The sequence below is a fragment of the Psychrobacter aestuarii genome, assembly GCF_904846035.1.
Lineage (GTDB): Bacteria > Pseudomonadota > Gammaproteobacteria > Pseudomonadales > Moraxellaceae > Psychrobacter > Psychrobacter aestuarii.
Map to the genome: position 1 here is coordinate 115,343 of NZ_CAJGYT010000001.1, position 57,671 is coordinate 173,013.

General features: G+C 49.4%; 46 protein-coding genes (2 of these 46 running past the window's edge). 29 read left to right on the forward strand and 17 right to left on the reverse strand.

The features are described 5' to 3' along the window. The 8 genes from JMW05_RS00465 to JMW05_RS00500 form a co-directional block, all read left to right on the forward strand. Positions 1-565, forward strand: partial view of an acyl-CoA dehydrogenase family protein gene (locus JMW05_RS00465; protein WP_201503472.1) — the 3' portion only. The gene continues 572 nt to the left of window position 1, outside the view; only the last 565 of its 1,137 coding nucleotides appear in the window; the start codon falls outside the window, past its left edge; the stop codon is at positions 563-565. Between the two features lie 93 nt (positions 566-658). After that, positions 659-1,018, forward strand: coding sequence for an IacB protein (locus tag JMW05_RS00470; protein WP_201503473.1), 360 nt, complete (start codon positions 659-661; stop codon positions 1,016-1,018). Between the two features lie 46 nt (positions 1,019-1,064). Further along, a complete protein-coding gene (locus JMW05_RS00475) occupies positions 1,065-1,583 on the forward strand; it encodes a nuclear transport factor 2 family protein (protein ID WP_201503474.1) in 519 nt (172 codons plus the stop codon). Positions 1,584-1,656: 73 nt separating this feature from the next. Then, a complete protein-coding gene (locus JMW05_RS00480; RefSeq protein WP_201503475.1) occupies positions 1,657-2,940 on the forward strand; it encodes an aromatic ring-hydroxylating oxygenase subunit alpha in 1,284 nt (427 codons plus the stop codon). Between the two features lie 2 nt (positions 2,941-2,942). Next, on the forward strand, positions 2,943-3,416 hold the full coding sequence (locus JMW05_RS00485; protein ID WP_201503476.1) for an aromatic-ring-hydroxylating dioxygenase subunit beta: 474 nt from the start codon (positions 2,943-2,945) through the stop codon (positions 3,414-3,416). A gap of 26 nt (positions 3,417-3,442) precedes the next feature. Beyond that, on the forward strand, positions 3,443-4,186 hold the full coding sequence (locus tag JMW05_RS00490; RefSeq protein ID WP_201503477.1) for an SDR family NAD(P)-dependent oxidoreductase: 744 nt from the start codon (positions 3,443-3,445) through the stop codon (positions 4,184-4,186). A gap of 130 nt (positions 4,187-4,316) precedes the next feature. Further along, complete coding sequence (locus JMW05_RS00495) at positions 4,317-5,270, forward strand: PDR/VanB family oxidoreductase (protein ID WP_201503478.1); 954 nt, start codon at positions 4,317-4,319, stop codon at positions 5,268-5,270. A 162-nt stretch (positions 5,271-5,432) separates the two neighbouring features. Beyond that, the gene (locus tag JMW05_RS00500; protein ID WP_201503479.1) at positions 5,433-6,359 is read left to right on the forward strand and encodes a flavin reductase family protein; all 927 of its coding nucleotides are present in this window, start codon (positions 5,433-5,435) and stop codon (positions 6,357-6,359) included. A 499-nt stretch (positions 6,360-6,858) separates the two neighbouring features. Here the strand turns inward: JMW05_RS00500 and JMW05_RS00505 are convergent, their stop codons facing one another. The 4 genes from JMW05_RS00505 to JMW05_RS00520 all read right to left on the reverse strand — a co-directional run bounded on the left by JMW05_RS00505 (position 6,859) and on the right by JMW05_RS00520 (position 10,942). Next, entirely contained in the window at positions 6,859-8,157 is a 1,299-nt protein-coding gene (locus JMW05_RS00505) for an NAD(P)/FAD-dependent oxidoreductase (protein ID WP_201503480.1), read from the reverse strand. A gap of 35 nt (positions 8,158-8,192) precedes the next feature. Further along, the gene (locus tag JMW05_RS00510; protein ID WP_201503481.1) at positions 8,193-8,618 is read right to left on the reverse strand and encodes a Rid family hydrolase; all 426 of its coding nucleotides are present in this window, start codon (positions 8,616-8,618) and stop codon (positions 8,193-8,195) included. Between the two features lie 141 nt (positions 8,619-8,759). After that, positions 8,760-9,908 carry a tyramine oxidase subunit B gene (locus tag JMW05_RS00515; RefSeq protein WP_201503482.1) on the reverse strand — a complete coding sequence of 383 codons (1,149 nt, stop codon included), beginning with the start codon at positions 9,906-9,908 and terminating at the stop codon, positions 8,760-8,762. Positions 9,909-10,141: 233 nt separating this feature from the next. After that, positions 10,142-10,942 carry a helix-turn-helix domain-containing protein gene (locus JMW05_RS00520; protein WP_201503483.1) on the reverse strand — a complete coding sequence of 267 codons (801 nt, stop codon included), beginning with the start codon at positions 10,940-10,942 and terminating at the stop codon, positions 10,142-10,144. Between the two features lie 677 nt (positions 10,943-11,619). On the opposite strand from JMW05_RS00520, the gene JMW05_RS00525 reads away from it, so the two are divergent. The 14 genes from JMW05_RS00525 to JMW05_RS00590 all read left to right on the forward strand — a co-directional run bounded on the left by JMW05_RS00525 (position 11,620) and on the right by JMW05_RS00590 (position 29,387). After that, on the forward strand, positions 11,620-11,802 hold the full coding sequence (locus tag JMW05_RS00525) for a hypothetical protein (RefSeq protein WP_201503484.1): 183 nt from the start codon (positions 11,620-11,622) through the stop codon (positions 11,800-11,802). Positions 11,803-11,988: 186 nt separating this feature from the next. Next, positions 11,989-13,413, forward strand: coding sequence for an aldehyde dehydrogenase family protein (locus JMW05_RS00530; RefSeq protein WP_201503485.1), 1,425 nt, complete (start codon positions 11,989-11,991; stop codon positions 13,411-13,413). A gap of 127 nt (positions 13,414-13,540) precedes the next feature. Beyond that, entirely contained in the window at positions 13,541-14,950 is a 1,410-nt protein-coding gene (locus JMW05_RS00535) for an APC family permease (protein WP_201503486.1), read from the forward strand. A gap of 647 nt (positions 14,951-15,597) precedes the next feature. After that, entirely contained in the window at positions 15,598-16,107 is a 510-nt protein-coding gene (accB, locus tag JMW05_RS00540; RefSeq protein ID WP_201503487.1) for an acetyl-CoA carboxylase biotin carboxyl carrier protein, read from the forward strand. 86 nt (positions 16,108-16,193) lie between these two features. Beyond that, complete coding sequence (gene accC / locus JMW05_RS00545; protein ID WP_201503488.1) at positions 16,194-17,540, forward strand: acetyl-CoA carboxylase biotin carboxylase subunit; 1,347 nt, start codon at positions 16,194-16,196, stop codon at positions 17,538-17,540. A 27-nt stretch (positions 17,541-17,567) separates the two neighbouring features. Then, positions 17,568-18,233: a 5-oxoprolinase subunit PxpB gene (gene pxpB / locus JMW05_RS00550; RefSeq protein ID WP_201503489.1), complete on the forward strand. Its 666-nt coding sequence runs from the start codon at positions 17,568-17,570 to the stop codon at positions 18,231-18,233. A 49-nt stretch (positions 18,234-18,282) separates the two neighbouring features. Then, positions 18,283-19,206, forward strand: coding sequence for a 5-oxoprolinase subunit C family protein (locus JMW05_RS00555; RefSeq protein WP_201503490.1), 924 nt, complete (start codon positions 18,283-18,285; stop codon positions 19,204-19,206). Next, positions 19,196-19,939, forward strand: a complete 744-nt coding sequence (pxpA, locus tag JMW05_RS00560; RefSeq protein WP_201503491.1) for a 5-oxoprolinase subunit PxpA — start codon at positions 19,196-19,198, stop codon at positions 19,937-19,939. Before JMW05_RS00555 ends, pxpA begins: the two co-directional genes overlap by 11 nt. Positions 19,940-19,972: 33 nt before the next feature. After that, positions 19,973-21,160: an NRAMP family divalent metal transporter gene (locus JMW05_RS00565; protein WP_201503492.1), complete on the forward strand. Its 1,188-nt coding sequence runs from the start codon at positions 19,973-19,975 to the stop codon at positions 21,158-21,160. Between the two features lie 47 nt (positions 21,161-21,207). Then, positions 21,208-21,639 (forward strand): acetyl-CoA carboxylase biotin carboxyl carrier protein, encoded by a 432-nt coding sequence (locus JMW05_RS00570; RefSeq protein ID WP_201503493.1) that lies wholly within the window; start codon positions 21,208-21,210, stop codon positions 21,637-21,639. Positions 21,640-21,898: 259 nt separating this feature from the next. Beyond that, on the forward strand, positions 21,899-23,956 hold the full coding sequence (gene zorA / locus JMW05_RS00575; RefSeq protein WP_201503494.1) for an anti-phage ZorAB system protein ZorA: 2,058 nt from the start codon (positions 21,899-21,901) through the stop codon (positions 23,954-23,956). Positions 23,957-23,973: 17 nt separating this feature from the next. Continuing rightward, a complete protein-coding gene (zorB1, locus tag JMW05_RS00580; protein WP_201503495.1) occupies positions 23,974-24,705 on the forward strand; it encodes a type I Zorya anti-phage system protein ZorB1 in 732 nt (243 codons plus the stop codon). A gap of 2 nt (positions 24,706-24,707) precedes the next feature. Next, positions 24,708-26,144, forward strand: a complete 1,437-nt coding sequence (locus JMW05_RS00585) for an EH signature domain-containing protein (RefSeq protein ID WP_320158752.1) — start codon at positions 24,708-24,710, stop codon at positions 26,142-26,144. A gap of 9 nt (positions 26,145-26,153) precedes the next feature. Beyond that, on the forward strand, positions 26,154-29,387 hold the full coding sequence (locus tag JMW05_RS00590; RefSeq protein WP_201503496.1) for a DEAD/DEAH box helicase: 3,234 nt from the start codon (positions 26,154-26,156) through the stop codon (positions 29,385-29,387). Between the two features lie 246 nt (positions 29,388-29,633). Here JMW05_RS00590 and JMW05_RS00595 read toward each other — a convergent pair whose 3' ends face one another. From JMW05_RS00595 to JMW05_RS00605, 3 genes are all read right to left on the reverse strand, one after another. Continuing rightward, a complete protein-coding gene (locus JMW05_RS00595; RefSeq protein WP_201503497.1) occupies positions 29,634-29,924 on the reverse strand; it encodes a hypothetical protein in 291 nt (96 codons plus the stop codon). Positions 29,925-30,020: 96 nt separating this feature from the next. Next, the gene (locus JMW05_RS00600) at positions 30,021-30,872 is read right to left on the reverse strand and encodes a hypothetical protein (protein ID WP_201503498.1); all 852 of its coding nucleotides are present in this window, start codon (positions 30,870-30,872) and stop codon (positions 30,021-30,023) included. 137 nt (positions 30,873-31,009) lie between these two features. Next, positions 31,010-31,504 (reverse strand): hypothetical protein, encoded by a 495-nt coding sequence (locus JMW05_RS00605; protein ID WP_227691379.1) that lies wholly within the window; start codon positions 31,502-31,504, stop codon positions 31,010-31,012. 522 nt (positions 31,505-32,026) lie between these two features. Here JMW05_RS00605 and JMW05_RS00610 point away from each other — a divergent pair. Genes JMW05_RS00610 through recD form a run of 3 tightly spaced genes read left to right on the forward strand, consistent with a single transcriptional unit; the run spans position 32,027 to position 42,569 of the window. Further along, complete coding sequence (locus JMW05_RS00610) at positions 32,027-36,133, forward strand: exodeoxyribonuclease V subunit gamma (RefSeq protein WP_201503499.1); 4,107 nt, start codon at positions 32,027-32,029, stop codon at positions 36,131-36,133. Between the two features lie 42 nt (positions 36,134-36,175). Beyond that, positions 36,176-40,393: a UvrD-helicase domain-containing protein gene (locus JMW05_RS00615; protein WP_201503500.1), complete on the forward strand. Its 4,218-nt coding sequence runs from the start codon at positions 36,176-36,178 to the stop codon at positions 40,391-40,393. Between the two features lie 52 nt (positions 40,394-40,445). Continuing rightward, the gene (gene recD / locus JMW05_RS00620; protein ID WP_227691380.1) at positions 40,446-42,569 is read left to right on the forward strand and encodes an exodeoxyribonuclease V subunit alpha; all 2,124 of its coding nucleotides are present in this window, start codon (positions 40,446-40,448) and stop codon (positions 42,567-42,569) included. 79 nt (positions 42,570-42,648) lie between these two features. Here the strand turns inward: recD and JMW05_RS00625 are convergent, their stop codons facing one another. Together JMW05_RS00625 and JMW05_RS00630 are read right to left on the reverse strand one after the other, a co-directional pair. Beyond that, on the reverse strand, positions 42,649-43,212 hold the full coding sequence (locus JMW05_RS00625) for a hypoxanthine-guanine phosphoribosyltransferase (protein WP_201503501.1): 564 nt from the start codon (positions 43,210-43,212) through the stop codon (positions 42,649-42,651). Positions 43,213-43,366: 154 nt separating this feature from the next. After that, positions 43,367-44,041, reverse strand: a complete 675-nt coding sequence (locus tag JMW05_RS00630; RefSeq protein WP_201503502.1) for a hypothetical protein — start codon at positions 44,039-44,041, stop codon at positions 43,367-43,369. A gap of 559 nt (positions 44,042-44,600) precedes the next feature. Here JMW05_RS00630 and JMW05_RS00635 point away from each other — a divergent pair. From JMW05_RS00635 to JMW05_RS00645, 3 genes are all read left to right on the forward strand, one after another. Further along, positions 44,601-46,286 (forward strand): carbon starvation CstA family protein, encoded by a 1,686-nt coding sequence (locus tag JMW05_RS00635; RefSeq protein ID WP_201503503.1) that lies wholly within the window; start codon positions 44,601-44,603, stop codon positions 46,284-46,286. A 145-nt stretch (positions 46,287-46,431) separates the two neighbouring features. Continuing rightward, complete coding sequence (locus tag JMW05_RS00640) at positions 46,432-46,719, forward strand: cory-CC-star protein (RefSeq protein WP_201503504.1); 288 nt, start codon at positions 46,432-46,434, stop codon at positions 46,717-46,719. Between the two features lie 83 nt (positions 46,720-46,802). Further along, positions 46,803-47,822 (forward strand): ArsA family ATPase, encoded by a 1,020-nt coding sequence (locus tag JMW05_RS00645; RefSeq protein ID WP_201503505.1) that lies wholly within the window; start codon positions 46,803-46,805, stop codon positions 47,820-47,822. Positions 47,823-47,874: 52 nt separating this feature from the next. Here JMW05_RS00645 and JMW05_RS00650 read toward each other — a convergent pair whose 3' ends face one another. Together JMW05_RS00650 and JMW05_RS00655 are read right to left on the reverse strand one after the other, a co-directional pair. Then, entirely contained in the window at positions 47,875-49,536 is a 1,662-nt protein-coding gene (locus tag JMW05_RS00650) for a DUF3482 domain-containing protein (protein ID WP_201503506.1), read from the reverse strand. A gap of 82 nt (positions 49,537-49,618) precedes the next feature. Then, entirely contained in the window at positions 49,619-50,965 is a 1,347-nt protein-coding gene (locus JMW05_RS00655) for a DUF2868 domain-containing protein (protein ID WP_201503507.1), read from the reverse strand. A 236-nt stretch (positions 50,966-51,201) separates the two neighbouring features. On the opposite strand from JMW05_RS00655, the gene JMW05_RS00660 reads away from it, so the two are divergent. Then, the gene (locus tag JMW05_RS00660; RefSeq protein ID WP_201503508.1) at positions 51,202-51,972 is read left to right on the forward strand and encodes an SDR family oxidoreductase; all 771 of its coding nucleotides are present in this window, start codon (positions 51,202-51,204) and stop codon (positions 51,970-51,972) included. Positions 51,973-52,015: 43 nt separating this feature from the next. Here the strand turns inward: JMW05_RS00660 and JMW05_RS00665 are convergent, their stop codons facing one another. The 6 genes from JMW05_RS00665 to prpF all read right to left on the reverse strand — a co-directional run. Beyond that, on the reverse strand, positions 52,016-52,537 hold the full coding sequence (locus JMW05_RS00665; protein WP_201503509.1) for a hypothetical protein: 522 nt from the start codon (positions 52,535-52,537) through the stop codon (positions 52,016-52,018). Between the two features lie 81 nt (positions 52,538-52,618). Then, on the reverse strand, positions 52,619-53,044 hold the full coding sequence (locus JMW05_RS00670) for a VOC family protein (protein WP_201503510.1): 426 nt from the start codon (positions 53,042-53,044) through the stop codon (positions 52,619-52,621). 160 nt (positions 53,045-53,204) lie between these two features. Further along, positions 53,205-54,068 carry a LysR family transcriptional regulator gene (locus JMW05_RS00675; protein ID WP_201503511.1) on the reverse strand — a complete coding sequence of 288 codons (864 nt, stop codon included), beginning with the start codon at positions 54,066-54,068 and terminating at the stop codon, positions 53,205-53,207. 160 nt (positions 54,069-54,228) lie between these two features. Continuing rightward, on the reverse strand, positions 54,229-54,813 hold the full coding sequence (locus tag JMW05_RS00680) for a GNAT family N-acetyltransferase (protein WP_201503512.1): 585 nt from the start codon (positions 54,811-54,813) through the stop codon (positions 54,229-54,231). Positions 54,814-54,908: 95 nt separating this feature from the next. After that, on the reverse strand, positions 54,909-56,789 hold the full coding sequence (locus tag JMW05_RS00685; RefSeq protein WP_201503513.1) for an ABC transporter ATP-binding protein: 1,881 nt from the start codon (positions 56,787-56,789) through the stop codon (positions 54,909-54,911). Positions 56,790-56,864: 75 nt separating this feature from the next. Then, positions 56,865-57,671, reverse strand: partial view of a 2-methylaconitate cis-trans isomerase PrpF gene (gene prpF / locus JMW05_RS00690; RefSeq protein WP_201503514.1) — the 3' portion only. It continues 381 nt past the right edge of the window; only the last 807 of its 1,188 coding nucleotides appear in the window; the start codon falls outside the window, past its right edge — the gene reads right to left on this strand; it ends in the stop codon at positions 56,865-56,867.

Here is a 57,671-nt window from a genome sequence, read left to right on the forward strand (position 1 = left end):
GGAGAATGTCATCGTGCCCAAAGAATGGAGCTTTATCCGTGGCGGCGACATCACTTTAACCGAGCCGTTGTTTAAATACCCACCGCTATCGCTTGCCACGCAAGTACTGGCTGTGACCACGCTGGGTCTTGCCCGCGAAGCCTTGGACATCATCACCAGTGAGGCGGGCGCGCGCAAGTCCGTCACAGGCGCGCCCAATCTTGGCGAGCGCGAATATGTGCAGATTGCGATTGGTAAGGCTGAGGCAAAGATGCTGGCGAGTAAGGCGTTTTTTTACCAAGCGACTGAGGCCGTTTGGGACACCATCATGGCAGGCGAGACGCCAAGCGATGCCCAAATCAGCCTATTGCGCTTGTCCAGCTCGCACCTGACACACGAGTGTGTCGGCGTAGTCAACACGGTGTATAAGCTGATGGGCATGACCAGCGCGGACAACAGTCACGCCATGACACGCATTTACCGCGATGCGTCACTCGTCGGTCAACATGCCTTTATGGGCGAGATTACCTTTAGAAATGCAGGCGCGATGGCATTTAATCATGCGCCTTATCCAGGCTATTTATAAGCCCTTGTTAAACAAAGCACATTTACCCGATTCAACCAGCAACTCACCATTAACGAGCCACCAAATCACCACTAGATTAAAAAGGATACTCTCATGGAAAAATTAGACACCCACCGCGTACTGTTTTGTATTGGTATCAATCAAAACTTTATGGACGCGCCCGCCGCCGAAATGAAAGACGTCTGGCAGGCATTTAGCCAAATGATGCAAAACGTCGATGAACTGCCTGGCGTTACCATTTTGGGCATCATGGACGACGATCGCTTGCAGGTCGGTGCAGCAGCGGCAGCGCCTTGGATGGCATACATCATGGCGGATGTGCCTGATATCGAAACTGTCATTGCCGCGTGTAATTTCTTTAGAACCATTCCTGTCGGCGATGGCACGTACAAGCTGTGGAAATATTGCAAGGTCGAGGCGCGTATCGGTCGCAAGCTGGTCGTGCCTGAATAATCCGCCATTCACTTGATAACGCATTCGATAACTGTAGGTAACGACAATGACAAAACCAACTGTAGCCAGCCTCAGTCAACGCCTGTGGGCGCTAGAGCAAGAAAAAGCCGTACGCGAATGTATGCAGCGCTATATGTCGCTGTGCGATGTACTGGATGTGGGCTTTGACTTGTCATTACTGATGGATTTGTTCGCGACAGATGCGGTGTGGCAAGGGGTGGGCAAGCGTTATGCTAAGACCTTTGGCGCGTATGAAGGCAAAGACGCGATTGCCAATATGTTCGCCAAATATACCCAGCCGCCCGCGCATTTTGTGACGAACGCGCACTTTTTGACCAATGAGCAGATTCATGTGTCAAACGACACGGCAGTCGGCACATGGCTGCTATTGCAAACCGCAACGTTTCAAGACGGTCGCTCGCAGCTGAGCAGCGCCCGTTTGCGTGTCAATTTTACGCTCGATAACGAGCAATGGAAGATTCAACACTTTCAGACAGAAAGCCTGTTCAATCGTCCGATGGACACCCCGTGGGATGTAGACAAAGCACTGCCTACCCCAGAGTAATCATGACATAAGCACGACCGTCATCAACGTATCAACAGCATCAAACGTATTCACGTATCAAGGAGAGACAACGATGTTAAACCAAAAACGGATTCCAGTGAACCAAATGGTCACCCCTGAAGGGGACAAAGTACAGTCGGAGATGTACACCGACAGCGAACTGTTTGACAAAGAAATGGACGCCATCTTTGACAATACATGGGTATGGGTCGCGCATGAGAGCGAGATACCCAACAAAGGCGATTATAAGACCGCGCGTATCGGTCGTCATTCAGTCATCGTCTCACGCGATAGAAAAATGGACATCCATGTCCTGCTAAACCGCTGCCGCCATCGCGGCGCGACCATCTGCGAAAAGCACAAAGGCAACGCGCGCAGCTTCGTTTGCCCGTACCATGGCTGGGGCTATGGTCAAGACGGCACACTGCGCGCCATCCCGATTGCAGGACCGTACGAAGGGGTGGTTGATAAAGAAGAGCTGCCGCTAATCAGCCTGCGTATGGAATCGTATCAGGGTATGATTTTTGCCACCTTTAACAAGGACATTGAGCCGCTAGAGGACTTTTTAGGCGGCGCGAAAAAATGGATGGACTTGTTTATGAAACAAGGTGGCGGCTATCCCATCAAAACCTTGGGTGAGCACCGTTTCCGCTTCCCTGGCAACTGGAAGATTCAGCTCGAAAACACCACCGATGCTTATCACTTTCCCATCATTCACAAATCGTTTATCTCCTCACTCGATGGCGATACGGCAGAGATTTTTGACTTTTTAGAAGGCGATGGTTTTGTCGAAGACTTGGGCAACGGTCACAGCGTTATGGTGATGATTCCTGAGCTGGTTGATTTGGAAGAAAACCTAGACGACCCCATCCCTGCGCGTTTTGAAGCGCTCGCCGCCGAGCTGCGCGCCGAAGGTCATGACGATGACAAGGTACGCCGTTTGGTACGCGCTGCCGCAGGTTCAGGCTTTAACTTAAATCTATTCCCGAATGTCGCGTGCTCCATGGCGTTCTTCCGCGTGCTTGCGCCCATCTCCGTCAATGAAACCGAAATTCAGCACATTGCGATTGGTGGTGACGGTGCGCCTAGCGCCTTTAACAAAACCCGTATCCGCTTGCATGAGCACTTTCAAGGACCGATGGGCTTTGGTACGCCTGACGACTCTGAAGCGTGGGAGCGCGTGCAAAAAGGCGCTGGCAGCGGCATGAGCGAATGGATTTTGGTCAACCGTGGGCAAAATTTGGTACAACAAAACGATATGGGCAATGACTACAGCACCGTTTGTTCAGAAATCGGTATGAAAGCGGCGTACAAGCAGTGGGTCAAAATGATGAACGCAGCAGAGCAAGGAGCGTAACCATGAATAACGAATTATATGTCAGTGTCTCAGCATTTATTGACTACGAAAACAGCCTATTGGACGCCAAAAATTACGACGCATGGCTGCCGCTATGGCAAGACGATGGCATGTATGTCGTGCCTATCGACACCTCAGATGACGACTACGGCAGCCGCTTGAACTATGCCTATGATGATGCCGACATGCGCCGTATGCGTGTGGCGCGTCTGCTCAGCGGCGAGTCGGTCTCGGTCGAGAGTAACGGCGGTACGATTCGTCTGACGTCAAGACTGCGCGTCAATCAAGTGGAAGATGTCATCGAAGCGCGCTGTGCGTTATTGATTAACGAAAGCCGTCTGGGCGTCATGAAGCAATATGTCGCCAATGTGGAATATCAGCTGATACCCAGCGGCGACAGCTTTGCCATTGCCCAAAAAGTGGTCAAGCTGATTAACGCTGAAGATTACCTGCGTACCATCAGCTATATCCTGTAACCGCTATCTGTTAGGAGTACATCACTATGAAAGACGTCATTGTCATAACAGGAGCAGGGCAGGGCTTGGGCGCATGTATCGCCAAAGCCTTGTTAAACAGCGGTTTTCGCGTTGCCATCACCGATGTCAGCCAAGACAAAGCCGCTGCCGCTGCTCAGACGCTCAGCGAGGATACATCGCTGGTGGCAGGGTTTAAGCTGGACGTGACCCAAAAGGCAGATTTTAAGCAGGCGCTCTCTGATGTTGAGGCGTATTTTGGCGGCGTGCAGGGTTTAGTAAACAATGCCGCCATGACCCTAACCACGCCCGTCATGGACGTGACGGCTGAAGAGTTTGACAACGTATTGCGCGTCAACTTGCGCGGCACCTTGTTTGGTTGCCAAGTGTTTGGCGCTTATTTTGCCGACAAAAACTATGGGCGCATCGTCAATATGGCGTCGCTTGCGGGGCAAAACGGCGGGACAGCGTCAGGGGTGCATTATGCGTCAAGTAAAGGCGGCATCATCACCATGACCAAAGTGTTCGCCGGTCATTTGGCTGCCAAAGGCGTGACGGTAAACGCCGTCGCCCCAGGACCGATGGATTTGCCCATCGTACATGAGCTGGTATCGCCTGAGAAGCTTGCGCATTTATTAGACAACGTCATTCCCGTCAAGGCGCTGGGCAGCCCTGATTTTATCGGCGCGATGGTCACGCAGTTGGTGTCGCGAGATGCCTTTGGGGTGACTGGGGCGACGTGGGATGCCAACGGCGGTTTATCCATGCGTTAAGCGCATCGAACCAGTAAAAGTAAGGTCAAATCGGCGACATACAACCCACAAGTAGTGTTGCAAGTGCTGTGATTGGTGTCGGCAACGGACGCTGAGCGCTTCAATCTGATTGTTAACAGGACTTATCATTATGAATAATTTAATCAAAGCGATCATTACCGACAGACGGATGCTGTCTTCTGATGTGGTGTCATTAACCCTCGCACACCCAGACGGCGCGCCATTACCTGCCTTTAGCGCAGGCGCGCATATCAGCGTGCATGTCAATGATGATACCATCCGCCAATATTCGTTATGTAGCGCGCCGACGGAGACGGCATTTTACCGCTTGGGCATCTTAAAAGATCCCAAATCACGTGGCGGCTCTATTGCCATTCATGAGCAGCTAAACGTGGGGGACACCGTCACCATCAGCGCGCCGAACAACTTGTTTCCGCTAGATATGACTGCCGAGCACAGCGTTTTGGCGGGCGGCGGCATTGGTATCACGCCGATGATAGCCATGGCATACGCGCTCAAGGCGGCGGGCAAGTCGTTTACATTGCATTATTGTGTACGCACGCATAAAGAAGTCGCGTTCTTGGACGAGTTGCAGCGCGATTTTGGCGACGCTTTACGCTTGCATTGTGACGACTTAGGCGACGACCAGCGCTTGCGACCTGATATTGATTTCGGTGCGCCGAGCGCAGGCACGCATATTTATACTTGTGGTCCGACAGGCTTTATGGACTGGGTGATGAGCAGTGCTAAGGCAATGGGCTTTGCAGAGCGCAACATTCATTTTGAGTATTTTAATGTCGACGTGGACAGCTCAGGCGAGGCATTCACGGTAGTCGCGGAGCAAAGCGGCAAGACCATCTCGGTATCAGGCACACAAACCATTGTACAAGCGCTGTCTGAGGCGGGTATCAAGGTGCAGGTGTCGTGCGAGCAAGGCATTTGCGGTACATGCATCGTCGATGTGCTCGAGGGCGAGCCTGACCACAGAGATCAGTTTTTGACCGATGAAGAAAAAGCGGACAACGATCAGATTGCCGTATGCTGCTCCCGCGCCAAGTCTTCCGTGTTGGTGCTCGATATTTAAAACGCTGCCTAGTTAAAACTCTATCGGCTTGTCATACAGCCCCACACATTTGATTGCTACGGATAGCAACAGGGGCGGCATATCAATGCATTTATACCGCTATTGCCATGTTGCCCCTTTATTTTTAGTGAAACGACTTTCGTTAAATACAAGGAGTACACCATGTCCAATTTTGATAGCAAAGCGCTGCGCCAAGTGTTCAGCCAGTTTCCCACAGGGGTGACCGTCATCACCACACGCACTGCCGATGGCGAACCCATTGGCGTGACCGCCAGCAGCTTTAATACCGTCTCGATGAGCCCAGCCTTGGTGCTGTGGAGCATTGACAAAGACGCGCACAGCTTAGACGCCTTTAAAAACTGTGAATATTTCGCCATCAATATTTTAAGCGATCAGCAGATTGCCATCTCCAACCGCTTTGCAGGGCGCGGTCAAGACAAGTTCAGTGGTATTGATTACACCCATGGTCTTGGCGACAGTCCGTTATTGCCTGAGGCGTTGACCCAGCTACAATGCAAAAACTGGAATGTATACGAGGGCGGCGATCATCTGATTATGGTGGGCGAGGTGCTGGAGTATAGCGTCACGCAAAATGCGCGCCCGCTGGTGTTTTCTCAGGGCTCTTATTCTCAAGCCAGCCCGCACTACGATGTGCTGAACACTAAACAAGTCGACGTGTTAAGCCAGCATGAGTTTTTAGAAGACCATATCTTGTACTTATTGCGCGCCTCGTACAATCAGCTGAGCCAAGTGTTTTATAAGCGCTTAAACGAAGCAGAAGGCGTCAGTCCTGAGCTGTGGCGCATTTATGCTTGTCTTGCCGACGGCAATGCGCTGGATTTGGACAGCTTGGGCGTGTTCGTCATGCAGCCCAGACGCGACTTGCTCGACTCGCTCACCAGTATGGGCGCGCATGTGCAGTGTGATGAGCAAACGGCAGAGCTGACCGAAGCGGGCATTAACCGCGCGCAAAAGCTGTTGTCTATCGAAAAACAGTACAAACAAGAGCTGGCGAGTCGTGTCGGCGCTGATAACTATAATGATATGAAAGAGACGCTGCGCCATTTATACTGCCGCGAGCATCTGTAATTGGCACTATTAACCACTACCTTCATCTGATTTTCAGCCACTTTTTTCATTTACCTTTTGCTCACTGTACGATATCCCTGCGTACAGTGGGTTTTTTTTGGCTTAATCAAGTCACTTACAGCCAGTTAAGCCCTGTGATGACAGGGCAAGCAATAAGCCGCTGAGTCTCTGCTACGTGGTCTTTATAAATGTCACTGTTATCAATGCGAGCATTACCTTATTTATATTCAGGCACGGTAATCAGCGCACTTAACATCGATAGATGCCCCAGTACACCGTTAATACGTCGTCTGCCTTTTAAGTCATAGAGCCAAAATAAAAGCCTAGCCGTCAGCGGTATAAATGGTATCAATAAACAGTAAAAGTGATGGCAACCAAAAAAGAATCATAAAAAAACCACATCGCTGGGATGACAATGTGGTCTGATAGGGTATGTTAGGTGTTTCTTAAATGCTCTATTAAGTCGTGTCGATGCACAACCGAGCGTGCATATGAGCGATTAAAACCGCGAAAAACGATAGGGCGCCGGGTCAATCAGTGGCGTATCGCTACGCATGACCAAATCCGCTGCCAATTGACCTGCGGCAGGCGAGGTGCCAAAGCCATGTCCCGAAAACCCTGTGGCGATGGTTAAGCCTTGCAGGTTGTCAACGCGGTCGATAACGGGATTTGAGTCGGGTGTGATGTCAATCATACCGCTCCACTGCGATTCAATCTCGGCGCGTTCAAAGTCAGGCCATGCGGCGCGCAGATTATTCAAGGCGGCGCGGTTCAGTACCTCGCTGACCTTGGGGTCCATGGTACGGACTTTCTCAAATGGTGAGATGCTATTGGCTTCCCAGTGGCGCGCAAGCAATAAGTCACTTAAAAAGTATTTGCCCAGCCCAATTTTTAAAAAGTTGTGCTGACCTTTTAGCATGGGTAAAAACTTCATGCCAATTAATAAATGATCAAGGGTCAAAGGCGCGTCTAATTTGCCGCGTTGGGTGATGATATAGCCGCCATCGATATGTTTGCGAAACGAAAAGTCCGCCGCGCCAACAGCAGGCTGAAAGTCAATATCCATCGGCTTGGTTTTGAGTACCGAGCAGATGACAGGCAGGGTCGGCAGGCTGATATCCATATTGCCTAAAAAGCGCCGTGACCACATGCCCCCTGCCAGCAGTACCTCGTCGCAGTCAATCTCGCCGTGTTCTGTAAATACGCCCTCCACGCGGTCGTCGTTGATGCATAAGGAGCGCACGGCGCAATTTTCTATGATGATCGCGCCTTTGGCAATCGCCGCATTGGCAATCGCGCTCGCCGCCATCGTCGGTTCGGCGCGTCCATCAGTGGCGGTATAGATGCCGCCCGCCCATTGACCGCGCCCGTTCGGCACCATCTCATCAATCTCTTTTGCCGTGAGCATACGTGAGCCAAGATTAAGCGATTGTGTTTCGTCATGCCACTTTTTATAACTGGCAAGCTCTTCAGGCGTCCTACCGATGAACAAAATCCCCGATTGGCGATAGCCGACATCCGCTTGCGTACGCTCGGGCATCTCAGACCACAGTCTGTCTGCCGCCAGCGCTAGAGGGATGTCTTTTGGGTGACGATTGGTTTTACGCACCCAGCCAAGATTGCGCGAGGACTGCTCCCCTGCGATGCGTCCTTTTTCGAGCAGTACCACAGGCACGTTACGTTCGGCAAGGGTCAGCGCCGCGGTCAATCCGACAATTCCGCCACCGATGATGACCACGGTGGTCGATGGTGGTAGCTGGGTGTCAAGGTTGCGAATGGGGTTGATGATAGGTGCCATGAGTGCGCTACTCCTTGTCGCGGTTTGATTACAGATTACGCGTGACCGATGTTGATGGTGGTGCTTTTTGCCGCTGATGCACCCTTATAGGCGGTCACTTCGATTTCTACTTTATAAGAATTAGAGCTGAGCGGTGCGCAGCTGACGGTCGTGGCAGGGTCAACGCCTTTGAATATCTCACCAAAGATGGTCATTACGGTCATGGCATCTTTTGGGTCTGGGATAAACACACGGGTACTGACCACGTCAGCCAATGACGCATCAACGGCGTGTAACGCGCGCTCAATATTGGCAAAGACTTGGCGCGTTTGTGATTCTAAGTCTTTAGGGATTTCTTTGGTCTCAGGACAGCGCCCTGCGGTATTTGAGACAAAGATAAGGTTATCGACACAGACCAAGCGCGAATAGCTGGTCTTTTCTTCTAGTACTGAGCCTGTTGTTACTTTGGTTACGGTGGTCATAGGAATGCTCGTGTTATGAATAAAGAGAAAAAGGAATGCTTTATAAAGAGTAAATGTAAAGGTTGAATACCTGCCACCGACTATAAAACAGCGCTTATAAATGAGTGGCAGGTATCAATGTCAATGCAGATGGCAACAAGGTTAGCGCAGCGCTGGCGTGTCCCATAAGTTCAGCTTGGTGCCGATACCGCGCTCAAGCGCATTGCGATAGACCACCGTGCCCCACGCCACATCTTCGACAGGCATACCGCCAACCGACATGACGATGATTTCTTCGTCATTTTGACGAGCGGGGGTGACACCTGAGACGATTTCACCGAGGTCTTCTAGCTCATCCATGGTCATTGAGCCTTCTTCAATCATGTCCATAAAGCGCATGCCGACCAGTGGAATGTGATTGTGCGCAGGCTTAGGCACTTCTTCATACCACGCGGTGTACAGACCGATACTGTCCATGACTTTGCGCACATCTTTGCCACTCATGGCATCATCCAAGCGGCAAGACGCTGGCATGGCTAAGAATGCACCCGCCTTGACCCATTCGCGCTTGACGATGGGATAGGTGGAGGGGTCGCCAGTTGCGCCTGAGTTGCAATAGGTGACCAAATCAGAGTCGCGCACCACATCTTCAACGCTATCGACGATATGGACATTGGTGATTTGTGGATAGGTTTCAGCGAGCCACGCGGTAAAGCTGTCTAGGCTGGCTTGCCCGCGGGCTTTGATTTTGATGGTATCTACGTCTGGGCACGCTGCCATAAATGCGGCAACGGTCGTTTTACCCATCACCCCTGGTCCGAGTAGACCAATGACTTTAGAATCTTTACGCGCCAAATGACGTGCGCCAACGCCTGGAACGGCGCCAGTACGATAGGCGGATAATAGGTTTGCCGACATATAGGCCAGCGGCGCTGAGGTCACCACATCCGTCAAGGTAAACATCAAGATAGAGCGCGGCAAGCCAATCTCGCGGTTGGCGACATTTGAGCCGTACCATTTGACCCCGCAGGTTTGAAAGTCGCCGCCCAGATAGGCAGGCATCGCCATCAGACGACGATCGGCGGTGGGCTTGGGCATGGTTGGAAAGGGAGATTCTTCAGGGAAAGTAATCATCGCGCCGTGCGAGTCGCTGTTGGGTCCTGCCATGCGATAGTCGCCACTGTGTAGCAGCTTGAACATATCTTCCATGGTATCGACACACTGTGCCATATCGGTGACGCCAGCGGCGATCATGTCTGATTCTGACAGATAGATAAAATCAATATGCGTATTGGGGGTTTCCGTAGTCATGATGGCTTCACATCCTTATGAGTTGGTGGTACGGGTGACCATTTCATAGTTGCATATTCTAAAAATCAGAAATAGAACAAATCGGCAATGCCTAATAAGCGTGATAAATAAAAAATCAGTACAGCGCCCAACAGGACGGGATAATGACAAGGCAATAAAAAAGCCATTGGTAACAACGGGTTAATCGTCATTACCAATGGCTTGGCGCACTTGTGACACTGTGATGCGCGAGGCTACGCCTTGTAGTGGTATTGCTTAAGGATGTTTTGAAACTCTCTTGGCGCTTGACCATTGTAGCGTTTAAATTGGCGGCAAAAATGCGACTGGTCGGCATAGCCCATATCGGTCGCAAGGTCGGTCAAACGCTCACCGTTACTTTGCATCAGCTGGTCTAAGACTTGCTGATATTTTAAAATCAGACTAAAGGTCTTGGGCGACAAGCCGTAGTAGTTGTTAAAGACATTGTTGATGGTGCGTGCTGAGTAGCCGCTGTGTTTGCTCAGCTCTGCCACACTGATATTGCCGCGATGAGCAATCATCAGCGCGACCAGTATTTGCGACAGCTCCGAGCGCTCGACCACGCCTTTACGCGCGCCGCAAATACGCCAAAAGGTAGCGATATACGCTTCAAAATTGTCACACTGGGATAGGCTGGCAAGTAGCGGCTCGCTCAGTATCGACAGCTCGTGCAGCGGTATGCTTTGCTCCACGACATCCTTTGGCTGAATGGACAAAAAATCTGGCGCAACGCCAATCTGATAACGCACGCCAAAATACGAGCAGCCTTTTTCAATCAAGGTACTGCGCGGTGCTTTTGAGCTGCCGCACACCCACGCCTCGGGATGGGTGTCGTGCAGCTTGATGATGATATCAATGCTGCCATCGGGCACGACATTCACATCCATCGCCGTATGCTCTAAGGTAAAGCAGTAAAAATGCGAGATGCCCTCACGATTGATGTATTTTTTTTGATAGCTGCTTTGGGTATACAGCATAAAATAAGGCTGAAGTGGCTTAATGAGGTGTGCATTCATGAGACGTCCCTGTCTATAGTCATACCGCAATAAATATTAAAAAATCAGTAGTATCAAATAGTTAAAAATAAAAATCTCAAGCAGTCATCTTGTTCGCTACAGCCATTATGTGGGCTGCTCGCCTTAGCATTTACTATAATCAATTGCAGCACATACACCTAAGACAAAGCATGAACGCAGCATACATGCAGCGCCGTTCTGTCCCTATCTGCCTATATTCGCATCACTATCTCGCTGTTCGTATGCCAAAACAGACGGTCGAACGCGTGTCATTTTTGGCAAGTCATGCCCACATATCGGCACTGCTTTGCGCCACAAGACGCATGCTTTGAAAATACAAGCCATCAGAAAAACGTGCAAAATAATTGAAAAAAATAATTGTTGAAAGTTCAACTATCTAGTATATTCATTATACACATCGCTGATAAAAGATAAAGATATCTGCAAAAATCAAGTCTCAAACAGCGAAAATGTTTATAGATTTGTAAGACTATTGTCCATTATTTTGGTCAGCTATTTACCACGCTAAAGCGTTATCGACCTGCTAATTGCAGTAAAAATGGATTGTCAATGGCGTGGTGCGACTGAATGTCCTGTGATTAAAAAATAGGATTTTATAAGACAATAATCTGTTAAAAATCGCTTTGTTCTATCTTCAGACGACAAGGATGTTATCTATGAAACCCACCCGTTCCAGTGGCCATGGTGTAAAAATCCGCCTGAGCGCCCAGTACGCTATCCCAAATGTTCGCATAAGCGCCATTCCCAATTCGAACCAAAAAATATTGCCCATCCGCCAGAATATAAGGGATAGAATCGGCGTGCGCCGTGATTATTCTCAAGTCAAGGACAGGGCATAGAAACAGCGTTTCGCACGTTTCATCATAGCGCCTATAATGCCTGAGATGCCATATGACATTTCATTTGATATATCTGACTCAATCCTAGTATTGCTATTTTTTAAACAAAAGTTTTTTATTTTATCACCGTGACGTAGAGCCGTTACCTTTATCCTTCCCATCATTTTGCTTACAAGGACTCGTATCATGCAAGAATTTAGCCTCATCATCGATGGCGAAAAAGTCGCCGCCCATCAATATTTTGATGTCATCAACCCCGCTGACAAATCTGTCGTGGCGCGCTGCCCGCAAGCCAGTCTTGAGCAGCTTAATACCGCCATTGCCGCTGCCAAAGCTGCGTTTCCTGCGTGGTCAGCGCTGAGCTATGCCGAGCGCCGCGACCATTTGCTACAGCTCGCCGATGCGCTAGAAGCCAATCTTGAGCGCTTGACCACGCTACTGACCCAAGAGCAGGGCAAGCCAATACACGGCTTTGCCAATCTGGGTGCAGGGTTTGAGTTGAACATCGCCCTCGATTGGATACGCAAGACTGCCAGTATGACGCTGCCCCCTGAGGTCATCCAAGACAATGACGCCGCGCACATTGCCATTCATCGTAAGGCGCTGGGTGTGGTCGGCTCGATTACGCCGTGGAATTACCCGTTGCTCATTGGTATTTGGCACATGATTCCTGCGCTGATTACAGGCAACACGGTGGTGATTAAGCCTTCAGAGATGACGCCGTTGACGACGCTGTATTTTGGTGCGCTTGCCAATGATATTTTGCCAAAGGGCGTGTTAAACATCGTGCCGGGTGCGGCTGAGATTGGTGGTGCAATGTCGGCACACAAGGACATTGCCAAAATTATCTTTACAGGCTCGACACCCACAGGCAAAACCATCATGAAAAATGCAGCGGACAACCTCAAGCGCCTCACATTGGAGCTTGGCGGCAATGACGCAGGGATTGTGCTTGCGGATGCGGATATTGACGCGGTTGCGGGCAAGATTTTTGCGACAGCGTTTATTAATAACGGACAGACTTGCGCGGCGCTCAAAAGACTGTACGTCCATGAAGATGTGCATGACGCGCTGTGCGCTGCCATGACCAATATCGCAAACAGCATGAAAACAGGCAATGGGCTGGATGCCGATACCGACTTTGGTCCCTTACAAAACGAAAAGCAGCTCAATATTGTCAAGGAACTTGCGCAAGATGCGAAAGACAACGGCGCAAACTTTTTGTGCGGCGGCGAGGTGCTCGATGAGACGGGCTATTTTTATCCCATCACCTTGGTCAACAACATTCAAGACGGCGTGCGCTTGGTCGATGAAGAGCAGTTTGGACCGATTTTGCCGATTATTAAATTCACGGACGTGGAGACAGCGATTGCCAGTGCCAACCGTTCGTCTGTTGGTCTTGGCGGCTCGGTGTGGTCGAGCGATATTGAAAATGCGCAGCGTATCGGTGCGCGCTTGGAGTGCGGCACGGTATGGATTAACAATCATGCCATGTTGCAGCCCGATGCGCCATTTGGCGGGGTAAAAGGTTCAGGCTTTGGCGTTGCTTTCGGCGAAGCTGGGTTAAAGGAATTCACATCCATACAAACGATGCAGACAGCAAAGTCTTAGTAGACGCTAAGAGATGCGATAGATGTGCCTTGATTCATAAGTGGTTGATGTATGTGAAACGTAAGACACATCAGTAACGATATTTTCGTAATTAAAACAACCTGAATTTTACCCAAAGGCTTACATTATGACAGACATAACCAACACCCGTGACGTGATCAGTGGCAGTACAGCCACACCTTATCTCAGCGCCGCCAAAAAAATCGGTCTGCTGTCCATGATTTCGATATGCATTGGCTTGGTCGTGGCGCAAGGCGCTATGATTTCAGGTCTACAAGGTATCGGTATCGGCGGCAGTGCGTTTATTGCCGCTATGGTAGCTGGGCTGATTATCGCGCATTTTAATGCCATGAGTTTTTCTGAATTATCGCTGATGTTTCCAGAAGAGGGCACACTGGCAACCTACACCCAAAAAGCCATCGGTCATTTCCCAGCCATCATTTCTGTCTATGCAGGCTACATTTTGGTTGGCATATTGGGTATGACGGTCGAGCTGTTTTTGGTCGATGCCATACTCGAAGCGGTCTTTCCGGGGCTGATGCCGCCGAAGTTTCTTGCGCTTTTGATATTGCTGCTGCTGTGTATTACAAACCTATACGGCGCGAATATCTTTGCTAAGGTGCAAAACCTTATCGTCGTCGTGATGGTAGGCGCTATCTTATTTATCGGTATCGTCGCCATTTTTGATTTGGCGCCGATTCCTGAAATCACGGGTCCACAGGTCAGCTTTGGTATGGAAGGCGTGACCAATGGCAGCTTTATCAGCCTGATTGCGTTATCTATGTGGCTCTTCGTTGGTGCAGAGTTTATTTGTCCAATGATTAATGAGGTCAAAAACCCCACCAAAAACATTCCCGCCTCGATGCATATTGCCGTGACCTTTATCTTTGTGATGTACGTCATCTTTATCGTTGGTGCGACGCATTTCCTAAGCGCTGAGACGTTGGCGACTTCTGATGTACCGTATATCGACTATGCCATCGCTGTGTTTGGTCCAACGGGTATGATGGTTGCGGCGGTCATGGCGCTTGCCGCGACCTTTAGTAGTGCCAACACCATCTTGGCTGCCTTGCCACGTATGCTCTACGGTATGGCAGAACAAAATCAGTCGTTCCCTATTTTAAAGAAAGTCAACCGATTCGGTGCGCCATGGGTGGCGATATTATTAATGGCATTTTTAATCATGATTCCTTTCTTGGCGCTCAGCATTGATTATGTGATTGTACTCTTGATTGCTGCCACGCTCAGTTACCTGCTGGCTTACATCATTGCGCATATTGATGTGATCGTCTTGCGTCGCCGTGCACCGAACCGTGCGCGTCCTTATAAGACACCGTTTTATCCCATACCACAAATCCTAGGCATCATTGCGATGATCTATGTCATCATCAACAGCTCACCAACCCCTGAAATGGCGTCGCAAATTTTCACCTTCTTTGGTGGTATATTGGTGGTGATTGGTACGATAGCGGCTATTTGGGTCAAGCTATATATGAAAAAAGGCTTGTTTGAAGCAGATGAGATAGAAGCCAATTAAAACCTAAGAAATCCTGATATCGCTCTAGCCCTGCACCCGCAGGGTTTTTTTATTGTCAATCAATCATTGTTCATATCAATAAATAGTTGCTTGAAAAAGTTTGTTATTCATCTTACTGTAGGGACTGCAATCACTGTTACCACGGTAAATGTATCCCAAGGTAATTTTATTAAATATATATAAATCATATATTTAGTTAAATATGATTAATATTGCGTCTATACTGCGATTGCTGATGTTTTTTTATTATGGATGATAAAGAAATACTGAAGTCTCAAGAAAATATTGTCCACAGCAGTATTACAAGGCGATACACACCATTTATCGCAACCCACATAAGTACTGATGCAAGGAAGCAGTCATGTCACATGTCACACCGCGCTTAATACGCCGCACAAACTTGCCGCAGTCACCTTGTGTGAAGCACAGTGCGCCTAACGCCTACGCGCAAGCATCCTTTTGCAAAAACAATACTGATTTATTACCCATCAACCAGCATACCGAGTCTGGCGTATAGCGTGCTGCCTAAAAAAGGCGCGCCATACAATCGCTTTATGCTTGTTCTGCTTTAAACCGTTGATGTTAAGAGTTTTAGATTAAGCCGCCATAAAAGTAAAAACCGCAAAACTAATGGAATAGTAACGACTATGAATATTGATTTTAACCACCTCGAGCAGCTGATAAAGATAGCCGAAAATGCGGACATTCATGCCTTAGAAGTCACTGATGGTGCGATGCGCATCAACATCATCTGTCAGCCGAACCCCAACCTTGGCAACGCGTCAGTAGCGCCATCGAGCAGCGCAGCAGCGGCGAAAAGCGCAAGCACAGACACCACGAGCACACCCGATACGCTTGATGATAACGATAATGAAAATGCCGCACCAAGCGAGCCGAATGCGGCAGACGCGCCCGCGAATGAGGTGCCTGCGCCCATGCTAGGTACGTTCTATCGCCGCTCAAACCCTGATGCTGAGGCGTTTGTTGAGGTAGGCGCAGCGGTTGAGGCAGGGCAGACGCTGTGCATCATCGAGGCCATGAAAATGATGCACGAGGTCAAGGCAGACTATGCAGGCAAGGTCACAGATATCTTGGTCGATGATGGCGACATCGTAGAGTACGGGCAGCCGCTGCTCGTTATTGAGCCGAGCGCATAACGCGCTTGGTCTTGGTATAGCCGCTCGCCAATCACGCCACCCTACAAAAGGTGTTAGCAAACATGGATTGTTTAGGAAAGACACATATGTTCTCAAAAATACTCATCGCCAATCGCGGCGAAATCGCGCTGCGCATCATCCGCGCCTGCAAGCAGCTGGGCATCCAAACCGTCATCGTCTATTCAGAGGCGGACAAAGACTCCTTGCCTGTGCGCCTTGCCGATGAAAAGGTATGCATCGGTCCTGCCAACGCAAGCAAAAGCTACCTAAACCATCGCGCCATCGTCTCAGCGGCGCGCCTGACGCAGGCGGACGCCATCCATCCAGGCTATGGCTTTTTGTCCGAAAACGCAGACTTTGCTGAGCTGGTTACCGAGTCGGGCATCTGCTTTATTGGACCGACGGCGGACAACATCCGCACGATGGGCGATAAGGTCGCCGCAAAAGTGCAAATGATGACAGCTCGCGTGCCGTGTGTGCCAGGCTCAGACGGTGCGCTGCCCAGCGATGACGATGAAGTATTGGCAATCGCCCGTCAAGTCGGTTATCCCGTGATTATCAAGGCAGCAAGCGGCGGCGGCGGTCGCGGCATGCGCGTCGTTGATAAAGAAGCCGACCTATTGTCCGCCATTGCTTTAACACAGACAGAAGCAAAAGCGAACTTTGGCAGCGCGGTCGTGTATATGGAAAAGTATCTACAGCATCCGCGCCATATCGAGATACAAGTCTTGTCCGACACGCACGGCAATGCTATTTATTTGGGCGAGCGGGATTGCTCCATGCAGCGCCGCCATCAAAAAGTCATTGAAGAAGCGCCCGCGCCAGGCATCACCGAGCAGCAGCGTCAGCAGATTGGGCAGGCGTGTGTGACGGCGTGCCAAAAAATGCAGTATCGCGGGGCAGGGACGTTTGAGTTTTTGTTTGAAGATGGCGAGTTTTATTTTATTGAAATGAATACCCGCGTACAGGTCGAGCACACCATCACTGAGATGGTGACAGGCATTGATATCGTACGTGAGCAAATACGCATCGCCGCAGGCTTACCGCTCGCGCACAGCCAAGCAGACGTGACGCTACAAGGACACGCCTTTGAGTGCCGCATCAATGCGGAAAATTCGCGCACCTTTTTGCCCAATGCGGGGCGTATTGATTACTGCCACCTGCCTGCAGGTTGCGGCGTACGGGTCGATAGCCACATCGAGTCGGGTTATCTTGTGCCGCCTGCTTATGACAGCTTGATTGCCAAAATTTGTGTACACGACCAGTCGCGTGCCGCTGCCATCCAAAAGATGCAAGGGGTATTGGCAGAAGCGAGCATCACGGGCATCGATACCAATATTGAGCTGCATCAGCGCTTGTTTACGGACGCGGGCTTTTGTGACGGACAGATGAGCATTCATTATCTGTCTGAGTGGATACAAGACAACGTATAACGGCGAACGATAACGGAGCAACACAGCATGGCATTACAAACCTTACAGTGGCACATTGGCAGTGAACATAACTTGGTGTTGTTTTTTCCTGCGCCCATCACCTTGGACAAACAAAAAAAATGCTGGGCACTGGCGGACATCATCGAACCCTTTGACGATGTCAAAGAAGTCCTTATCGGTATGAATAGCCTAAGCGTATTTAGCAATGCACCGACATGGCGCGCGTTTCAAACGCTAAAAGAAACGCTCACCGCGCTGCTGGATGACATACCTGAAAAGCACATCGATGGCAAACATATCGAAATCCCCGTCCATTACGGCGGCAAATACGGTCCTGACTTGTCCGCGCTTGCGCAGTCGCTTGGCATGAGCGTAGAAGACGTCGTCAAGCGCCACACCAGCGCCACTTATACTGTGTACTTTATTGGCTTTCAGCCGGGGTTTCCGTATTTGGGCGGCTTGCCTGAAGACTTGTATTTCCCGCGCCACGCCACGCCCAGAACCCAAGTGCCCGCAGGCTCGGTCGGTATTGGCGGCGAGCAGACTGGGATTTATCCGTTTTCCTCACCAGGCGGCTGGCAGCTGCTCGGGCAGACCGATACCGCCTTGTTTGACTTGGCGGACAGCACGCCCACGCTGCTGAGTGCAGGCGATACCTTGTGTTTTCGGGCGATAGACATTTATGAAGCGTGATCAGCACAACAGCTTTATACCAATAAATAAGACTCACTAGGCGGTATCCATGAATATTTTAACCCTCAATGCACCGAGCAGTATTCAAGACTTAGGGCGCTTGGGCTATCGCAGTATGGGCGTAGGCAGTAGCGGCGCGATGGACGGCTGGGCGCTACAGGCGGGCAATGCCTTGATGAAAAACCCACCGAACACGCCAGCGCTGGAGCTGGCACTGGGCAGCATGACGATAGCGATCACTGAGGACGTGAGCTTTTGTATCACAGGCGCGCTGTACGAAGCCTATCTCGATGACGAGCGCCTTGCAGGCTATTGGCGCATTAACGCAAAAAAAGGGCAGACGCTCAAACTCCAGCGCCCGATAGACGGCATGTACAGCTATCTGTGCGTGCATGGCGGTTTTGCCGTCGCGCCGATATTGCAATCGACCAGTACCAATCTGTCCGCAGGCTTTGGCGGTATTTATGGTCGCGCCCTGCAAGCGGGCGATAGCTTAGCCCTCAACACCGCTACCCATTTGCCCAGTATTGGCGTGGCGCGTCTTACCAGACCTGAGACGATTCGCATCATCAAAAGCAGCGAATACGAAAACTTCACCTCAGCGGCGCACACAGCACTGCTTGAGACGGCGTGGCAATTACAAACCAGCAGCAACCGTATGGGCTATCGCTTGGCAGGGGCAGCGACGCTTGATTTGTCCGAGCCATTACAGATGCCCTCGCACGGCGTGGATAGAGGCATGATTCAAGTGCCGCCGCAAGGTCAGCCGATTGTCTTAATGGCAGACGCGCAGACCACAGGTGGCTATCCAAAGATTGCTGCCGTGATTGACGCCGATATTGGACTGATGGCGCAGATTGCCTTTGGTAAATCATGCCGCTTTGAACTTATTGATGCCGAACAGGCTTTTTTAGCACAACAACACCGACAACGCTATATCCATGAAATACAGGAGTATGCCAATGAACATTGATTTAAATGCCGATGTCGCCGAAAACTGCGGACAAGACGAGGCACTGATGCGTATCGTCAGCTCTGCCAATGTCTGCTGCGGACTGCACGCAGGCTCGTATGCCGAAATGCTGGCGACCTTGCAGCTTGCCAAAGAGCACGGCGTCCGCGTCGGCGCGCATCCAGGATTTTTTGATAGAGACAACTTTGGGCGCACCCAGCAAACGCTGGATGAAACAGGCTACCGCGCCTTACTTGCCTATCAGCTGGGTGCAACCAAAGCGCTGTGTGACTTGGTCGGCGTGTCTTTGGACTACGTCAAACCGCATGGCGCGCTGTATAACCAAGCGGCAGCGGATGAGACACTCTCCGACATTATCGTCAGCGAAATCAAGCGCTTTGACCCAAATCTAAAGGTCATGGGACTCTCAGGCGGACAGCTGGTCGCGGCAGCCAAGCGCCACGGTATGCACGCCATCTCCGAAGTCTTTGCCGACAGAAACTACGAAAAAGACGGCACCTTGGTGTCACGCACAAAAGACAATGCGCTTATCACCGATACCGATGCCGCCGTGCGCCATGTGCTACAGATGATTACCAAAGGCACGGTGACCAGTGTTTGCGGTAGCGAAGTGCCTGTCGAGGCGGACAGCATTTGCCTGCACGGCGACGGTGAGCACGCCATCGCCTTTGCGCAAGAGATTAAAAAACAACTGCAAGACAAAGGCATCACTATCGCAGCATCACACACTTAATGGGTTAATGGCATAGAACAAGGACGTTTGTTTATGAGTACTTTAAAAAAACACAATAGCGCCATCTTGGGTGCGGCATTCTTGATGGCGACTTCCGCCGTTGGACCAGGGTTTTTGACCCAAACGGCGACCTTTACCGAAAGCTTGCTGGCGAGCTTTGGCTTTGTCATCTTGGTGTCTATCATCATGGATATCGGTGTACAGCTGAATGTTTGGCGCATCGTGGCAGTTTCTAAAATGCGCGCGCAAGAGATTGCCAATAAGGTCTTTCCAGGCGTCGGCTATCTGCTTGCCTTTTTGATTATCGCAGGGGGGCTCGCGTTTAATATCGGTAATATCGGCGGCGCGGGTTTGGGCATGCAGTCAGTGTTTAATATCTCACCGATTACAGGCGCGCTCATCAGTGGTGTTATTGCGGTCGCCATCTTTTTGGGTCGTGAGACAGGACCGATTATGGACAAGTTTGCCCAGCTTATGGGCTTTGTGCTGATTGTCCTGATTATTTATGTGGTGTTCCAGTCTGATCCGCCACTTGCCGAGGCGGCAGTACGCACCATCGCCCCTGAAAAGATTGACGCGATGGCGATTGTGACCCTTGTTGGCGGTACGGTCGGCGGCTACATTACTTTCTCAGGCGCACACCGCTTGTTAGAGGCGGGCGTGACGGGTGAAGAAAATCTAGATTCAGTGACGCGCAGCTCCATCACAGGCATCTTGGTCGCCTCCGTGATTCGCGTCTTTTTATTCCTTGCCGTGCTTGGCGTGGTCTCACAAGGCTTAACCTTAGACCCTGCCAACCCTGCAATGTCACCGTTTCAACACATTTTAGGTAATGTGGGCAAGATTGTCTTTGGTATCGTGATTTGGGCAGCTTCGGTAACTTCAGTGATTGGCGCGGCATATACTTCCGTGTCTTTTATGACCAACTTTCACCCGTTCATTGAGCAACACAAGCGCTACTTTATCATTGGCTTTATCGTCATCTCGACTTTGGTCTTTGCCACCATCGGCAAACCTGCGCAGGTCTTGGTATTGGTCGGTACGCTCAACGGCTTGGTCTTGCCGATTGCGATGGTGATTGTTTTGATTGCGGCGTATCGCAAAAACATCATTGGTAACTATCGTCACCCGCTATGGATTGCCGCCTTTGGTTGGTTAATCGCCATCGCCATGAGTGTGCTCAGCGTCATGACCATCGCCAATTACTTGGGCATGAGCTAACTGCCAGCAGCCACACCATAGCGCAATCAATAATCAGGAGATGAATCATGGACATAGAACAAATAAAACGCGTGATTGAAATGGTCGAGCGCAGCCAACTGCATGAAGTGAGTGTCACCGATGGCGCGCAGTCTATCAAAGTGACCAATAAGACAGCGGCGGGCGCGACCGCACCTGCGGGCAAGCAAAAAGCAGCACAGCCGCAAGCATCAGACAGCGGCGATGATGCGGTAAAAACAGTATCCGCGACACACGTCGGTATGCTTTATCTGAGCAAAGACGGTGCGACTGACGCGCTGGTGACCGTCGGCGCTGCTATAGAAAAAGGACAGACGGTCTGCTATATCGAAGAGCTGACCCGCCTGCTGCCTGTGGTCAGTGAGCATGATGGCATTGTCAGTGCGATATTGGCTGAGCATGGTCAAGGTGTGGAATACGGGCAAGAGATTTTTGAGGTTGAGGGGGGTAGGTGTTCATAGCCGAGTAACCATTGATAGTTGACATCATACTACTTTGGCTAAATTTTGTTCATGTTTTTGCACTTCTCTATTCTAGCTATACCAATTTACGTGTTACTATATTGTTTCTTTAGGTTGCAAACTGCAAGTAGATATGCAGTTTGCAGCCTTTTTCCCGTTTATAAGCGCCAAAACGCCAAGCAAACAATCGTTAAATGCTTTTAGTATGAATGGGTTATATGAAACACTTAATGTTTACTTTACATATTAGGTAGCACTGATGAATGCTTTAGAGACGGCACAATTCCTCCAAGATTATTTTGTTTTGCCTATATCCATGGGCGTCATTCTGGTTATTGCGCTTTCCTTCTTCACAGCAAAATATATACTTCCTGCGGTCAGATTAAATAAGAAAATGTCAGATGTCACAAAATATCTGAGTGATAATACTGAGCAAGGAAAAGATGTATTAGATGAAAAGTTTTCGCATCAAAACACTTTAAAACAAGCATGGGTAAATTACAAAAAGACCTTGCATAATGAATATGAGGTAATAGATGGAGAAAGTGTTGTCAAAAATACGCTAGCCACGATGCCTAGTGACTATTTTTTCTCTGAGACTGTCATTGTTGACAATAACTTGAATGTAGAGTTTTTCAAACACTTGCCAGGAATAATTACTGGTATTGGTATTATTGCGACTTTTCTGGGTTTGTTGGTTGGTGTGTGGGCATTTGATCCTGCAGGTAACCCTGAAAACGTGAATGACAGCTTGGGATTGTTATTAGGAGGTGTTGCTGAAGCATTCATGGCTTCTGGTTTAGCAATTGCAGCCGCTATGGTTATAACATTCATTGAGAAATTCTTATTAAGAAGTTGTTATGCCTCCTTACATGAGTTAACTACAGCGATTGATAATACGTTTACGCCCGCAAAAAATGGCGAGTATTACTTGGATGAGCTATTAAAATCTTCCCAAGCCAATGAAGCCAACGCTCGACAGCTAAAAGACAGCTTGGTAAATGATCTAAAAGCCATGATGACTAATTTGGCGGCAGAAAACAGCAAGAGTCAGGCAGCGCTCGCCGCTAAGCTCAGCGAATCTTATGCCCAATCCAGCCAGTCTATGGCAGCACAGATCGGAGACTCTATCAAAGACAGCTTTCAAGAGCCGTTAGATAAAATTGCCTCTAGTGTACAGCAGGTGAGTGGTGACCAAGGCTCAGCCGTTCAAGATTTGATGACAGATGTGTTGACAGCATTTATGAGTAAGCTTGAGACCACATTCGGCAGTCAGATGACGGGCATGAGCGACATGATGACGCAGTCTGTAAGCGCCATGCGTGAGATGCAGGTGGGGTTTTCGCAACTGATTGCTGATATGCAAACTAACAGTGAAGCCTCAACCAAAACCTTAGAAACGCAGATGGCTGCGATGATTGAAGACATTCAGCAAAAGCAGCAAGCAATGGCAAGTCAAATGAATACCATGGTCGAGCAGTTATCGACAGGCGCGGCTAAGATGGGCGAGCAGAGCCTACATGCGACTGAGCAGCTCAATCAAAAAGTAAGCGAGCTGGTCGGCAGTCTAGACGGCGCGATGTCAGGACTGCTCTCAAATATTGCCAATCAGCGTCTAGAGCAAGACCGTCAAATTGCAGACAATCAGCAGAAACTACACGAGCAGTCTTCGACACTTATTGATGACTTGGGTAGCGAGATACAGGCACTGATTACGCAAAGTCAAGAAACTACGCAGGCTTACAAAGACAACATCCAAAAGCTGTCACAAGTGACCACAGACAGTATCAGTGGTATGAATGCTGGTGCAGAAAAAATGCGTCAGGCGTCCGAATCCTTTAGCACGGCGGGTAACGGCTTAAGCACAGTCACAGACAAAACCACAGCCTTGATTAAAGAAGTCAATACCGCATCGACCAACCTCACCAGCGCCAGTAGCAATCTTATTGAGCTGATTCGAGACTATAAAAACTCGCAAAATAGTGTCAATGTGGCAATCACGGCATTAGAGAATCTACTCAAGCAATCTCAATCTGAGGCAGGCATGAGTACTCAAATGCTCACTGATATGCAAAAAATGACCACGTCATTAAGCCAAGTTGGCTCAGAAATGCAGACATATCTCAATCAAGTCAGCGATGTCTTGGTCAACAGCTTTGACAGCTTTGGTGAGTCAGTGGAAAAGAGCTTAAATCATTCATTGATGTCTTTTGACAACACTTTAGATCAGGCGGTAAAACGTCTTGCCACAGGTGTGGAAGGGCTTGGCAATGTGGTTGAAGATCTTGAGGATCTTACACAAGCAACAAGACGCTAATTTTGGAGTAAATACCAATGCTTGGTAACCGATATGCCAAAAAAGTGCGCCAAAAAGACGAAGGTGAAAAGCCCTTTTGGATTTCATTTGCAGATTTAATGACCGCTCTCATGACCCTGTTTTTGGTGGTGATGGCGGTGTCGTTGATGGTAGTGACCAAAAAAATCAATGAAGCCACGCAGGCGGAAGAAGAACGTACATCAGAGATTTTGGACATTTGCACCAGTATGAAAACGGAGCTTGCCGCAAAAAATCCGCTGATTACTGTGGACTGTAAAGAAAACCGTATTAACTTTGGTGAAGCAGGGCGCTTTGGACATAATGATTATCGTCTGAACGAGGCAGGTATAGAGGCGCTCAGCACCCTAGTCCCTGTGGTTTTAAATGCTGCCAATAGTGACAATGGTAAAAAATGGTTTAAGCAAATTGTGATAGAAGGGTTTACGGATACCGATGGCTCGTATCTGTACAACTTAAACCTCAGCTTACGCCGTTCTGAATGGGTGATGTGCAGCTTATTAGACCCTAATTTCAACCCAAACTTAACACTAACAGAGGCACAAAAAAACCAAATCAAACAGCTGTTTTTGGCAGGCGGTGTGTCCTTTAATGCCGCAAAGGACAGCAAAGAAGCCTCTCGCCGTGTTGAGCTGCGTATGCAATTTTACGGACTAAAAGACAAAGACACTGCCGAAGAGCAGCCAAATTTTGTGTCTGCACCTATTGAGATTTGTCAATTGCCACGGTGATTATGATGAGTATTACTGCCCTACAAGACAGACTGAATCGAAGTGTACGCAAGTTTGCTGATGACGACCGAGTCTTTGATAAGTTTGTCAAACCGCATCGACTGACAAAAACACTGCATCTGATTGAACGCAGATTCGATGAGATTGAAAATGCGCAGCCTGTTGAAGAAAAGCTGCTTAAGTCACTTGCAAAACTGGAGCAAAAAGGCGCAACCAATCTGAGCAAGCGTGACTGGAAGAATCTGTCTTGGGCATTGAGTCAAAAACTGCTGAACTATGAGGAAAAAATACTATTTACCTTTGTAGGTACTCAGCTGGTCGAGCAGTTTAACCAAATGCATTTTGAGCGCATTAAGACAGTCTATTTTCCCTTACTCTATAGCTACTTTGCGGTAGAAAAAAGTGAGATAGACAAGCGTCCTAACAACTGGGTCGCGCTCAGAGCGATACTAAACACACACCGTTCTACGCTATTTCAAAATACGCCACGTCCAAAGCAGTGGCTGACGACACTTAGCGACTATCCTGAGGTGCTGTCCAATGAGCCATCTAAGCGATTTATTCAAGACTTCTTGCACAGTGGCAATAATAGCGTCAGCACGCAGCTGGCGAGTTTAAATATCGCACCCAACAGCTGGTTTTGGCAAAGTCTGATAGAAGCCTGTATAAAATCGATAAAAAATATGGCAGAAGATGATTTTATTGCCATGATTCCGCATTTTTTGCGACTACAACAACAAAATCAGCTGTATACCACAGACATTTTAAAGGCACTGCTTGAGCGTTACGCATCTACCTCACAGCGTGGCTTGGTACATGAAGATTTAAAACAAGTCTGTTTGACGCATTGGGGCAATCCGCAGTATGACGCTGCCGCAGGCTGGAAAAACGTCAGCGAGTCAACCAAAAACATGGTCATTCAGTGGTTCGTTAGAGCGGACTTAGAAGCCTTCTTTAAATTGTTCAGTCACACCGCTGATGTGCATCGTTTCGATTACTGGATTAAATTTATCGATAAAATATCCTTTTCACAGATATTTTTAGGCTCGGCTGCTTGGAGCTCTAAAAACCCTGAGCACAAAGCTTTTAGAGAAAAGAACCGTGGTCGCCTAAAGGAGCTGGTCGGCTCATCGCCCAGCAATAACGCTTTTTTATTAAAAATTGATAATGTCTATATTGTTGATTTTTCAGATACAGGCAACGCCTGTTATGGCTATAGCCAGTTGCCGTTTAATACAGAACGCAGGTCAACATCGATATCAGATTTAAAAAATAAACAGCGCTCTGTCTTCAAAAATGACTATAACGAAGGTATAGGCTTGAGCCACGCTGGTAATTGGGAAAAACGCTTTGATGAGCGACTTGCTGAGATTGGAATATTTGCCAATAAAGAAAGCAAGCCAACATCAAGATATGCGTATCAAAAAAGACGCTACTAAGAGACAATTATGAAATTGGCATTTTGGAAAAAAAACAAGCGTACAGAGCCTGAGACAAACCAACAGGCGGCTAACAGTCATGCGGCAGCCGTATTAAAGTACGACGATATCGGGTTACAGTATTCTGGCACTGCCGACACGTTTTCAGATACGCATAGCTACTGGGAGAGTCTGGTAGATGAAGACATCGCTTATAAGCTTGATGGTCATTATGTCCTCCCGTGGGAAACACTGTTTCAAATTCAGCAAGACCCTGAGCATCAAGGCGTTATTCATTTACTCGCGCTACCACCGACCAGTGATTTACGTCCACTGATTCGTAGTGAAAATGGGTTGAGCGACCCTGATTTTAAAATCATTCTAGATGGCTGGTTGGATAAGAACCATGTTAGATTAACAGATAACGTCAAGCGAACAGGTGCGATTGTCACTATTGCAGGTAAGGAATATTTGCTCTCACAGGCGACGTGGTCGCTGCTAGAAAAAATTAAAGATTTTTATCGTTTAGCGCCTAAAGACGAGCACACAAACAAAAAATACTGGGCGCAAATACGCACTTTGGCAACGAAAAGTGGCGCCAATATGGACGAATTTTTAAAAGATACCATCGTCCTTGCGCCAGAAGTGCTGCAACTTAACTTACGTAAAAATTTGATTGATACCGAGTCTGTCGTAGAGATACAGCCCAGCTTTAATGACGCCCCTGAAAACTGGTTGCAAGCATTTGACAGTTACAACGAGGTGCAAAACCAGTATACCATCAGCTTGCCTGAAGGTGGCTTGGCGCATGTCATTATTGAGCCAAAGGTCAAGCACGTCTTAAACGAAATCAAAAAAATGCCCAATCGCCGTGTATCTGGCGAACGTGCGCAAACCTTTTTGCACAATCCCTTTGCCCAGCTGGGTGAAGATGCCACACAGGTCATCTCTGAAGACAGCTTTACTGCATCTAAAGAAAAAGCAGAGATATTTACCTATAGTGCGCGTCTAGAAAAAAGCTATGACGACCTCGCGCATTTGGTTTCAGTGACCATAACATTGCATGAAAACTCTGAGCGTAACCAACCGACAAAAACTTTGGCACTTGTCAATCTTAGCCAAATCGGTCATTTTATTGACACCTACGAAAAGCCTGCGCCCACTCTTATGTGGGCAGGATATACGATAGATAAAAACCGATATTTGGATAATGAGGTTGACGCATTAAAACATAATTTGGCGCAGATTCAGCAGTATGACGACGACTTACAAGCCAAAACGGTACTCGACTTAACCAGATACAGTGATAGGGTTGTGGGTATTGGTGAGGCAGAGCCACTCAATACCAAAGCCATTCAAAAGGACAGTGGCGAGTCTGGATGGTTGCCTGAACATCTCGAGACAGAATCAGAAGGTGGTTTGGCAGCCACTACGGACATGAATGCTGATACGGCGACTGATGCGGCAATGGCACTTGAGCAAAGTATTTTGCAGGCAGAGGCAGATGGTAATAGCGAGGTACGGCATCCTGACACAGGTGCACCATTAAGCATCGCTGATGCGAAGCAGTTATTAGCTCGTTTACAGAATCCAGATACTGCAGAATCTGCTTCTACGACAGACGCGTCAAAGGACAGTGAGAAAAAAAAGAAATCGACACTGCTTATCGCCAACAATATAGACGAAGCCGATTTTACAAAACAGCGTGCTGAAATCTTATTGTTTGATGACAGCAATCGTCCTACAGCAAAAATACCCTCTAGCTTTAGAAATCAAGAATTTGCCTTAAAAAACCATCAAGAGTACGGGATTGCATGGCTACAGAATCTCTATCAATACGCACCCAACCAAGTCGGTGGATGCTTATTAGCAGATGATATGGGGCTGGGTAAAACGCTGCAATTACTGAGCTTTATCGGTGAATATCTAGAAACAGCAGAACACAAAAAGCCTGTATTGGTGGTCGCGCCTGTGTCGCTGCTCGAAAACTGGGAGGCTGAGGCGAAGCGCTTTTTTAGTGCCAAATTCGGTACTATCTTAAAGCTGTATGGTGATGGTCTAAAGCAACGAAAAATACCAAAACATGCCATTTCGGCTGAGCTAAAAAACAATTATGGCATCACAAACTTGCTAGAGGAAGACTGGCTAGGTAATGCTGATATCATATTGACGACCTACGAAACCATGCGCGACTTGGAGTTTTCTTTGGGTCGCGTTGATTGGAGCATTATGGTATGCGATGAGGCACAGAAGATTAAAGTGCCAACCGCCATGGTGACCAAGGCAGCAAAAGCACAAAAGGCAGACTTTAAAATCGCTTGTACAGGGACACCAGTAGAAAATTCACTCGTTGACTTGTGGTGTTTGTTTGATTTTATTCAAGAAAATCTGCTTGGCTCGCTAAGCGAGTTCAATAAAAACTACAGGCGTCCGATTGAGAAAAACGAAGACCAAGACAACCGTATCTTAGAGCATTTAAGAGCGCTTATTGCACCGCAAGTGCTTAGACGTATGAAGTATGACGTCGCTGACTTACCACCAAAGCACGAAGTCAATGATTGTAAAAATATTAACATATCGCCACTACAGCTTGAGCAGTACAACCATGCCTATGGCGATTTTAAACACTCTTCCGAGCAAGGTAACAGGGGAAGCATGCTTGCTGTACTGCATAAAATACGCATGATTTGCGCGCACCCGCTAAAGTACCAACAGCATGCCCCACTACAAAGCTCGCCTAAAGCTGAATGGCTACTGTCTACGCTTGAGACTATCAAACAAAAAGAAGAAAAGGTGATTGTTTTTACTGAGTTAAGAGAGGTTCAGGTTTTTCTAAAAAGCTTGCTCATGCAAAGGTTTGGTTTGAATGTTGCCACAGTAAATGGCAGCTCCAATACCAACAGCAAACAAGGGCTAACGCGCCAAGACACCATTGATAAATTTCAAAATACACGCGGTTTTAACGTTATTATTTTGTCCACTATTGCCGTAGGTTTTGGGGTCAATATTCAAAAGGCAAACCATGTCATCCACTACACACGTAGCTGGAACCCTGCCAAAGAAGACCAAGCCACGGATAGAGCGTACCGTATCGGTCAAGAGAAAGCCGTTTACGTCTATTATCCCTCTATCGCCGCGCCAAACTTTGAGACGTTCGAGATTAAGCTAGATAAGCTGCTATCGAGCAAACGTAAACTTGCCGATGATATGCTAAAACCCAGTATAGAGCTGGAAAAAGAGCTATTGCAGTCTTTTCAGTCATAAGGCATAGCAGTTGGTATAGATGACGATGCTCAGGACTAAGAATTAACCCTTGTCCTGCTAACAATATATTGGAAGGGCTGTCTTTGCTTATTCTAACCGCAGACTGACCGATCGTATCATGATAAATGGGATAGACTGCGGTTTAGACACAGCACTACTAAATATCCAAAACCCAAAGAAAGGCTCAGCATACTGCATTTGTCTTATATTCAAATAACTTGGATTCAAAGACAAACAACATCAGTATCAGACCACCACAAATGCCATCACAAAAGCAATAATGAACGCCAAAACAAAACCCATGATGACGCACAGTTGCGGTACAGGGGTGTCTTTTTTTGAGAAGCCATATTCTATAAGGGACAGCACGAAAAATATCGCTATGGCGGGCAGAGCCACTGCATCTCTAGTGATACCATGATCCATCACCAAGCTCAAGGCAATAAAAACAATGATATAAGCCAAGCTGACAGAGGTTGCAAACCCAATCGGCTTTAATACACCCCTGTTTTTTGCCGAGTTGTTATTCACTCTCATAAAAACGCTGTTTCATACTTTTAATGCTTTGGTAAATATTATTTGGAATTTGCCTCTACAGATTGCTGTCTCAAAAGTTTTGATGATTAAGTGTAGTTACTTTCCATCCTTTAACGCATCAGCCACATCGACGGTCGATTCTTTATTTTCTACTGTTGTAGGATTAAACAGCTCATCAATGCTCTTTTGATAGCCGTCGATATTGCCATAATCGTGACGGCTTAGCACATCTTGCCCTTCGCTTGAGAGGATATAATTGCGAAAGCTGATGGCAGCAGGGTTGTTGGTCAATATCATGCCCTCGACCGCTTGCTCACTGCTTGGGTGGATGGCGTAACTAAAGGCATTGAGCTGGCGTGATTCGCTGTTGTCGTGGGTCTTTGGCTCAGCCGTCGCGACAGCATCGTTATTGGTGTCCGTGTCGCTGTTTGTGTCGGTGTCAGAAGAGAGCATGTCCGCTGCGACCGATTCAGGCGTTTCTTCTGGGGCAGGGGTTTGCTCGGCGGCGGCATTGCGCTTTTCTTGAGCGCTATTAAGAATGTCTTGCAGACTTTTGATTTGCGCTTTTGCCAGCTTGGTATCGCTCATAATTACGTCGGTATCGACCATATATTTGCTACTGACATCTTTGTTGGCAGCGATATTGAACAGTGCGGCATTATCCACATAGTCCACAGCGATTTGGGTATTGGGATAGCGCGACTCAAAGCGTACAATCAGGTCGTCCAATACTTGCTGCAAGCGGGTATCGGCTTTGATGTTTACCGTAGCGGTATGAATCGACTCGCCGTCTGCCCCTTCTGTTTCGTTGGTGCGGGTGTCGGCGACGATAGGAACAGGATTGATATTCTTGCGGTTATGGCTCCACAGCCAAGCGAATATCAATACAAAGACAATAAGTGTCAGTAATAACGCGCCTGCCAGCAGTAACTTATAGTCTTTTATCATGGCGTATCTGTCATCTCATCAAAGTAAAAACTGCCCATTATATAAGGTTAGGGCGCAATAAGGATACAGACAGCACGCGAGAATAACCAAAACCATGGGCACAAAGCCATGAGCAATAGGCTTAGCAAGAATAAAGCTTAATGGAACAAGTCTTTTTTTAGCTCTTCTAACATATCCTCAAAGATATCGATGGCATTATCGCTGGTATCCGCTGCTGTCGTATTTTGAGATGTTGCCATACTCTGAGGGCGGTCGGGGTTGCTTTTTGTAAGGACATCGCTGTCTCTATCTTCATGTACCGCCAGTGGTGACGCCCCTGCCAGTACCGTCTGTTTGCTCCATTCAAAGCCATGCGTCTCCCACCACAGCTCAAATCGTGATAGGGTGATGCCGCGTACGGCGGTGGGCAGATTGAGGGTGCGCAAACGGCGAACCAGCTGGGGGTCATGAATGCGCTGACTGCGACTTAAGTACAAAGACTTGGTATTGCCTTTATAGGGTTTACGGCGTAGCCATGCGCTACTGTCGATTTTCATACGCGGTAATTGCCACAGTGCGCCGCGGTCATAGATGATATAGCAGCGCTGCTCAGGATGAACAAAAACGGCGTCAATGGGTCGGTAAGGCATCATATCAGCTCACTGTGTTAAAGGGTTCATAGGACACCAAAGCCGCCGCGTGACAGACAGGTCTTTGGTAGCGATGGTATACGACAACTGCTGTCGCGAATAGCGTCATACCGAACGGCTGCGCTAGCCAATTGAGGTAATCGGTGGCACACTAGCGGTGTGGGCATTCACGATATCGGCTCAATGATAAGACAGATGACGCATCCTCCATTAAGCAGGCTTACAATGACTGGTGTTTGATGGCTATCAAGGTCGATATCCCATTATAGCGCTACGGCTCATCAAAGGTGTATTTACCATGATGAGTGGTGCTGATTTATGGGATAGACTGCGGCTGTAAACACCAAACCAAGTATATTAACAGACTTTTGTTAATAAAAGAAAAATAAAATGAGATTTATTTACCTATTATTATGACAAAAACGGGTGCCAATTTCTCTAGAAATTTTAGGCACGGCAATAATTTTTTTTGTATAAATGGCAGCGGGTATTTTGTTGCGGCGGGCTACGGATTAAAGAGTTTTTATGTTTACAATTGTGCAGTCTCATCGCACGGAGCGTTTGGTGGATGAGCTATTGACGGCGTATCAGTCAAAAACGCAGTCCATCTTTGATAAATTTGTGGTGATTGTGCCCTCCATGGTGCTTGGGGACTGGCTGGATAAGTCGATTGCCAGTCAGGCGGGCATCAGCACGCTACTCACAACGCAGTTTTGGGGACAGTATCAGTGGTCGCTGATGCAGCAGGTGCTTGGGCGCTATAACACGTGGCTGAGCAATACAGGACGCGAGTCAGAGATAATGGCAGTGCCCGAAGTCCCTGTACTGACGGGCGCGGTGATGCAGTGGCGCTTGTTCGGGTACTTTTCTTATTATCAGCAGCAGATTTTAGCCGATGATCAGCACCCTTTGTATGTGCTGTTGGCAGGGCTTATTGGCAATGATACCGACCGCAGTCAGCAAGACGCCCGTCTTTGGTCATTGGCGACCGATTTTGCGCGCGTGTTTTCGCGCTATTTGACGCACAGACAAGCGTGGCTCGTGCGTTGGGGCGAGGATACGCCTGTCGATGTTGAGGCGATGATTGCCGAAAAAGACACGTTTAGCAAGCAGTTCGACCCCGAAGCGGGGGACACGCCTGACTGGCTCATCGCGCACTATACCAGTCTTGAGCGTGCGCAGCGGCATTTGTGGCGATTGCTGTTTGCGGCGGTATACGAGCACCGCGCAGCGATTGAGACGCGCTTTTGGTCGGTGCTTGAGACCTATTGGCAAGACGATACGGCAGGACTGTCTCTGGCAAGCGCGCTGCCTGAAAAGCTGCATATTTTTACCATTCAGCAGCTGCCACAAGCGGAGCTGGATTTTTTGCAACGGCTTTCGCTGTACATGGATATTACGCTGCTGCATTACAACCCAAGCCAGCTGTTTTGGGCGGATATTGTCGATAAGCAGTGGCTACAGCGCCAGCAGGTGATTAACCCAAACAGCGTGTTTTTGCGTGATTACGGGCATACTTTGCTGTCGCGCCTTGGCAAGCAGTCGCGCGAGACCTTTGCCATGCTGGCGAGTCTGTCGGGCAATGCGTTTCAAAAGTCGTTTCAGCTAGAGTGGCAAGACCATTTTGAAGAGGCAGAGGACACGAACTTTGACACGTCCGCAGCGCCGCAGACCTTGCTCGGGCATTTGCAACAAGACATTTTAATGCTCGATGAAGCCTCGACCCAGCAGACCACACGCGGTCGCTTGAGTGCGGCACTTGGCGAGCAGATGGCACTGGATTTGGCAACCGCAGACGATGCGTGGTACAGCAATTTAAGCAACAAACACTATGAGCAGGCGCGTCCGTGGCGGCTGTCGTATTATGACAATAGCCTAAGTATTCACTCTTGCCACAACCTTCAGCGCCAGCTAGAAGTACTGCGCGGCATGATTGGACATTGGCTAAACGATACCAACCCCGATGGCAGCACGCGCCATCTGTCCGATATTGTGGTATTGCTGCCTGATGTCGAGCGCCATCATGATTTGATTAATTCGGTGTTTGTCGCGGGTGTGGGGCAAGATGGTCTGCATCTGCCTGCCAAGATTACGGGGGTGGTGGACAAGTCCATTCGCCAGCTGTGGGAGGCGATTCGCGGTTTTTATACGCTGCTTGATGGCAATGCGGCGCGCTTTGAGGCGGCGGCAGTGCTGGATTGGCTGATGTTGCCGCCACTATACGAGAGCTTAGGGCTAACGCACGAGCAGATGAGCCGTGGCTGTGAGCTATTAATCGGTGCAGGCTTTGTACGCGGGTTTGATGAGGCGCATTTGCAGGCGAGTCTGAGCGCACAGGATTATGATTACCGCTTTAGCTTTAGTTATACCTTAGATAAGCTGGTGCTGGGGTTGGTGATGCCTGATGCGCCGATTAGTGATTGCTTGTACCCAAGCGACTGGCAAGCAAACGTCCTACCCGAAAAGACCGTGCCCGCGTCTGCCATCAGCCTTAGCGATGCACCGATTATCGAGGCGCTGTGCCGTATTCATAAAGGCTTAGAGACCTGCCGCCATAGCCACGAAGCGCGGCACAATGCCGAGACGTGGCTCAGAATGATTGAAGATGACATCATCCACCCGTATTTTGGTGAGCTGGATCAGACGCGCGCTATGCGGGCGATTTTTAATGCGATGAACAGCTTTAAAAGCAGCCTGCGTGCCAACCGCCATTATCAGCGTTACCACAGCCACGCGCCGCAGCAGGACAGTGCGGCAAGCGAAGTCGAAGCGCGTCTGTCACGGGTGAGCAATCTGCCGCTGAAGCTCAGCTTTATGCTCGACAGTATCGAGTCGGCGCTTGAGAGTCAGCAGGTCAGTGCCGAGCCGACAGGGGTGATTACCTTTGGGCGCTTTGGGGCGCTGAGAAACGTACCCTTTGGGCTGGTGGTGATGCTCAATATGGACTTGTCCGAGTTTCCCAATCGCGACCGTGACAACCGCTATGACTTGATGAAAGCGGGACTGGCGCAGCGTGGCGACCGCTTTAGCGAAGACGATGACAATGGCGCGTTTTTGGACGCGCTCTTGTGCGCGCGTAGTGCCTGCTGGATTTTTTATAATGGTCAACGCTTGACCGACACGCACGAGCACTTGCCTGCCAATCCTGTGAGCGAGCTGCTACAGTTTTTGCAAGGGGAGGTGCAGTGGCAATGGCAACCGCTTGCCGATGTCAAAGACCAACACGACACGGCGCTGCAAGTACAGCTCCAGCGGCACATGCCAAAACTGATTGAAGCGTGGCTGGTGACGGAGCATCCTGCCTTGCCCTTTGATGAGCGCATCTTTATCGAGCAAGATACAGATGAGGTCAGCGAGGACACATTGCCGATGCTAGAGCATGCCATGCGCCGTGAAAAGCACGCGCAGCAGCGTACCTATGCGCCTGCTCCTGTGTGGCGCGATGTGTTCGACCGCTTGCACGGGTCGTCAAAAGACGCTTGGCAAAAAATCGACTTATTGACGCGCGTAGAGTATCAGCAGCTGGCGCAAGCATTGACGACGCCCGATGATGCAGCGTTGACGCATGAGACAGCGCATAGCCACGCGCCGACAGACATGAGCCACCTGTATCGCCAAGTGCGCCATCCGATGAAGCACTTTTTAAAGACGCAAAATATCCATATCGTCGAGTCTATTGCTGAAGGCGCGACCCAAGAGCATCTGTCGCTCTCGGCATTACACGCTTATCAAGTCAATCAGCAGCTGATGCTCACGCCTGCGGACGATACGGCAGACACAGCGGTTCAGCCGTTATTGTACGATGCCATTATGCCTGCGGGCGTGGCGCGCTATTCGAGCCTTGACTACCAGCAGCAGCGCATCCAGCGCCAGTGTCAAAGCTTTTATCAGCAGTTATCAGCGGCAGGCATTACCATACCTGCACAACAAAATAGCCTAAGCAAATCAAAACTACCGACGTGGCTCACTCCTTGCGCTGAACAAATCATTACCCTAAAAGTTAAAGATACCCATACGCGAATCGCGCTAAAGGGGGAGGTTCCATTAGACGCCAGCGAAGATGACGCTTCTTATTCTCCCAAACTGTGGCTAAAAGTCTTGCCCAATACCGCACGCGCCCCGCATTTGCTGTGGTTTTGGCTGATGCACATCTATTGGCAAGTAGCGCGGCAAACCAGCACAGCAGAGGTGCAGGCAGGTGATGGAAAAAGCATCTGGTGCTTTCATAAAGGTACAGAAGAATTTGATAAGTTTAAAAAGGTCACCAGTTTTGTTCTGCCGCCCATCGCTTATGAAGAAGCCCGCGCGGAGCTGCTAAAATGGCTACACTTTGCGCAGCTGAGCGCCCACATGCCGATAGTCTTGATGCCGCGTGATGCGCTGACTTATTTGGATAAATGCCAAAAAGACCGTGACTATCAGCCAAAGTCGTCCGACTTTAAAAAATGGCTGGGCACAGACAGCTGGGGTAGTGACAGCAATCCTGCTGAGTATGAGGACTGTGCGCTGCATGCGCTATGGCAATATGTGCTGCAAGACGAGCCGCCATTTTATGCCTTAAAAGACGCGCTGACACCGTTGGCAGCGCCTTTATTTGCCCCCATGTATGCGACCTTACAGCCGTTGTCCTAACTTTTTAATTTTTTCTTAACCTGTTAAAACAAGCGATGTGTTATGCCCGATACTGTGACTGCCCAAGAGACGCCTGATGATGCGCTGCCACCTGCGCTGCGTGTGCCACTGCATGGGCGCTATCTGATTGAGGCATCGGCGGGGACGGGCAAGACATGGACGCTGACAGGCATTGTGCTGCGCCTGCTTATTGAAGCCAAGCGCGCGCCTGAGCACATTATCGCCACTACTTTTACCCGTGCTGCGGCTGCCGAGATGCGCGAGCGTATTCATGGGCGCTTGGTGGATTTTTACCAACTGCTGCAATGGGTGCAAAAGCTCGCCGCCCAGCCCGAGCAGCGCGTGCAGATTTATCCGCAGTATGCTTCCGATGCTGCGCCTGAGCAGGCAAAAACGGCTAAAGATAATATTGATAATAAGAAAAGCAGCCCTGATACCGCATTGACCGATGCCATGCGCCAGCAGCGCCGAGACTGGCTACATCAGCAGGCTCACGGTCTTGGCATTGCAGACTTAATCAACGACCCGATTAATGATTATCTGCTCGCGTACTTGCTTGACAGAACGGCAAGCTATCCACTGACCGAAGCCATTCGCCGCTGTGCGTTGGTATTGACCACACTGGACAAATTATTCGTGAATACCTTAGACAGCCTTGCACAAAAGTGGCTGTCAGAATACAGCGCCGAGACAGGGCACCAAATCGGCATGGCAATCAGTGAGCGCGAAGGGGCGGTGATTGAGAGCATCATTCACGATGAGATACGCGCCTTTCAAAGTCAGCTGTACCACGATAACCGCACGGTATACGACCTATTGCAGCACACGCGCCAGCTGACCACCGTCGCCGACCATCTGAATGTTGCCAATAAAGCACTACAGCATTTGACCCTGCCCATTACCTCTGTGATGGACTTGCCTGATATTGATTTTAAGGCGTATCAAGAGACGCTACAGGCATTTAAAACCTGCGACTTAACGGACGTTGAGCCTTACTTTGATAAGGATTACCGTAAGGCGCAAGGGCTCAATGCGGGTGCGACGCTTGGCAAAAAGATAGACACCATTTACGAGATTCAATCTGCCGTTGAAAAAGGCAATATCATCTTTTTTACGCTGCTAGAAGACGAAGCGCAAAAGTTTTTTGATGCGTTGCCGTTCGCGTTTTTGAGTAAAGAAGAGGGCGGTAAAGGTTTTAACAACAATAAAGAAACCGAGCGTCTGGCGTTTATTAGCATTGACGCCATTCGCCTGTTAAAAAAGCTGCACGACTATACCGAGCAGATTGACCAACACCTAAGAATCCTACTCGATACGCTTAACCGCAATATTGCGTTAAGCGTCCGCGCGCGCTTGCCAATGCTGCTTGAGGCGGCGGGCGAGACGACGTTTGGGTTACAGATGCTGCGTCTGAATCAAGCCTTAGCAGGCAATGAGGGCGCACGACTGGCGCGTTATATTCGCCATCATTACCCTGTGGCACTGATTGATGAGTCGCAGGACATCAATACCGAGCAGGCAAAGATGATTGAGCGTATCTATATGCCTGACAGCGAATTGCCCGAGCATTTGGACGTGCAAGGCAGACGCAATTTTTTATTATTAGTTGGTGACCCAAAGCAGGCAATTTATGGCTTTCGTGGCGGCGATGTTGCCAACTATAACCAAATCAAAAGCAAATTTGCGCCCGCGCACCGCATGAGCCTCGATATCAACCGCCGCTCAAACGCGCAGATGATTGAATCGTTAAACCATTGGTTTGGTAAGCCAGATGAGCAAGAAACAGGGCAGAAGACCAGTGCGCCCAATATGCTCGCCGCCTTGGGTCAAAACATCGAATACCAATACATCACCGCTGCCAATCCTGAGAGCAATGCCTCTTGGCATAAGCCCAATACGGTCGTGCCTGAGCCGCTGCGTGGTATGACCTCAACAGAGGCGGTGACTGTCTTACACTTGCCGCAAAATGATGATGACAGCGACAGCTACGATTATGCGAGCATGACTGCACATCATATCGCCGCGCTTTTGGCGAGCAATCAGCAGCTCAATGGGCGCGCTCTACGTCCCAGTGATATTGCCGTATTGGGACGCACCAAAAAGGATTTGCAAGCGGTCGAAAAGGTCTTGCATCAGCTCGGCGTGGCGGCGCTCGTCACCACCGAAGACAGTGTGTTTAGCACCGTCATTGCCGAAGACATTTTGGTGCTGCTCGAAGCCATCTTGCGCCCGCAGCGCCGCGACATTATCAATCGCTTGTTGACCAGCCAGTTTTATCAGCTGAGCCTACAGACTGCCCAGTCTTTGATTGACAGCAGTGACGAGACTACCGCGACTGAGGACAGCGATTTAAAGGCGTACTATCAGCATTTGCAAAGTGATTTAAAGCGCGCCGCCGTCTATTGGCAGCACAGCGGCGTGTTGTCCGCACTGCACTATATTTTAGGTCGCAATGCGCTAATGCCACTGCAAGCACCCGACAGCCAAGCCAAAACGCTGTGGACGGCGCTGGCGGGTACGGTTGAGGGCACACGCCACCTAATGGACTTGCGCCATATCATGGACATACTGGCGCAATATGCGATGCATCTGGGCGAGTACGAGCTGTTAAATTGGTATAAAAAACAAATGAGCCAAGGCAGCGTGCCTGAATGGGCAAAGCAGCAGCCGCTACCGACCGCCTCGGGCGTACAGCTGATGACCATGCACAAGTCTAAGGGCTTAGAGTTCCCTATCGTCTATGCGCTGGGACTGGACAGCAATATCTATCGCAATAATAAAAAAAATACGCACGCGCTGTATTTGTACGACCATGACATTAGCGTCAATCAGACGGACTATGAAGACCAGCCATACACTGAGCGCCGACTGTCGGCAAGCAAGCACAAGTACCAAGCCATCACAGGCAAGATGGGGCAAGAAAACTACTTTTCGGACTTTGAAGCAAAAGAGGCAATGGATGAGCTGCGCCGTCTGACCTATGTCGCCATGACCCGCGCCAGCGAGCAGCTGTTCGTGGTTATCACGGACGCGAAGAGCAAACGCGGGCTTGACGATAAGCCCTTACGCACATGGCTTGACTGCCCCGATACGCCTGAACATACGCTGCCTGAACGCTTAGCACCGTATATTGGCTGGCTCGGTCATGATGGGGTCAAGGACAATATCGAAGCCATTTTGCAAAGTAGCGATGCCATGAATGCAGCCGAGGGCACAGCGGACAGCACGCAGACTCAGCCATCAAGCTATATCGACTACCGCGCCGCCGAAGCCCAGCGCCAGCAGCACCGTTTTTACGGCTGGGCAAAGACCAGCTTTACCGCGCTTGCCCGCCAATTAACTGAGCAAAGCCATGACCTTGCGGTCTTTGATGATGCGATTGAAGACGACTTAGTCAGCAGTCCCATGCGCGTGAGTGAATCTGCGCAGGTAGGCGCGGCAGAAGATATCCGCTTTAGCTTTGTTAAGGGCGCGAATGCAGGGACATTTTTGCATCAAGTGCTCGAAAAAATCGACTTTGAGCAGCCGCATACATGGTCGACAGTGATTGATCAAGGCATCCGCCAATACCAGCTGCCCAACCACTATCTGTCCACCACCCAAACTGCCAATCAAGGGACGGAGGACACGCGCGCCGATGACGATATCGAGCTGCCGCCTCAGCACGTTGCGCTCAAGGACTGGCTGGCACGTATCCTTGCCACACCACTGCTGGCTTCCAACCAGCCGCTACATGCCATCGCCCCGCGTCAGCGTATGGCAGAGCTTGGGTTTAATATGGGCTTGGCGGCGCGCTTTAATCCCGAGACATTAAACGCGATTTTTCAGACACATTTGCCAATGGATACCGACAAGCACATTCATTTAAGCAGCGCACCGTTTGAGCATATTTACCGTTACTTGCGCGGCGAGATTGATTTGGTTTACCAGCATGCGGGCAAGTATTACGTGGTCGATTACAAGAGTAACTATTTGGGCAGTAGTGACGCCAGCTATCATCCCGAGCAGCTCCAGCACGCTATGAGCCATGCAGGCTACTGGCTACAGGCTGCCATTTACCAAGTGGCGCTGCACCGCTTATTAAAGCTGCGTATTACAGATTATCGTGGTAACGAAGCGCAGTATTTGGGCGCGGTGGAGTATGTGTTTTTGCGCGGTATCGGTGGGGATACCCAGCAAGGCTATGGACGCATCACGTGGGACATTCCGATTGCCTTGGTATTGGCGTTGGATGACTTTTTTGGCTTGCCCAGTCGATAATGGTAAATATAAAGACACGCCCAGTTTTGGCGTTATTTTTTAAGGACAGATTATGAGTACATCGCCCTTTGACATGGCAGTACGCACAGAGACCGCCGCCAGTAGCAACAAAAACGAAGGCAGCGGCTGGGCGATGACCGTCAGTGATTATCTGATGAGTCGCCGTATGCAAACGATGCATGCCTATCAGCGCCAGCGTACGGGAAGCGTTTCTACGACCGACACACTGTCCGATATCGCCAAAGCCGAGCAGGGCGTTTTTAGTGCGTTGTTTGCGCTACTCGTGCAGCGGTTAGAGGAAGGGCACACCGTATTGACCATAGCGGCGGGCAGTGCGTGGCAGCAGATGCTGCTAGAAGCCATGGTACGCCCGCTTATCGACTGTCTGCCGCCGATAGCGGATACGCCTGATAGTGACAATGTACCCTTGACGCTCGATGCGTTTTTGCGTGAAGACAAACACTGGCAAGCGGCATTGTGGCAACTCGCTATGCCAAGTTATCAAAAAGACACCTTAACTGCGCGCTATCACAGCAGTGCTGCGCTGTATCAAGTCTTTAAACAGATTAACCAGAACAATAGTCATCAAAATAGCCTAAGTAATTTTTTAACTATAATTAAGAACAGCTCATTTATCCAAACAGATGAAGAAAAAGACAGTAGTGAAAACAGCCCTATCATTTATCGCTGGCAGGATAACCCACAAACACTAACCCTATGGCTACACCGCGCATGGCAAGCAGAGCATGACTTGGTGCAGCATATCCTACGTATTAAGTCACAAAACGTACAACCCCTCGATATTCTGCCCAATACACTACTCAATACCGAGCAGCAAAGTGCCATTGATATGGCAAACCGCTCGGCGCTTAGCATCATCACAGGTGGACCAGGAACGGGGAAGACCTTTACCGTCGCACAGCTGGTGATGGCGTTACAAAGTGGGCAGTATGACGATAATACACTTAGCAATACGCCCAATCTGGCACTGTCCGCCCCGACAGGGAAGGCGGCGCAGCGTATGCAAGAGTCGCTACAAGCGGCGATTGAGCAGGCGGGTATCGATATGCAGCTGCCTGAGGCAAAGACCATTCATCGGCTGCTGGGTATCGGGCAGGGCGGTCGCGCGCGCTATAACCAAAGCAATCCACTGGGCGAAGACATCATCATCGTAGATGAAGCCTCAATGCTTGGGGTAGAGCTGGCAAAAGACTTGGTCAGTGCGGTTAAGGCGGGCGCGCGTTTGATACTGCTCGGTGATGCCAATCAGCTTGCAGCGGTTGATGCTGGGGCAGTACTTGCCGATTTGTGCCGCGTACCACAGCTACAAGATGTGCATCAGGCGCTCAGTATCAGTCGCCGCTTTGACGCGCAGTCAGGCGTTGGGCAGTTGGCGCGCTTTATTAATACGCCGCAAAAAGACAGTCAAGGCGTCTGGCAAATTATCGACCAGCATGACAGCCTTGAGTTTTATACCTTATATCAAGGTATTTATAATAAAAATAGCCTAAGCAAAATAAAATTCCTAAAGTTGATTTCGTCTAAGTATTCAAAATACTTTAAAAAAACGAAAAATATTAAACTAAAAAACTCAAGCACGAAATCCATACCAACATCAGAAGCATTTAACTTTGCCAGCCAGCTCATGAATGTCTTGAGTGAATATAAAGTACTGACCGCAGGGCATCACGGTGTTTGCGGTGATCACAATATTAATCAATATCTGACCCAGCAGCACAAAGAGGTACTACAGCTGCCCTTATCAAAGTCTGAGTGGTATCACGGCAGACCAGTAATGGTGCTACAAAACAATTATGAGCTGGGTTTATTCAACGGTGACATCGGCGTATGTCTAGAAACAGAGCGCGGGCGTTTGCAGGTATTTTTTGAGGGGCGAGCGCAGGGTATTGCGGTTAATATGATGAGCGAAGATATGGTCACGACCGCTTATGCGATGACCATTCATAAGTCGCAAGGCTCAGAGTTTGAGCATGTGGCGATTGCCTTTGATGACCAGCACACGCGTCTACTTAGCCAAGAGCTGATTTATACTGCTGTAACCCGCGCCAAAAAGCAGGTCTCGATATTCAGTACGCTATCGGCGTTTGAATACGCGCTTAGCACACCGACCATACGTCAAACAGGACTGTCTTTGCAGTTCCAAGGCGAAGGCTGATTTTACGGTATAAAAAAAGCATCCTAATTATCGGATGCTTTTTTATTTGAACCATCTTTTTTATACCAACAGGCAGCTATTACAATTTGTCTTCTTTAATCGCATAGATGCCAGGTAGGTGGCGCAAGTAACCGTGAAAATCCATACCACAGCCGTAGACATAGCGATCATCAACTTCGATACCAACAAAATCGACGTTAAAATCAGGCACTTTGCGGTCGTGGATTTTATTAAGCAGTACGCATGAGTTGATAGACAGCGGCTTTTCTTTGCTTAGCTCTTCAACGACGGCTTTTAGCGTGATGCCTTCATCAAAAATATCATCAATCAATAGCACATGCTCGCCTTCAATGCTGACATCAGGCTTGAACTTCCAATTCAGCTCATTTGTGCCTTGATTGTCGCGGTAGCGCGAGGCATGGATGTAGTGCATGCGATGATAGAATGTCAGCTGTGTCAGTAGCTGACCTGCGGGAATCAATCCGCCATTCATGACAACCATAACAATCGGGTTTAGACCAGCATAAGACAAGTTAAGCTGAGCAGCTAGGCGCTCGTAAGCGGCGGCAACTTCAATGCTGCTGATGAGGCATTCTGAGTTACGGAGAGTTTTTTCGATTTCTTGGTTGCTGATTTGGGTCATAGGGTGCGCCTTTTATAAAAAGTGCTGCGTATTTTAGCAAGTTTTTTATGATTTGCCCAACGCTCTACAGCAATTTTCTACACAATGGGTGGACGTATAAGTCAGCCCGCAGCAGCGTTGAGGCGGTGCGGGCAGCTCTTCTGGGGTATTGCGGTCAGTCTTTGTTTGGCAGTTCGATAAAGTAGGGGCGATAAAACTGCGCCAAGCGATTGACGCCATCATCAGGCAGTTGGGGCAATAGTCGATTCAGCGCAATGCCTGTGCCTTTGTCAATCGCCGCTTTGGTCACAGGAATGGCGCGGCGCTTAATCATGCCAAGCTTAAGCGTTTGCGTGAAGCGGGTCATAAAATGGTACATGGCAGCATCGCTCATGGTGATCAGTCCCTGCTTAAACAATGCCAAGTCCACATGGTCTTCAGTGACCGCATCAAAGCCTTGATAAATCGTCTCTGTCTGAGCGTCGGTAAGCTTAAAACCCACGCGGCGCTTGCCCTCATTATCAATAAACATGGTCTCGTTTTCTAAAAAATAAAAGCTGGGCAAGATATCTTCGTTGCTGTCTTTGCCGAGCAGTACCTTGAGCATGGATTCGGTCGAGCGCTCGATGGTGGTGGCGATTTTGCCCATTGCAGCCTTACGCTCAGGATTGGGCGTGGTCTGTACCAAGCGCACTAGAAAATTGTCGTTCAGCTCGCGGGCGATTTGTTGTACCAAGGCATTGCGGTAGGGGTAATAATCTACGTCTGCTTTCGTATAGATAAGATGCTCAGCCTCATCAATCATGTCGGAGAGTTTTTGAGAAGGAATAAATCCAAAGTAGTGCGCCATTGTTCCGCCTTTATCATTTTTTTACTTGAATGTGATTGGTGTCAGTGACGTATGCTGGCTATTGATAGACAATTTGCCGTTATTTTTATCGTCACTGTCAGGTATTACTGTATGGTTTGCTTTATTTTATAAGATGCGCTGTTTAATGTGTACTTGCCAGTAGAGAATTTTTGTCCACTTCTGGGCGTTACATTGTTAAGCAAATCAGATACACTGAAGCAGGCATATATCGATGTGCATCAGGTATGTGTTCGTAGCAGTTTTGATGCTGCTATGTTGACTGATTTTTTGCTTGTATTGTCGAGGGCGTCCACCTGTGTATGTGTCTTAAAAGGTGATACACCTCGTAGTTTTACCTCTATTTTTGCATCGCTATTCTAATGTAACACAATTGCTGTATTTTCATGGCTGGTATACGCACAATCACGACAATAGGACATAAATCCAGTAGGGAAGCTATAGGTAGGCGGTCATGACCACCCATCCTGCGCTGATATAAAAAAATATAAAATAATACGAGATAAGTCTTACATACTCGGCTTATCTAAGGAGAGATAAGATGAACAGTGCCATTGTATTATTATTTGGCGTCGCTGCAATGCTTTGCGGCTATATTTTTTATTCAAAATTTATCGCGACCAAGATTTTGGCGCTAGACAACAGCCGTCCCACGCCAGCCCATACGATGAAGGACGGCATCGATTATGTGCCGACCAATAAGTATGTGTTGTGGGGACATCACTTTACGTCAGTTGCGGGTGCTGCGCCGATTATTGGCCCTGCGATTGCGGTGATTTGGGGCTGGGTACCTGCCATTCTTTGGGTGGTATTCGGGACGATTTTTATGGCGGGCGTACATGATATGTCTGCCGTATGGGCGAGCATGCGTAACCGCGGGCAGTCGATTGGCTCTATCGCGGGGACGGTGATGGGCACGCGCGTGCGTAGCCTGATGATGGTGGTGATATTCTTGCTGCTACTCATGGTCAACGCAGTATTCGGCGTGGCGATTGCCAATATGATGATTAAGACGCCATCGGCGGTGCTGCCTGTATGGGGCGCGCTGATTGTGGCATTTATTATCGGTCAGTGTATCTATCGCTATAAGATGAGCCTGCCTATCGTGTCTATCGTGGGTGTGGTGGCGCTATATACGCTGATTTATTTGGGTCCCATGTTCCCAATCGTATTGCCTGAGACGGTGATGGGGCTGCCTGACAATGCGGTATGGATTATTATTTTGTTCGTCTATGCAGCGATTGCCTCATTACTGCCTGTATGGATGCTGCTCCAGCCACGTGACTATATCAACGGCTTGCAGCTGTTCGTGGGCTTGATTTTGTTATATGCGGCAATCTTTATTGCCACACCCGACATTGTCGCGCCAACCATCAATACCAACTTGCCAGCGGGCACGCCGCCCATCTTGCCGCTACTGTTCGTGACCATTGCCTGTGGTGCGATTTCAGGCTTTCATGGCTTGGTGGCGACGGGTACGACCTCAAAGCAGATTGATAAAGAAGAAGACGTGCGTTTTGTCGGTTACTTTGGTGCGCTTGGTGAAGGTCTGTTGGCACTCGGTGCTATCTTGGCCGCGACCGCAGGTTTTGCGACCTTTGGCGACTGGCAAGCGGTATATCAAAAGTTCGGTGACGGCTCTATCGGCGCGTTCATCGACGGCGGCGCAACCATCTTAAACCAAGGTGTGGGCATCGAGATGGTACTGTCGCAAACCATGCTGACCGTGATGGCAGCGCTGTTTGCGGGTACGACGATGGATACAGGCGTACGTTTGCAGCGTTATATTTTCCAAGAATTCGGTGAGTTTTATAACCTGCCTGCCTTGAAAAAAGGCGTGGTCGCAACCTTGCTTGCGGTGGGTACGTGTTTGCTACTTGCATTCGGTGCAGGCGGTATCGATGGCTCAGGCGGTATGATTATCTGGCCACTCTTTGGTACGACCAACCAGCTGATGGCAGCACTGACCTTGATGATTGTCACTGTGATTTTGCTGCGTAAAGGCAAACCTGTGTGGTACACCTTAGCACCGTTGACGTTCCTGCTTATCATGACTGTATTTGCGCTGCTGTTACAGCTCAAAACTTTCTATACCGATGGCAACTGGCTACTCATCATCATGGACATCATCATCTTGATTGCGACTGTGTTGGTCACTTTTGAGAGTCTGTCTGTACTGCGCCGCGAATGGTCGGAGCACAAAGGTAAAACCAACATCGAACCATAAGCAAGAGTATCGTTATCTATATAAAAACGCTGGCATCTGCTGGCGTTTTTTATGCGCTGCGTTATGATGGTTTGATAGTCCTATGATGTTAAGCTAAGAAAATTTTAGGTTAAGAAAAAATCAAATGATTAAAAAGGAATCCGCGATGAACGAGCCAGCCGAGACAGACACCAATATACCGCCTTTGTGGCGACGATTTTTAGCGGGGCTAAACGAGTTTTATCACGCGCCGTACCGTCAGACGATGGCACGCGCAGCGCGTGATGAAGAAGATTTTTTTATGCTGATGATGTTTGCTGAAAGCCTAGGTATTGATAATCCTGCGAGCTTTTATACCCTTGAGTTGCAGCCGTTATTTTTGGAAAACTTTCACGATTGGCACACGCGTATGGGTATGGAAAAATGCCCCTTTGACCATGTGGGCTGCTGCTAGCTGTTACTAAACTTGCTATACCTGAGTGAAGCCAATAACAACCCAATAACGATAAGAACGACATATAAGCAGAGACAAAAATTATGGCAATACAGCCTTTAAATGACCTTAAAAAAACCGTCAATCATAAACCCATCATCTTTGTCGGTGGTAAAGGCGGCGTAGGCAAGACCACGACCGCCGCCGCACTCGCCAGCCAATTTGCGGCAGCGGGAAAAAAAACGCTGATTATCTCCACCGACCCTGCGCACAGTTTGGGTGATGTGTTAGAAACGCAGTTAAGTAATGAAAAAACGGCGATTACACCGCGTTTGGACGCGATTGAGCTCAATCCCGATTTGATTGTTGAGCAGCATTTTGCACAAGTTGAGCGTACCATCACCGCTTATACCAACCCTGACATGCTGCCCAAAATCCGCGAGCATTTGCGCTTGTCCAAATCCGCACCAGGGGCGCAAGAAGCAGCGATGCTCGAATCCATGTGCCAGCACTTAGTGAGTGCCGCCGATGAAGGTTATGCACATATTATTTTTGACACCGCACCGACGGGGCACACGCTGCGGCTGCTGGTACTGCCTGAGATGATGGGCGCGTGGACGGATGGACTGCTCGCGCAGCAGCGCCGCCAAGCCAAACTGCGCTCGGTCAGTAATCATTTGCAAACCAGTAGTAGCAGGAAAGCAGAAAACTTTGGTAAAAATGCGCTGGACAATCCCTTTACCGCGCATAAGCCTGACCGCTGGGCGCAGGCGGTCGAGGTACTGGAAAAAAGAAAGCGGCTGTTTCGTCAGGCGGGGACGCTGCTGCATGATGACCAGCAAACCGCCATCGTGCTGGTCATGACTGCTGATGTGCTGCCACTTGCCGAGACCAAGCGCGCCGTAAAGCAGCTTGAGGACAGCAAGCTGACGCCAACCGCAATCGTCGTTAATCAGCTGATACGTGACCAGCAGCAAGATAGCTTTTGGCAAGAGCGCGCAAAACGGCAAGGCAAGCTATTAACAGAGATAGACCTCAGTTTTCAACAGTATCCTGTCTATCCCATCTATCTACAGCAAAGCGATGTGCGCGGAATAGAAGCGCTTGGGTCTTTGTTGACGTAGTTGTTTTTGTAGTTGTAATTATTAGCATAAATGTTTACTGATTTAACCCGCATTATTCCTGCATATAGACTGCATCATCATCACTTTTGCGCTCAAGGCGGCGCGACAGTGACCATGCGGCATCAAGACGCAGTTGCTTGGCTTGCTCGGACTTGCCACTATTAAACGATGACCATTGCGGCTTGCTGCGCGCTTTTTTTAGCTCGCTTGGTAGCTTTTGTGCTGACCATGGTGCACTGGTAGTAACATCATCAGCGTCTACCTTATTTTGGTACAGCATTTGCGTACTGTCCGCTGCCGCGTGCCCGCGATGGCGCAGCGCGTATAACAAATCAACCGCCCGCGTCGCCAGCAAAGTCAAAGTGGCAGGGTCAATATACAAGCGCTTGACGCCCGATATGCGGTCGCTGATACTGCTGGTATTCGACAGCAATCCACCCGCGATACCGCCGATAGCCGCGCCCAAGCCTAAAGTCGTACCAAGCGCCGCTGCGTCAATACCCAATCCCAATAACGCGCCAGCCGCCGCCCCTGAGGTGGTGCGTATGCCATAGCTTTTGAGCAGTTCGGGGTCAAAGGGGTCTTGCTGATAGGCGGTCAGCTCAAGCGGCGTGTCAGCAACGTCATTGTCATAAAAGCGGTATAAATTTAATAACTCGTGCTGCATACCGCGTTCACTTTGGCGCACTGCATCTTGCATTTGTGTGAGTACGGGTAGCGGGTCGTCGTCCTCGTGTATCTCACGCTCAAAGGCGGCGACATCCAATAAAAAGTCGGCGATGATGATGTTGGCTTCGTCATACATCTGTAGCCACTCTTGGCGGCGCTGCTGGGTCAGGCGCGTCAGCATATCGCTGTGCGTGAGCATGGTGGCAAGGTTCTGCCAGAGGCGCATCTCGTCATTAAACTCAAACGCCACCGAGTCAAAGCGGGTAGAGATGTGCAAGCCGCGACGTGCCAGCATGGTCTGCCATTCGCCGATATTGCTGTCTTGACTGTCAATAAAGTTAAACACAGGCATCACGGGGATTGCCGACCATGACAAAATAGTCAGCTCGTCTTTGTATTTGCCCAAAATCGGCTCACGCGCATCGACCACATACACTGCCATATCGCTGGCGAGCAGCTGGCGAATGACTTTGGCTTCTTGGCTAAAGTCTTCATCACTGCCGCTATTGGCATCGGCGGCGGCAGACTGCAAAAAGTGTTGCAAACGCTCGATACCATCGCGGCGGCTGGCGGTGTGCGCCTCAAGCCAATCCATCACGCCCGAGGCATCTTCTAGACCTGGGGTATCGTATAGGGTCACCAGCGTGTCACCGCTTTGGCTATCGGTTAACTTTGCGCGCTCGACATGGCGTGTGGTGGCAGCGGCGTTTTTGACCTCACCAAAATACACATCACGCAACAAGGTGCGCAAAATCGAAGTCTTGCCCGTATTGGTGTGCCCAACGACCGCGAGCTTTAACGGCTCGTCTTGGGCGGTGGTTTTGCGTGGTTGGCTGGCTGCTTGATGGGCATCAAAATCGCTGTTTGATTTTTCTAAATTGGGCGCGGTCGCCGTCATGTCCGTTTGCGCTGCGGGCACAGGCACGGCGTTAGCAGTTTGTGACTGGCTATTATGCGCGGTATTCGGCGTCTCGCTCGCAAAGGCCTTTTCTGCAAACAGGCTGCGGCTCGGCTTATTATGAGTGTCGTTATTATTTTCAGTCATGGCGTCTGTCTTTTGTCTTTGTAGTATTAAAGGGTATATTTCAAATTTAATTTAAAAGGTCTTTTTAGCATTTAGAAACCGCTTAGCTCACCGATTGCACCAGTCCAATACCGCGCTCTGCCAATGCCGCTTGCCATTGGTTAAGGCGCTCGGTATGACTCGGCGTCATCTCAACATCACCGAGCAGTTGCACGACCAGCCCATGTTTTGCCGCCGCTGCGATGTTATCAAGCTTGCGCAATGTGCCACGGTCAGGCAGCGCTTGGCTATAGATGCCGAGCAGCACTTGTACAGGGTGCGTCTCTAAGTATTTATGTAAGCGCGCCATATCATCGCGGTCATTGACCTGCCCAAAGTTGTGGATATCGGCATCATTGTCATTCATCGCATCCAGACCCGCCAGCCACCATGTGTCCTCGGTATGGTATTCAAACAATACCGCGAGCTTTTGCCCTTGGCTGGGCTGTGCCACAGGCGCGACAGGGGCGGGCGCTTCGGTAAAGTCATCAGCGTCCACGACGCGGCGCTGCCAAAACTTGAGGATTTTTTGATAATAGGGCTGATTGATATCCACGCGCATCTGTCTGCGGCGAAACATCAGCGCACAAAACGCCCATGCTATCGCGCGCGGCACGATGCCATACATGAGCAAACTGCCAATCAATAGGCTTGCCCACGCGCGAGCGGCGGATAACGGCAGCTCAGTAACAAGGCGGCTTTGGCGAATCGTCTCGGCATCAGGCACATCAAAGCCCACAAGGCTTGGGAGCGCGCCGAGCCACTGCGTCAACACAATCAGTGCGTTATCGGAGAGCAGCGTCGACTCCCAGCTAAAGCTATACTGACGCACAATCAGCAAAAAGATGATGGCAAACAGCATCCCCGTCAAGGTCGCGAGCCACAGCTGATGGCTAAAGCGTCCGATATACCAGCGCATGCCCTGATGCTCCAGCTGGCGCTCGTACAGCTCGGTCGCTGCCAGCGTCACATCATCGCGCCCACGCAACAGATAGCTTGGGTTAATCAGTGCAGTAATGCCGACCGACTTGGCATCGCGGCGCTTAATCAGCGTCAACACCAGCCAGCCCACCAGCATTAAAGTATGAAAGCCGAGCAGACACACCAGCACATAAAAAAAGTTGACCACATTGCTTTGCAGTAGCGCAAACAATCCCAAAAATCCAGACACGCACCACAGCGCACTCATGAGTAGCATCACGCCCTTGATGCGCGTATCAATCTTGGTCAGTATCCGCATCAGCGCGCCATCACTGTCGATGCGCGCCGCACGGCGTTGCAACTTATGCAGGGGCGTACCCGTCTCATCCTGCATCTGCTCGGTGACCAACAGCGGGTCGGTAGCAAACAGATGATTTTTGGCCTCGAGGCGGCGTACCAGTTCGGTCAGTTGGTCCTGAGCTGAGAGCATGCGGCGTGTGTGTCCATAACAGTAAAGGAAAATTTAAGGATACCGAAAAATACGGCAAAAGCATAACGCACTATTGTAGCCAAATAGGGACGGCACTCAGGCGGCACAAGGCGGGTAACAATAAACCTCTGTAAGCCATCGGCGCAAGCTTTTATGCTAATTCCATCACGATGGATAAATTAATAACAAGTTAAGCAATAAAAATAAAAGCAAACAACACTATAAGGGCGCAAAGCATGGAGCAACAGACAAATAAGACGTATCTCATCATCGGCGGGACAGGCGGTATCGGGCAAGCAATGCTGCGCCAACTGGCAAGTCATCAGCATGGCAATGAGAAAAGCACAAATAGCGCCACACTTATCGCCACCTATCACAAACGCCCGCCGCCTGATATGCCGCAGGTGACGTGGGTCAAGATGGATTTGACCGATGAAGACAGTATTAAAAATGCGGTAGAGACGATAAAAACAAAAACCACGCACATTGACTGGGTGATTAACTGTATTGGACTGCTGCACGATGGCAATCAGCAGCCTGAAAAGTCATTGCGCCAGCTCTCGCCTGAATTTTTTGTGCAAAACATGAAGGTCAACGCGCTCGCCAGCCTACTGCTCGCCAAACATATTAGACCACTATTACAAAAGGCGACGCGCACCGAGGACGCGCCCGCCATTTTTGCAGTGTTATCAGCGCGGGTCGGCAGCATCAGTGACAATCAGCTGGGCGGCTGGTACAGCTACCGTATGAGTAAGGCGGCGCTAAATATGGGCATGAAAAATGTCAGTATTGAATGGGCGCGCTCCTTGCCCAATACCTGCGTGGTGGTCATGCAGCCAGGTACGGTGGACACCACGCTGTCCGAGCCGTTTCAAGGCAATGTCGCGGAGGATAAGCTGTTTTCGCCAGACTATAGCGCTGAGCAGCTGCTCAATGTGCTCGCCACCATGCGGGCGGCGGACAGTGGCAGCTTTGTCGATTGGGCAGGGGAGAAGATTGCGTGGTGATGGGTAACACGCAAAAAGAAGAAAGATTAAGCTATTGCTGTCATTAAATACCGCTACCACACGAGATGCTGTGCTCTTGTCTGTCAAAAATTAGTTCTGTATAGCCAACATCTTGTGTTAAGTAGCCTTTAAAGTTGTTGTTTAACACCTCTAGTAAGACGCCATCAGCGGTATAGCCTTTTTTATCCGTAGCGGGCAGCTTAAACTGCGGGCGCAGCGTTAAAAATTTATTGTCCTTAAAAAATACCTTTTGATGTCCCCATTCATAGCCTTGAAAGTCTTCTATCTTAACAATCGGGTAGCCAAAAGCAGTCGCGTCTTTAAAATAGTACGTCGTGGTTGTTGAGTTGCCATCGCTGTCTGTATAAGGGTACATAAACACCACTTCTTTACGAAGAAGCGCATCGCCTATGTCTGTAAACGCATCGTCATCATCAAAGGATAAATGTCCAGCACATCCCGCCATCATTGGCTGTAGATAAGTGCTTAAATCGATACTTGCCTGCGCGCTCAAGGTGTACGTGATGAACAACACACCCGCGCCAATCTTATAAAAACGGTTCATAAATGCCCCTTAAAAACGAACTTAAGTCTAAATATTAAGCGTATTATAGTTATTTTTATCAAAAGGCGCAGTTTATAAACCTTACTTGGCGAACAGCTGACTCATATCTTTAAAGGCTTTAAATTCTAAGGCATTGCCACAAGGATCTAAAAAGAACATTGTCGCCTGTTCGCCAACCTCGCCTTTGAATCTAACATACGGCTCGATAACAAACGCTATGTCGTTGTCTTTTAATCTGTTTGCCAGATCTTCCCATTGTGCCCAAGGCAACACTACGCCAAAGTGCGGGGCAGGCACGTCATGTCCATCGACGACATTGGTATGCGCGCTCTCTTGAGACGGCGTTTTAGGGTGCTCGTGTATGACGACCTGATGACCATAAAAGTCAAAATCGACCCATTGTGTGCTGGCGCGCCCTTCTTCTAGATTAAGCACATCCCGATAAAACGAGCGCGCCGCATCGATATCATAGACAGGTATGGCGAGGTGAAAAGGTGATAAGCTCATAATGTCCTCTTAATTTTTTGGAATCCGTGAAATTATGATAACGAAAGACCATGCACAAGAAAAACGCAATAAATCTATTCTCAGCCCTAATTATTTATGGTCTCGAAAGTAGGTGTCACGCTACGGTAGTTTTTATCAATCGTTTTTAAGGCTACTAGGACTACAAGGCGAGTACTTCTTTTAAGGCGGCTATCTTTGGCTGCTCACGATCACTGTAACGATAAGCAAGTACGATATCCCTTTTTATATCCTCGCTGTTTAAATGCTGCACGGTGACTGAGGCCTCATGTTTAATCCAGAATCCAGCGTAAGGAATGATGGCGATGCCGAGGTTGGATTCAACCATCGTGGCAATCGCATCGAGATCATCGAGCTCCATGAGCGTGTTGACATGCATCCCTTGCTGCTTAAGAAATTTATTGATTTGCATACCTGCTGAGGACTTGAGGCTGTATTGTATAAACGGGTAGCTTTCGAGCATTTTTTGAAAGCTGTAGGACGCCCATTTTTTAGGACTGATGAGCACGTAAGGCTCACTCATAACAAGGTCGATGCAGATCGTTTTTGGCAGCTCGAACGCTGGGCGCACGATTATGGCGGCATCAATCTCTTCTGCCTCTAGCTGAGCAATCAGCTCTATGGAGCGTCCCGGTATGACTTCTGTTTGCATGGAGGGCGCTAAAACTTGAATGGATTTCAAAATCTTAGGAAGAATACCGACTTGTACAGAACCAATAGCGCCGATTTTAAGCTGACCATGATAGTTGGCAATATTGGTCTCCGACGGCAGTTGCATTGAGCTGTACAGCTTTAGAATTTCTTTAGCAATCGGCAATATGCGCTTGCCCTGTGCGTTTAGGCTGATGGTTCTGGCGTAGCGATTGAAAACGGGAAACCCTAAAGACTTCTCTAAGGTTTTAATCTGCGAGCTGATGGCTGATTGCGTCAGATTGGCTTTGCGCGCCGCAGCGGTGAAGCTGTCAAGCTCGCAGACCGCTACAAAGGTTTTGATTTCCTTAATCATTTGCTGTCCCTATTTGTTTAAAAGAGCATGATTTTATAGCAATGAATAACACTCCTTTTATGCGTTTATTGCTCCTTTTAGACAATAGCAAACATGGCTCAATTTATAGTGGCATCAATGACCGTCAGCGTTTAGCGCTCGGCTGTTAAGTGCATTTCATTTACACTATTAAATACACCACGCCCGCCAAAAACAAGACACTCATGACCAGCAGCAGTATCTGCAAGATGACAGCACTTTTGGTGGTTTCGCCTTTGACCTTGGGCGGTTTTGGTTTTTTGAGGTGCAATATCATGATGATATGCTCGATATTGTCTTCTAAAAAGCGCTCGCCGACCGCCTCAAAGCCCAATGAGGTATAAAAATCCATCAAATAGGTCTGCGCGGCGATGACAATCGGTTTTTTGCCGTACTTTTTGCGGCAGTGTTTGATGGCATGGTGCATAATCTGCTGGGCAATCGCCGCACCGCGATGCTGCGGCAGCACCAGCACGCGCCCGATGGCGGCTTTGGCAATGTCGTCATGGGTGTGCAGGGTATTGACCTTGGGCGGGATGATGCGGCAATAGCCGACCAGCGTGTCGTTTTGGTGCGCGACCAAATGCAGACAGTCAAAGTCCAGCTCGTCCATATCTTGGTACGGGCATTGCTGCTCGACCACGAACACTTGCGAGCGGGCTTTTAGGATATGGTATACGTCGACGCCTGTAAGGTCGTCAAAGGTCTTGATAGAAAAGGTGGTCATACGTCACTCAAAACTTTTGTCAATTAGGCAACAGCAAAGCCGATAAAACAAAGATAGCGGCTGTCAGCGGCGCATTATAACGCGTTTGCGGCGATTTATCCTTGTAGCGTGCGGCTGATTTTGTCTAAGTTTAGGCTGTCCGACATGGCAGAGAATATCTCAAAGTACTTGCCGCGCTTGGCATACAGCGCCTCGTGCGTGCCTGTCTCGACCACGCGCCCGTTTTCAATCACCACCAAGTCATCAGCATCAATAATCTGCGCGATATTGTGCGAGACAATGATGACAGTGCGGTCTTTTTTAATCAAATCAAGGCTCTTTTTGACTTGCTGGCTGGCGATGGCGTCAAGACTCGCGGTCGGCTCATCCAAAAACACGATGGGCGGGTCTTTTAAAAACATACGTGCCAGCGCAATCCGCTGCTGCTGTCCGCCCGATAGCGACTTGGCATCGCTGTCGTAACCATCGGGCAGGGCGATGATTTGCTCGTGTATCGAGGCTTTTTTGGCGGCGCTGACGATGGCGTCGGTGTCCGCGTCCATATTGCCGTAGCGGATGTTGTCATTAATCGTGCCTGAAAAGATATGATTGCTTTGCAGCACCAGCCCGATTTTTTGGCGCAGGGCTTGGGTGTCGTAATCCTCAAGCGCCAGACCATCTAAATAAATCGCGCCCGAATCTGGCTCATAAAACTTAACCAGCAAATTGATAATGGTACTTTTGCCCGCGCCGCTTAGACCGACAAGCGCGGTAATGCGGTTTGGTTTAATGCTAAAGCTGACGTCATTGAGCGCCTTGGTCCCGTTTGGATAAGTAAAGTTGACGTTTTTAAGCTCGATATCGCCATGTAAATGGTCGCTTTTGATGCCGTCGGTGCGCTCAATTTGCGCATCATCCTCTAAAATATCAAAAAAGCCCTCAGCGTAGGTCAAAGCATTGTTGATTTGGTCATAGATGCGGTGCATCTGGCGAATGGGGGCGGCGACGTTTTGAAACAGCATGACATGAAACAAAATCATGCCAATAGTCATCTCACCTTGTAGCACAAAATAGGCGGTGAGTAAGATAATCGCCACCACGCCAATTTGTTCAATAAAGGTTTTTACCGCGTCGTAAATAAAAGCAAGGCTGCGGATGCGTAGCTGATTGTCGGTCATCTCCTTTTGAATCTCAAAGTGCTTTTGCGCCTCAATCGGCTCACGCACAAAGGATTTGACCACGGTAATGGCGTTGATTAAAGAAATCACCAGCCCGCTTTTGGTCTCGCGAAAGCCGCGCATCTGCCTGCGGTAGCCTTGTAAGCGGTTGGCTTGTTTTTGGCTGATAAAAAAGTAAATCGGCACGATAATTAGCCCAACCATACCCACCCAAAAGTTGGCGCTAAACATGATGATAAGCGACACGATGGCACTGGCAAACAGCGGCAACATATCAATAAAGAAATTTTGTACCAAGCTGGTCAGACTGCTGACGCCCAAATCAATGCGCGTTTGCAATTTGCCACTGTCGTTTTCACTGCTGGTATAAAACGCCATGCGATACGTCAAAATGCGCTCGACCACGCGCTGTGATAAATCGCGAGACAGGTTAATACGGATACGCTCGCCAAAGTAACGCTGCCCAAACGACACAAAAATCGCCAGCACTTCTTTCACCAGCAAAATCGCACTGATAATACCAAGCATACGCACGCCTGCCTGCCACGGCTCGGCGAGGGTGGCAATCTCGGTCAAGGTATCGACGGTATAACGCAGCACAAAGGCATTGACCTGCGCGGTGAATGAGCCAAGCACCGTCAGTATTAAGGTTAAGACAATCAGCCCTTTATACGGCGCGGCAAAGATGGCAAGCTTTTTTAGGATGTCCCACAAGAGCGCCCGCCGCTCTTTTTTGGGGACGGGCGGTTTTTTGGGGGTATTGTTTTTATTGTCTTGTTGTTTTTCTTTTTTTAGGATAACGGGGTCGGATATGGGCATAAGCGTTCAGTGGTAACAGGCGTGAGCCATTATGATAGCGTGTTTTATTGGCGGCGTTGGTTGCTGGCGCGTATCTTAAAAGCTGTCCGCAGGCACAAACACGTGCCCCACCATAATACGCCGTGCGCTGCGGCTCATGCTGACTTTGGCGACTTGCCAGCGCCCATCGACTTGCTCGGTCTGACCGCCAACCAGCAGTGTGCCTGAGGGATGACCAAAGCGCACCTCAGACAAGCTGCCGCCGCCAGCAGCTTCGTTTACCAACGTGCCTGTGGTGGTCGCCGCCGCTGCGATGGCGACCGCTGCCGTGCCCATCATCGCGTGGTGTAGCTGCCCCATACTCATCGCCCGTACCAAGAGGTCGATGTCCTCGGTCGTGACCTGCTTGCCACTCGACGCGGTGTACGCCTTTGGCGCGGCGACCCAAGCCAGCTTAGGTGTATGCTGGCGCGTCTCGGCGTCACTTGGGTCGCTAAATAAGCCCATCGCCACCCCCGCATGGGCGCGGATGCGCTCAAGGCGTGTTAATAATGTGCTGTCGTTGTTCACGTCCGCCTGTAGCTCGGTGGCGGTTAAGCCCAAATCCTCGGCGCGCAAAAACACGGTCGGAATGCCCGCATTAATAAAGGTGACGGGAAAGCTGCCAATCTCAGGCACGCTCAAGGTATCGGTAAGATTGCCCGTCGGGAACATATCGCTGCCTTCAGGCGCGGGGCTGATAAAGTCCACTTGGATTCGGGCAGCGGGAAAGGGCGCGCCATCTAAGATAAAATCGCCTGTCTCTTGCACTTGTCCCGCCGCAATAGGCACGTGCGCAATCAAGGTCTTGCCGATGTTTTCTTGCCAGATACGCACCGTGCAGATACCGTCCGCTGGGATACG

Coding starts and splice junctions, on each gene's coding strand:
- JMW05_RS00470 (WP_201503473.1), top strand. CDS start 659: ATGGAAAAATTAGACACCCACCGCGTACTGTTTTGTATTGGTATCAAT.
- JMW05_RS00475 (WP_201503474.1), top strand. CDS start 1,065: ATGACAAAACCAACTGTAGCCAGCCTCAGTCAACGCCTGTGGGCGCTA.
- JMW05_RS00480 (WP_201503475.1), top strand. CDS start 1,657: ATGTTAAACCAAAAACGGATTCCAGTGAACCAAATGGTCACCCCTGAA.
- JMW05_RS00485 (WP_201503476.1), top strand. CDS start 2,943: ATGAATAACGAATTATATGTCAGTGTCTCAGCATTTATTGACTACGAA.
- JMW05_RS00490 (WP_201503477.1), top strand. CDS start 3,443: ATGAAAGACGTCATTGTCATAACAGGAGCAGGGCAGGGCTTGGGCGCA.
- JMW05_RS00495 (WP_201503478.1), top strand. CDS start 4,317: ATGAATAATTTAATCAAAGCGATCATTACCGACAGACGGATGCTGTCT.
- JMW05_RS00500 (WP_201503479.1), top strand. CDS start 5,433: ATGTCCAATTTTGATAGCAAAGCGCTGCGCCAAGTGTTCAGCCAGTTT.
- JMW05_RS00505 (WP_201503480.1), bottom strand. CDS start 8,157: ATGGCACCTATCATCAACCCCATTCGCAACCTTGACACCCAGCTACCA.
- JMW05_RS00510 (WP_201503481.1), bottom strand. CDS start 8,618: ATGACCACCGTAACCAAAGTAACAACAGGCTCAGTACTAGAAGAAAAG.
- JMW05_RS00515 (WP_201503482.1), bottom strand. CDS start 9,908: ATGACTACGGAAACCCCCAATACGCATATTGATTTTATCTATCTGTCA.
- JMW05_RS00520 (WP_201503483.1), bottom strand. CDS start 10,942: ATGAATGCACACCTCATTAAGCCACTTCAGCCTTATTTTATGCTGTAT.
- JMW05_RS00525 (WP_201503484.1), top strand. CDS start 11,620: ATGAAACCCACCCGTTCCAGTGGCCATGGTGTAAAAATCCGCCTGAGC.
- JMW05_RS00530 (WP_201503485.1), top strand. CDS start 11,989: ATGCAAGAATTTAGCCTCATCATCGATGGCGAAAAAGTCGCCGCCCAT.
- JMW05_RS00535 (WP_201503486.1), top strand. CDS start 13,541: ATGACAGACATAACCAACACCCGTGACGTGATCAGTGGCAGTACAGCC.
- accB (WP_201503487.1), top strand. CDS start 15,598: ATGAATATTGATTTTAACCACCTCGAGCAGCTGATAAAGATAGCCGAA.
- accC (WP_201503488.1), top strand. CDS start 16,194: ATGTTCTCAAAAATACTCATCGCCAATCGCGGCGAAATCGCGCTGCGC.
- pxpB (WP_201503489.1), top strand. CDS start 17,568: ATGGCATTACAAACCTTACAGTGGCACATTGGCAGTGAACATAACTTG.
- JMW05_RS00555 (WP_201503490.1), top strand. CDS start 18,283: ATGAATATTTTAACCCTCAATGCACCGAGCAGTATTCAAGACTTAGGG.
- pxpA (WP_201503491.1), top strand. CDS start 19,196: ATGAACATTGATTTAAATGCCGATGTCGCCGAAAACTGCGGACAAGAC.
- JMW05_RS00565 (WP_201503492.1), top strand. CDS start 19,973: ATGAGTACTTTAAAAAAACACAATAGCGCCATCTTGGGTGCGGCATTC.
- JMW05_RS00570 (WP_201503493.1), top strand. CDS start 21,208: ATGGACATAGAACAAATAAAACGCGTGATTGAAATGGTCGAGCGCAGC.
- zorA (WP_201503494.1), top strand. CDS start 21,899: ATGAATGCTTTAGAGACGGCACAATTCCTCCAAGATTATTTTGTTTTG.
- zorB1 (WP_201503495.1), top strand. CDS start 23,974: ATGCTTGGTAACCGATATGCCAAAAAAGTGCGCCAAAAAGACGAAGGT.
- JMW05_RS00585 (WP_320158752.1), top strand. CDS start 24,708: ATGATGAGTATTACTGCCCTACAAGACAGACTGAATCGAAGTGTACGC.
- JMW05_RS00590 (WP_201503496.1), top strand. CDS start 26,154: ATGAAATTGGCATTTTGGAAAAAAAACAAGCGTACAGAGCCTGAGACA.
- JMW05_RS00595 (WP_201503497.1), bottom strand. CDS start 29,924: ATGAGAGTGAATAACAACTCGGCAAAAAACAGGGGTGTATTAAAGCCG.
- JMW05_RS00600 (WP_201503498.1), bottom strand. CDS start 30,872: ATGATAAAAGACTATAAGTTACTGCTGGCAGGCGCGTTATTACTGACA.
- JMW05_RS00605 (WP_227691379.1), bottom strand. CDS start 31,504: ATGATGCCTTACCGACCCATTGACGCCGTTTTTGTTCATCCTGAGCAG.
- JMW05_RS00610 (WP_201503499.1), top strand. CDS start 32,027: ATGTTTACAATTGTGCAGTCTCATCGCACGGAGCGTTTGGTGGATGAG.
- JMW05_RS00615 (WP_201503500.1), top strand. CDS start 36,176: ATGCCCGATACTGTGACTGCCCAAGAGACGCCTGATGATGCGCTGCCA.
- recD (WP_227691380.1), top strand. CDS start 40,446: ATGAGTACATCGCCCTTTGACATGGCAGTACGCACAGAGACCGCCGCC.
- JMW05_RS00625 (WP_201503501.1), bottom strand. CDS start 43,212: ATGACCCAAATCAGCAACCAAGAAATCGAAAAAACTCTCCGTAACTCA.
- JMW05_RS00630 (WP_201503502.1), bottom strand. CDS start 44,041: ATGGCGCACTACTTTGGATTTATTCCTTCTCAAAAACTCTCCGACATG.
- JMW05_RS00635 (WP_201503503.1), top strand. CDS start 44,601: ATGAACAGTGCCATTGTATTATTATTTGGCGTCGCTGCAATGCTTTGC.
- JMW05_RS00640 (WP_201503504.1), top strand. CDS start 46,432: ATGAACGAGCCAGCCGAGACAGACACCAATATACCGCCTTTGTGGCGA.
- JMW05_RS00645 (WP_201503505.1), top strand. CDS start 46,803: ATGGCAATACAGCCTTTAAATGACCTTAAAAAAACCGTCAATCATAAA.
- JMW05_RS00650 (WP_201503506.1), bottom strand. CDS start 49,536: ATGACTGAAAATAATAACGACACTCATAATAAGCCGAGCCGCAGCCTG.
- JMW05_RS00655 (WP_201503507.1), bottom strand. CDS start 50,965: ATGCTCTCAGCTCAGGACCAACTGACCGAACTGGTACGCCGCCTCGAG.
- JMW05_RS00660 (WP_201503508.1), top strand. CDS start 51,202: ATGGAGCAACAGACAAATAAGACGTATCTCATCATCGGCGGGACAGGC.
- JMW05_RS00665 (WP_201503509.1), bottom strand. CDS start 52,537: ATGAACCGTTTTTATAAGATTGGCGCGGGTGTGTTGTTCATCACGTAC.
- JMW05_RS00670 (WP_201503510.1), bottom strand. CDS start 53,044: ATGAGCTTATCACCTTTTCACCTCGCCATACCTGTCTATGATATCGAT.
- JMW05_RS00675 (WP_201503511.1), bottom strand. CDS start 54,068: ATGATTAAGGAAATCAAAACCTTTGTAGCGGTCTGCGAGCTTGACAGC.
- JMW05_RS00680 (WP_201503512.1), bottom strand. CDS start 54,813: ATGACCACCTTTTCTATCAAGACCTTTGACGACCTTACAGGCGTCGAC.
- JMW05_RS00685 (WP_201503513.1), bottom strand. CDS start 56,789: ATGCCCATATCCGACCCCGTTATCCTAAAAAAAGAAAAACAACAAGAC.